The organism is Serratia sp. EWG9 (genome assembly GCF_019913725.1).
GTDB classification, from domain to species: Bacteria; Pseudomonadota; Gammaproteobacteria; order Enterobacterales; family Enterobacteriaceae; genus Serratia; species Serratia ureilytica.
Genome location: NZ_JADNRO010000002.1, coordinates 169378 through 227048 on the forward strand (window position 1 = coordinate 169378; position 57671 = coordinate 227048).

Here is a 57671-nt window from a genome sequence, read left to right on the forward strand (position 1 = left end):
TGCCGCCGCACGGCAAGCTGACCAACCCGGTCGGCGATGCGCTGTTCGAGCTGCTGAGCGGCCTGCAGCAGCCGGTCGATCTGGTGTTCTGCTGCCTGGGTACCACCCGCCAGGCGGCGGGCAGCGCCGATGCCTTCCGCTACGTCGATTACCAACTGGTGGTGGAGAGTGCGCTGACCGGCCGCCGGTTGGGGGCGCAGCACTGTCTGGTGGTGAGCGCGTTGGGCGCCAACGCGGATTCCACCTTCCTGTATAACCGCACCAAAGGCGAGATGGAGCAGGCGCTGCGCGAACAGCGCTGGCCGCGCCTGACGCTGGTGCGGCCTTCCATGCTGGTGGGGGATCGCCCTGCGCCGCGCCTGATGGAGCGCCTCTCGCTGCCGTTGTTCAGGCTGCTGCCCGGCAAATGGCGCGCCGTCGCCGCCAAAGACGTGGCGCAAACGCTGCTGCAGCAGGCGTTCACGCCGGGCGAAGGGGTCAGGGTGCTGGAGTCGGATCGGCTGCACTGCTACCGAGGCTGACGCTGAGGTGGTCGAACGCCAGCTCCAGCCCGGCGGGCAGCTCGTTGTCCAGCAGCCATCGATCGAGATGATGGCTGATGTGCGTCAGCAGCGTGCGCTTGGGCTGCAGCAACCGCTGCGTCTCCTGCGCGCGGGTCAGGTCGTTGTGGTTGCGCGGCGCCTGCGGCTGAGGCGGCAGGCTGCAGTCGAGCACCAGCAGATCCAGCGCCACGTTCTGCAAATAGTCGGCGGTGGCCGGCGGCAGGCCGACGGTGTCGGTCAGGTAGGCCAGCGCAGCGCCCGCCGCCTGGATCAGATAGCCGTGGGTCAGTTTGGAGTGTTGCAGCGGCAGCGGGGTGATGCGCATGCCGCCCAGTTCGACGGTGGCGAAGGGCGCCAGCGGCGGCTGAAACGCCAGAATGCCCGGGTGTTTGAACAGATCGTCGCAGCCCTGTTCATCCGGTGGGCCATACACCGGAATGGAATTTCCGCACCCCCAACGCAAAGGAAATAACCCCTGAACGTGATCCATGTGGTAATGTGTCAGTAAAAAACGTTGAATTTGCCCCGCCGAAAATCGCCGCTCCAAAGCCGGTAATCCCGCATCCAATAAGGTCGTTTCCCCCTGATAGTTGAGCATGGCGCTGCACGCGCGCCGCCGAAATGCCGGTTCGCGCCGCGCCCGTTGGCAGATCAGGCAGTCGCAGCCGAACACCGGCACCTGCTGCGCGCCGCCGGTGCCGAGAAAGGTCAGTTGCATCGCTCCCCCTCCGTTAAAGGTACTTCTGCGCAAAGCGGTTGATGTCGCGAAAATCCGCCAGCCGCGCCTGCAGCGTGGCGTGATCCCAGTGCCACCACTGGCTGCGTTCGATACGCTCTATCAGCGCATCGTCGAAGCGCATGCCGATCTTCTTGGCCGCCACGCCGGCGACGATGCTGTAAGGCTCCACGTCCTTGGTGACCACCGCTGCGCTGCCGATCACCGCGCCGTTGCCGACGCTGACGCCCGGCATCAGGATGGCGTTATGGCCGATCCACACGTCGTGGCCGACGGTGACGTGGTGCTCGCGCCGCCAGTCGAAGAACGCCGCGTCGTCTTCCCCCAGCCCGTATTCGGAAGCGCGATAGGTGAAGTGGTGCTGCGCAATGCGCTGGTAGGTCGGGTGGTTGCCGGGATTGATGCGCGCATAGGAGGCGATGGAGACGAACTTGCCGATTGTGGCGTAAAAGATCTGGTTGTGCCCGGCGGTGTAGGAGTAGTCCCCCATCTCCACCTCTTCCAGGATCGCATCGTCGGCCAGATGCACATACTGGCCGAGCCGGGTGCGGTTAAGGGTCACGTTGTCGCCGATTTTCGGCTGGGCAAAGTCGTTCATGGCGTTGCATCCTGAGCTTGTCGGGTGGCGGTAGGCAGCAGCGCCAACAGCGCCGCCAGGGTATCGTCGAGTGGGCCGTCGTTGTGCAGCACCCGGCAGCCGGCGGGCAGACTCTGCTGATATTCCGCCGCCCGCGCCAGCCGCTGCTCGATCTGTTCAGCGCTTTCCCGTCCGCGATCTTGCAGGCGCCGGCGCAGGATCGCGGCGTTGACCTGCAGGCATACCGGCAGCAGCTGCGTACCGTAGCGCTGCTGCGCCTGCGGCAGGTGGGCGCGCGAACCGTTGACCGCCACGTCGATCCCCTGCAGCAGCCAAAGATCCACTTCGATCCCGAACGCGTAGCGCTGCTGGTGCGCCTGCCAGTCGAGCGCGAACAGCCCCTTGGCGCGGCGGCGCAGAAATTCGGGTTCGCTCAGCGCGATGTGATTCTCGCAGCCGGCGTCCGCCGGCCGGGTGATGTAACGGTGCGCCACCAGCGGCGCGCGGTCGGCGTCGGCCCGCAGCGCGGCCAGCAGGCTGTCCTTGCCTGCGCCGGAAGGCCCCATCAGATAGATGAGCCGCGCCATCAGAACACCTGCCGGCCCTGGCGCCACACGTTCTGCACGTAAACGTGCTCGCCGTGCGGCCGCGCCAGCACCAGATCCGCCCGCAATCCTTCGGCGATGGTGCCGCGATCCTGCAGATCCAGCGCCCGCGCCGGGTTGCGGGTGATCATGCGCACCGCCTGGGGCAGATCGTAGGCGTTGCGCTCGTCCGCCGCGAGGCGAAACGCCGCGTCCAGCAGGCTGGCCGGGTAATAATCGGAAGAGAGAATGTCCAGCACGCCCAGCGCCGCCAGGTGGTGCGCCGCCACGTTGCCGGAGTGGGAGCCGCCGCGCACGATGTTCGGCGCGCCCATCAGCACCTGCAGGCCCTGCTGGTGCGAAGCGCGGGCGGCCGCCTCGGTGGTGGGGAACTCGGCAATGGCGCTGCCGAGCGCGCAGGATTCGGCCACGTGCGCGGCGGTGGCGTCGTCATGGCTGGCCAGCGAGATGCGGCGCGCGCGGCAGTGGGCGGCGATCGCCTCGCGGTTCGGCGCGGCCCAGCGGGCGGACAGGGCGACCTGCTGCGCCTCGTACTCGCTCATCTGCTGATCGTTGAGGTGGTATTTGCCCTGATAATATTCGCGGTACTTTTCGCGCGAGGCGAACTGGCGCTGGCCCGGCGAGTGGTCCATCAGCGACACCAGCGACACGCCCGGCTTGTCCATCAGCTGTTCGAACAGCGGCAGCGTGCTCTCGTGCGGCAGCTCGCAGCGCAGGTGCAGCCGGTGCTCGGCGCGGTTCACCCCGGCGCGCTGGCTGTGGATCACCGCGTCGATCATCTTCTGCAGGTTTTCCAGCCGGTGGCCGCCGTCGCGCACGTCGCCGATCGCCACCGCGTCCAGCACCGTGGTGATGCCGTTGGCCACCATCAGCGCGTCGTGGCTGCTCATCGCCGAATGGGCCGGCCAGTCGACGTTCGGGCGCGGGGTAAAGAACTTATCCAGGTTGTCGGTATGCAGCTCGATCAGCCCCGGCAGCAGCCAGCCGCCGTCGCCGTCCAGCGCCTGCGGCAGCCGGCTCGGGCCGTCGGCGAAGCTGCGGATCACGCCGTCCTGCATCTCCAGCGAGCCTTGCACCACCTGGTCATCCAGCACCAGCTTAACGTTATTGACGATCATCAGAGGGCCTCCAGCGCCTGCATGTCATAAAGTCGGTCGGCGACCTGTTGGCGGACGCCTTCATCATGGAAAATGCCGACGATCGCCGCGCCGCGCGCCTTGGCGCGTTCGATAAGCTGCACCACCGCCGCGCTGTTGCGGCTGTCGAGCGAGGCGGTCGGTTCGTCCAGCAACAGAATGGGGTAATCGACGATAAAGCCGCGCGCGATGTTCACCCGTTGCTGCTCGCCGCCGGAGAAGGTGGACGGCGCCAGCGGCCACAGACGCTGCGGCACGTTGAGCGCGGCGAGCAGCGCTTCGGCGCGGTCGCGGCATTCGGCGCGCTCGACGCCCTGTTCCAGCAGCGGCTGCATCACCACCTCCAGCGCGCTGATGCGCGGGATCACCCGCAGGAACTGGCTGACCCAGCCCAGCGTATGGCGGCGCACCGCCAGAATCTGGCGCGCGTCGGCGCTGACCATGTCCAGCCAGTCGCCCTGGTGGTTGATCCAGATATGGCCGCTGTCCGGCAGGTAGTTGGCGTACAGCGAACGCAGCAGGGTGGATTTGCCGCTGCCGGAGTGGCCGTGCAGCACCACGCATTCGCCGGCGTGGACCGTCAGGTTGGCGTCGTGCAGCACCGGCAGGCGGGTGCCGTACTGCTGATGCAGCACAAAGGTTTTACTGAGATGTTCAACTCGGATTTGCATAGTCATCTGTTATCGCCTTGGGTTACGACAGCACCGAAGAAACCAGCAGCTGGGTGTAAGGATGGTGCGGATCGTCCAGCACCCGATCGGTCAGGCCGCTCTCCACCACTTCGCCCTGTTTCATCACCAGCAGGCGGTGGGCCAGCAGCCGCGCCACGCCGAGATCGTGGGTGACGATCACCGCCGCCAGCTGCATCTCCACCACCAGGTTACGCAGCAGATCGAGCAGGCGCGCCTGCACCGATACGTCCAGCCCGCCGGTCGGCTCGTCCATAAACACCAGCTTGGGGTGGGTGACCAGATTGCGGGCGATCTGCAGCCGCTGCTGCATGCCGCCGGAGAAGGTGGTCGGCAGATCGTCGAGGCGCGACAGCGGGATTTCGACGTCTTCCAGCCACTGGCCGGCCTGACGGCGAATGTCGCCATAGTGGCGCTGGCCGATGGCCATCAGCCGCTCGCCGATGTTGCCGCCGGCGGAGACCTGCGGCCGCAGCCCGTCGAGCGGGTGCTGGTGCACCACGCCCCAGTCGGTGCGCAGCAGGCGGCGGCGATCGCTCTCCGCCATGGCATACAGATCGTGTTCCTGGTCCGCCTGCGAGCGGTAAAGGATCTGCCCGCGCTGCGGCGCCAGCCGCGCGGAGATCGACTTCAGCAGCGTGGTTTTGCCGGAGCCGGATTCGCCGACGATGCCCAGCACTTCACCGGGGTAGATATCGAACGACACGTCGCTGAAGCCCTTGCCGGGGGCGTACAGGTGGGTGAGCCGGTTCACCGACAGCAGCGGGGTGGTGCTCAAAGGGGTGGAAGTCATCAGTGCTGCGCCTCTTGCGAAGATTGCGCCAGCTGCTGCCGGCAGTAGTCGGTGTCCGAACAGACGAACATGCGGTTGCCCCGATCGTCGAGCACCACCTCGTCGAGATAGCTGTGGCGCGAACCGCACAGCGCGCAGGGTTCGTCCCACTGCTGCACGCTGAACGGGTGGTCGTCGAAGTCCAGGCTCTCCACTTTGGTGAACGGCGGCAGGGCGTAGATGCGTTTCTCGCGCCCGGCGCCGAACAGCTGCAGCGCCGGCATCATGTGCATTTTTGGGTTGTCGAATTTCGGGATCGGCGACGGATCCATCACGTAGCGATCGTTGACCTTTACCGGGTAGGCGTAGGTGGTGGCGATATGGCCGTAGCGCGCGATGTCTTCATACAGCTTCACCTGCATCACGCCGTACTCCTCCAGTGCGTGCATCTTGCGGGTCTCGGTTTCGCGCGGTTCGATAAAGCGCAGCGGCTCCGGGATCGGTACCTGATAGATCAGGATCTGGTCTTCGCGCAGCGCGGTTTCCGGAATGCGGTGACGGGTCTGGATCAGCGTGGCCTCCGGCGTGCGTTCGGTGGTTTCCACCCCGGCGACGCGCTGGAAGAAGCGGCGGATCGACACCGCATTGGTGGTGTCGTCGGCCCCCTGGTCTATCACCTTCAGCACGTCGGCGCGGCCGATGACGCTGGCGGTGAGCTGAATGCCGCCGGTGCCCCAGCCGTAGGGCATCGGCATCTCGCGGCCGCCGAACGGCACCTGGTAGCCGGGGATCGCCACCGCCTTCAGGATGGCGCGGCGGATCATGCGCTTGGTCTGTTCGTCCAGATAACCGAGGTTATAGCCGGTCAATACTTCACTCATCGCGGGCCTCCTGACGCTCGCTGTATTCCTGCCGCAGCCGCTTGAGCAGTTCCAGTTCAGCCTGGAAGTCGACGTAGTGCGGCAGCTTGAGGTGGGAGACGAAGCCGGCGGCCTCGACGTTGTCGGCGTGGGCCAGCACGAACTCTTCGTCCTGCGCCGGGCCGGCGACGCCTTCGCCGTAGTCCGGGCTCTGCAATGCGCGATCCACCAACGCCATCGCCATCGCCTTGCGTTCGGCGCGGCCGAACACCAACCCGTAACCGCGGGTGAAGTGCGGCGGGTGGTCCTTGGGATCGACGAAGCCGTTGACCATTTCGCACTCGGTCAGCAGGATTTCGCCGATATCGATGGCGAAACCGAGCTCTTCAGGCACGATCTCCACCGAAACGTGGCCGGTGCGGATCTCGCCGGCGAACGGGTGGTTGCGGCCGTAGCCGCGCTGGGTGGCGTAACCGAGCGCCAGCAGAAAACCTTCGTCGCCGCGCACCAGCTGCTGCAGGCGCGCCGAGCGCGAGCAGGGGTAGACCGGCGGGTTGCGGGTGATGTCGTCCGGCGCGCTGCCGTCGTCCTGTTCCTCCCGCGCCAGCTGCTGGCGACACAACAGATCGAACACGTGGCTGCAGTTATCCGGCAGCGGTTCGTCGGCCTGCGGCGCACGCGGCGCCTCGCCTTCCGCCAGCAGCGCGAAATCCAGCAGCCGGTGGGTGTAGTCATAGGTCGGGCCCAGCACCTGCCCGCCGGGCAAGTCCTTGTAAACCGCCGAGATGCGCCGCTCCAGCCGCATGTTTTCGCTGGCCAGCGGCTCGCTGACCGCCAGGCGCGGCAGGGTGGTGCGATAGGCGCGCAGCAGGAAGATCGCCTCCACCAGATCGCCGCTGGCCTGTTTGATGGCCAGCGCCGCCAGCTCGCGATCGTAGATGCCGCCTTCGGTCATCACCCGATCCACCGCCAGCCCCAGCTGCTGTTCGATTTGTTCCGCGCCGATCGCCGGCAGCGCCTCGTCGCCGCGCCGCAGCTGTTCCTGCAGCTGATGGGCGGCCTCAATGGCTTTTTCGCCCCCTTTTACCGCTACGTACATCAGTACACCTCCACGCGGGTGGTCCGCGGGATCGCCAGCAGGCGATCGCCGCAGGTCAGCAAGACATCCAGCCCCAGCGGGAAGCGCTGCGGGCGGTTGACCAGGTAATCCAGCAGCGCCGGCGGCAGGCGCGGCGCAATCAGGCGTTGATTCTCGATGCCGGGGCCGGTCAGGCGCAGCGCGGCGCCGTTCTCCAGCTCGGCGAGCTGCACCACCACCGTGGCGCCGCATTCCGGCGAGATTTCAGTGCCGTGCGGCAACGCCTGCAGATCGGCGGCCTGCACGTGCTCATCGAACAGGGCAAAACAGACCTCCTGCGCCGTGGCGGCCAGCGGCGCGCCGCTGTGAAAACGAATGTTTGTTAGCACTTGCTCACTTTTAAGCGCAGCGCACAGCTGCAGCGGCGTTTCCTGATCGGCCAGCGTCAGCAGCGCGGCGGTGCTGGCGGCGTTCAGCGGCGTCCAGGCCGGGCCGTTCGGCAGCGTCACCCGGTGGCCCGGTTCGCTCAAGGCTTTAAGAATCAAACGGAAAGCGTGCTGCGATTGGTCTATCGGTTGCTCAAAACCGGTTAATAAACTCATGGCTTAATCCCCTCGCACCAGCGTAAAGAAGTCCACCCGGCTGGCGGCGATCGCCCGGGCGCGCAGCTGGCGCTGTTCGTGCTGCAGCGCGGCCAGCGGCGCGATCAGCTGTTGTTGCAGGCGTTCGCCGTGTTCCGGCTGTTGCAGCAGCGCATCGGCCAGCGCGCACAGCTCGGCGTGCGCCTTGTCGCGCCCGGCGATATAGCTGTAGCCGTAGCCGCCGTTGTCCAGCTGCACCACCGCGCGGGTGACCGTCATGTCCCCCAGCACGAAGCGGCGGCCGGTAGCGCCCATGCGCCCCTGCAGCTGGGCCAGGCCGATCTCCGGCGCGCGGATGCTGCGGTAACCCGGGCTGAGGTTCAGCGCCTGCCAGTGGCTGCGCAGCTGCTCGGGCCGGCTGTGCGCCAGCACCGACATCCAGCGTTGTCTCGACTCTAAGGCGTGCATTCAGTGCTCCATCGTCAGTTCAATCATGTCGGCGCGGGCCAGGCTGACGGAGTATTCCGCCACGTCTTCGCCGCCGCTGCGGACGTTAAGGGTGCGCACGCACAGCAGCGGCGCGTGGGTGGCGATCTCCAGCAGCCGGCTCTCTTTGGCCTGCGCGCGGCGCGCGCTGATGCGCGTCTGGCGGCGGGTCAGCGGCTGCTGGAGGTGCTGTTCGATAAACTGGTGCAGCGAACCGCTGTGAAACTGCTGCAGCGCCGGCCACCACTCCAGATCGGGCAGATAGTGGTCGATCACGCTCATCGGCACACCGTTGACCCGGCGCAGGGTGCGCAGGTGGATCACCATTTCGCCTTCTTCACGCGAGAGTGCGCTGGCGACATGCCCATTGCACGGGCGCAAGACAGCGAGTAAGCGCTCACTGGTGGGGTGGCTGCCCTGCTCGAACAGGTTCTGGCTGAAGCGGGTATTGGCGTGCAGCGGGTAGTCATAAGGCCGCATCAGCACCAGAATGCCGACGCCGTGGCGGCGCTGCAGCCAGCCGCGCTCCACCAGCTGATCCACCGCGCGGCGCAGGGTGTGGCGATTGACCTGATAGCGCTCGGCCAACTGCTGCTCCGAAGGCAGGTAGTCGCCGCAGCGGTACTGCGTGCGCAGCTCCTGTTCCAGCTGTGCGGCGATCTGCTGATAGCGGGTGGGGTAAGTGGTCGGATGTCTAGATAACTCCATCATAATAAAAACCTCGTCATGCCGATGGCGGTGCGATGAAGGTGGAAGCGGTGCGTTTCATCGGGCGTCTACCCTGTGGTCTTCACGTCGGCATCATGGTGCCGGGCGCAGATGACAATCGCGTTACGCGTCGGTGGCGAACAGATGAACTATTTAGGACAGCCCGGGCGTGCACGGGCGGCGGCGGCGCGCTATGCTGGCGCCATTGTTGACTGACTCTGGCCGCTACCATGCCGCAATCTCTGAATGCCCCTGAACATGCCCCACGCGCCTGGCCGCTGTGGAAACCGATCCTGTTTCTGCTGGTGGTGGCCGTCGGCCTCTACTACGTGAAATGGCAGCCGTACTACGGCAAGGCCTTCGTGGCGGCGGACAGCCACTCGATCGGCAAATCGATCCTGGCCGACGGCGCCGCGAGCCCCTGGCTGGCGGCCTGGCAATATGCGCTGGTCTACTTCACCGCGGTATGGAAGGCGGCGCTGCTCGGGGTGCTGTTAGGTTCGCTGGTGCAGGTGCTGATCCCGCGTGACTGGCTGGCGCGCACGCTCGGCCACCGGCGTTTTTCCGGCACCGTGCTGGGGGCGCTGATCGCGCTGCCGGGCATGATGTGCACCTGCTGCGCCGCGCCGGTTGCCGCCGGCATGCGCCGCCAGTCGGTGTCCAGCGGCGCCGCGCTGGCCTTTTGGCTCGCCAACCCGGTATTGAACCCGGCGACGCTGGTATTTATGGGATTTGTGCTCGGTTGGCCGTTCGCCGCCATCCGTCTGGTGGCGGGCGTGGTGATGGTGCTGGGCATCGCCTGGCTGGTGCAGCGCGTGACCGCCAACGATCCGCAGCCCGCCGCGCCGCAGCCGCCGGTGATGACGGCGCAGAACGACGAGCAGCCGTTCCTCGCCCGCTGGGGCAAAGCGCTGTGGGCGCTGTTTTGGTCGACCATCCCGATCTACGTGCTGGCGGTGCTGGCGCTGGGCGCGGCGCGGGTCTGGCTGTTCCCGCACGCCGACGGCGCCGTCGACAACAGCCTGCTGTGGATCATCGCGCTGGCGATCGTTGGTTGCCTGTTCGTTATCCCCACCGCGGCGGAAATCCCGATCGTACAGACCATGATGCTGGCGGGCATGGGCGCAGGCCCGGCGCTCGCGCTGCTGATGACCCTGCCGGCGGTCAGCCTGCCTTCGTTGCTGATGCTCAACAAAGCCTTCTCCGCCCGCGCGCTGTGCCTGACGGCGGTGCTGGTGGCGCTGTGCGGCGCACTGACCGGCGTGGTGGGGATGGGGTTGGTGTGACTGATTCGTGACTTGACGCTATCTCAAGGGAGGAGATGGAAATGAAACAGCGGAATAAACCTGAAATGGACCTAGAGGCGATGTTCTTGGAGCAAGCGTTGCATGAGAGGGTGGATGCCGCCTTTGCACGCTTAAGAAACGGCACCGCGGTTTACCTCAGCCATTCGGAGGCAGGAAAACGAATGGCTTTATTTAAAGCGAAAATTCGGGGGCGTTATCGAGGATGATGTTGAGCTGTGCTAGCTCACAGCTGGACTTACAGTGTCTAAGGTCGCTGTTGGTCGGCTTTGAGTGAGGAGCGGACGATTTGACTGCAATTGAGATGCCTGAAAACACTAATATTAAAGTGTCATTAAGCTCCCTATGCGTAGTCATCATTACTCAAACCGCTGTTCACTTTTACGATCTTCCTGTTGTTCGAGATTCCTTTGACGCTCAATCATAAGCATCAATTTCTCGTGTATTTTTTTTGCAACGCTTGAAATGTCGTCCCGCTCGTGTTCAATGAGTTCACTGAAAGCGTCAGCCCGTGTCTTCCATGTGTTTGCAAGGCTGCCACTCCAGCTTGTGGGACTCGTTAATTCTGCAAAAGACTCAAGTACCAAGGAAGGTTCAGGTGCTGCCCCCAGGAATTTGACAGCATTTTCATGTAAGACCATCCTGCTTGTGTCAGGAATTCTTACCCAGAGTTCTAACCCCTGCGGCACAAATGTCCATATACTCGGATCGTCATTGCTGGAGCACCAGTCAATCAAGGTTTCGATGTCAACGCCTGAAAGCAACGGAGTAGTATCCCCAATCCTTCCACGCATAAAGAACAACCGCATACTCCTTTGGTCCTCAGAATCTGCAAACAGACGGGAGAGAAACGCTTCAGGTATAAGTGCCACCGTTGTCTCTATGGTTTTACGATACTCGTTCATATAGCCGTAATGTTTATCAATTGCTGAAAAGACAGTATCCAGCCACTGATTTTTGAGCAATTCATTGTCGTCTAACTGCAATGCCGCCGCCACGACCGACTCCATAAAGACATCTGCAAGACTGCCCCGAGCGTCAGACTCTCTCTGTAAAACCTGAATGGCTGCCCTGAAACCGATTTGAAGAAGTTCCGGCCCAGGCATATACTCTGCCGCTTTTTTGCCGTGTAACCTCATCCCTAGTCCATTCAGAATCACTTCAGCACCGTTTTCTTTGGCTAACAACTGTTCGGCCAGTTCGAGCACTTGGGGTACTGGCAATTGAAGGTATTTTTTTTGCCAAAAAATGGCGTCAAACATAACTATACGAGTATCTTGTTTATTCAGAAGCGACATGCATCGGTTGAGGTCCGTTTCTGTAAAATCTCGCTGGGGATGCAAATTAACCAGAACTCGACAGAGTGAAGGATGCACAGCGCAGTGCTCCAGCAATTCATGGGCTAGCGCTTCATTAATACGATCAACACCTTCGATAAAGCCTATAATTACCGGAAAATCTTTGTTTTCTGTAGAATCCTGTTCTAGTTCTTTTATAAGCAATTGCCAGATTTCACGAGGGCTTGCAGTTCCCTCAGCAAGCCCCTGCCCGAATGCGTTCCGGTAAGGCATCCACTCAGAAGAGAATAGATTTGGTCTCAGATCAGAAAGACAAAGTGTTGAAGCGGCAAATTCACGCCCTAGTTGCTCTGCTCTGGCCATCAGTCGCTCCTCTGCTTCAGCGTATTGGTCCTTGTCATTTCGATGAAAGTCGTCATCAAGCACCCAGTTGTAGCGGCCTTTACTCAGGACATAAAGCCGGATACAGGAAAGCAAATCATTTGGTCTGAGCTCCCTTTCCAGAGCATCAAGCGTTTCCAGCAGCACGGGCGAGACCTGAGGATCCTTCCGCATAAAGTACAGTTTTGTCCGAATCGCCTTCCACCCCTCTCCCCAGGGAAGACGGGAATGCAGTGTACGTGTGGCATCAACCAGGACTGAGCCCATCCTCTTGTCACACCACAGGCCACTTAGTGAATTTGCTAGAATAGTTCGTGCACCGCTGGCAAGACGTATATCACCAGCATTCCCGATGCGAACAGCAATCGCGATGAACGCGCGCCGCCACGTCATTAACGCCTCATAGTCTGGCTCTGCACCATAATCCCTCGGTCGGGCACCAAACTCACAGATACCCGAACCTGTCCACGTCGGACCGCTAAGTCCGGCAGAAAGCATTTTCAGCCCCAGTGCGCGACGCTGTGATAAACCTGAAGTAAGACACTGCTCCAGAAGCGCTATTCGCTGCTCCAGTGAAGCATGTGTGCCTGACAGATAGGGCTGACAGAACAAGGTGAGTTTGTCCCGTGCATTATTCTGACCAGGCTTATCCGTTTCGTGATCCGCGATTTGCAGCAGAAGGCTGGCGCACCGGTCAAAGTATGAAGACTCCCAGGCCAGTGCCTGCAAAAGGTCGAGGATAGTGCCCCAGCTCGGATCGTAATGTCTTTTCTGGCCTTTAAAGTCTGTAGCCCGAAGATCCTTGTCAATCCGGTTAAGCAGAACGTCAGGCACCACCGGCGCAATGTACACCAGCATACGAGCGGGTAAGTCTTCTAACGCTAGCAAGTTACTCAGCAACGCTCCCGGCTGAAGCCATGCAGCCGCAATATCCTTTGCCACAGGATGATCGTGTAAAAGGCCCAGCCGATGAGCAAACGACATAAGCAGACGCTCCCGTCCCGGCACTTCAAAGATTGAACGAAGAAACGCCACCGGAAAGCTGTCCAGAGCGGAGGCGGCCAGCCTGTTCGCGATAGCATGGGGTAAGATGGCTCGCCAGTGCGACCTGGCCTGAAGAATATGGCGATCGGCCAGTTTTTTGAGCGTCCGGTACAGCTGGTTGTGTGAATAGCCCGCGAGCGTACCTAGGTTCTCCAGTTCATTGTCGCCTGTTTCAGAGAAGTTAATCGAAAACGAGTAGACCAGCGAAAGTAGCTCGGCCTGCTCCCGTAATCCCTCGTCCGGTTCATGACGTTGTTCAAAAAGTCTGTTGAAGAGCTGTGCATCAGACAGAACGGCCAGCGATTCCCCTTCCTCCACTCTCTCGGCGATAGCCAGCGAGACTCTGGCATTCCCGTCAGCGAACTGAGCGATTCGACGGGCGTTCAATTGTCCAATACCGGGGAAACGCCGTAGCAGAAGCTTTTCTGCCACTTCCGGTCCTATCGCCTCGATGTGGATCACCTCCGTGGTCTGAGGTTTATCCTCCCGAATATCATACTCAACGGTAATTAGCTTGATCCTGCCCCCCACAGAGGTAACTCTCGCCGCGAGGGAGGCATGTAGTTCAGACGGGCAGTTATCAAGAACCATAATTGCGTTACGCTGGTCAGCGATGAGGCGTTCCAGCATAGCTGCAGCCGAAGGGCTCGGATCGTCACCGGTATCGGCATATACCGCCAGGGTTCGGTCCAGGGCATCGGCTCCTACGGATTCATCAAACAAGGCCTGAACAATCCTCGTTTTACCCACGCCCGATAAACCAGTAATACGCACGGCTTTCCGAGTTGTCCGGATAAGCTGGCGTATCGGCCCGATGGCATCCTTAATATTTAGGGGGTGCCCTTTTTCTGACGGAAGTGAGATCGTGATACCGGACGCGAAAATCAGGGTATCTTCCGCCCCCTCTGGGGGGCAACTCCATGCTCCATATGGCTGCCAGCCGGAATATCCCCGCCCCAGTATTCTGTTTACCCACAGCATTACTGACGGATACTGCCGTATCCACTGAGCCAACTTTGCGCGATCATAGAAAGCCAGATGAAGAGTTGGGTGAGGGGGATCATACCTGACGGCCTCATGCATCGCCTTGACGCGTTCGGCAAGCATAGAGGGGGAACAGTCTTCATCCAGACTGACAATGATATAGCTTCCCCCCTTTGTAGCCTGGCCGGATATCATGGGTGAAAGGACGCCAGAAGGAGCCATCTCTCGCAGAATATCGGCCCTCCGCATCTTGTGTTTTTTGGCCTGGAAGACGGTATCCGGTCGTTCAATATACCCGGTGTTGAGCTGTTCAACCGGTACCTGCACGTGGACATCAATTCCACCATCAGGTGCGTTGATCGATCCCGACCAGCGCACCCGTGCCGGGCTATGACCGCAGGCTGCCACTTCGGCTTCTGCAAGACGAGCAATTAACTCTTCCAAAAGAGTATCTGAGAGTCCGAGTAATTCATCTTTATCGAGATCGAAGATCGCCACGGCATAGTCCTGACAGGAAATTGAAATTTTTCACAACCAATGTCCAGCATATTAAGCAATTAGAAGCAGATTGTCCTGTGATTAGCTCCCAATATTCTATATACAGGAAGATTAGCAATGTCCGCTCTTGGCACGGAGCTAACGGAGCTGAAGCTCTGCTTTAGCGAAAGCGGAAGTTGGCGGGACATGAGTATCTACCTCAAGGTATTCATCCAAAGGCATTATGCTCAGGTTATACACGTATGATTCTTCGACTATCTATTCCCTCAACGAGGTGTCAACTATTGCTGAGTAAAATCAGTTTACCTGGACATTTTTCAGCAGTATTATTTTCGCGTAATGTTGCTTATTTCTGAGTTTATGCATTAAAAACCTAGCATTACAGGAAATGATATTATAATTACTTTTGCAAGGCGCTAATTCTATCAAGCTCGCATGTTATTAAAAAATGCAAATGGATTACCTACTATGAAAAGAGAAAAATCTATATTCACTAACTCTAGACTTTATCCTCAGGCATATGAAGCACATGAGTCTTTCTTAAAATACCTTTTACTTACCGTAGAAAATCCTTACAGGTTTCTTTTTAAGAAAAATGAAGAGAAGATAATCATTGAAAACATTCAAAACTTGAATGAAATGATTGAAGGAATTGACAGAAAATGTACTAGAATTAGTCTTGAACTTGAGTCATATAGTACTATCCCAAAACTTATCGAGATTATATCAAAATATTATTATTCTACAACTTACAGCCACTTGGATTTGCCATACTTAGGAATGGGAGCCAAATCTGCGTTATGTCGTTCATATGGCAATATAAGTACTGGGACAGGTTCCGCTAATATTAAGGTGTTTCAGTTTATTGAATATTGCATGCTTAAAGAAAGTCTAATCGGCTTAAAAAATCTTATCATCATCTCCCCTGGAGAAACAATAGAATTAACTTGTAATGGCATGCTATTATCTGATAGGTTAAGAGCGATTGCTATTGACCTATCAAGTGTTAACGAGTCAGATCATAAAGGTTTACGACTTGGAAAGTATGGTGCTGATTTGTTCCTGAATAGAAACTCAGATTTTTTACGAAGTGTAATTGATGTTATTAATAAAAGAAATAATTTAATTCCTGATATTTTTAAGCATACACCTTTTGAATACATTCCATTTAATGTTGAAACCAGAGATTTTTGGATAAAGAGTTATTTATACTTAAAACTATTAGTTTTTATAACTTCAGTAAGGCAATCAGTTGCAGACTCAGATTATACAGGGGTGGTTATTTTAAATGACTGCGTCATGCTATTAAATGAACTAACTATGCCACTCATTGAAAAGGACTTGCAAAGATTAAATATGACATTCTTTTGGCAAAGGCTGTGGTTCAAAAAAAGAATTGGCAACTGGAATAGTAATATGATCAATGAAAGACCTATAGTTAGGATTGATAATAACTCTAAAGGGTTGTATGCTACATCTGTAACTTTAATTTATGATTCATTTAATTGGTTTTTGGAGTCATCCATTTTAAACTACTCAGAAAAATCGGCAGGTATAAATTTACCTCAGGAGGTTTTCCAAAATGCAGTATCAAATAAATTTGAAGAAGATGTGATTTCATTTTTAAAAGAATATGGCTTTAGGGCTGGCAAAGTTAGTGAAAATGCCACATGGTTTGTTGAAACACCAACTAAGCTCATAAACATCAATAATGAAAAAATCCCTGGCGAGATTGATTGTTTAGCAGTCAAAGATAAAAGTGTATTATTAATTGAATGCAAGGTGCTTACAGATGGGGTCGATGAAAATAAAATCCGTAATTTATCGAATAAGCTTAATAATGATGATCAAGAATTATTTTTCTATAAGCAAGAATGTAAATTCAATTGGTTAATGAACACGATTGAATTTAGAAATGACTATGAGATTAAAAAAATAGTCCTTCTTGATAAAAAACATTTAGCGAAATTAAGTGACATTCATATAGTATTAACGTTTGACGAGCTCAAAGAAATAGTTAGCAAGCAAGATTCCGTGATGTAATTGAGTGCCTGTATCCTCAAGTATATTCAATTCAACTACTCCACTGCAGGAACACTTTACTTCCTGCTTTTCTGCTCTTTTGTAATGTTAAGATGTCTTGCCTGACGGATGTCAATTCATCACTGCATTATTATATGGGTATAAACTAAGATAGTCACTCCATTATCTGCGGAAAATGACTTTTATTGTGAATGGGTATAAGATTAATTTTTTAACGGTAAATATCCAATATATAAAATGCCAGCGTTCCCTGTTCAGAGATTTTTTCCAACTGCACCAGAGCCACGAATCTGACTTTGCCACCAATTGAAAAACGTCCGCTTCTGGCACAAAGCCGCCTATCAGGTTTAGCTCTGTGCCGTAGCCGTATCATGCCGACTTTGTATTAACGCACATCGAGACACGAGCTATCAACTCATCGCAACCTATGCACCACCTGGTTGCTGCTGCCGCGCCAAATCAGCGCCGGGTCTTTCAAATCCTGCACGAACTTGCCATCGATCAGTACATTGATCCTGTCCACCACCTGCATTTGCTGTGCGTCCAGCTCCGCCAGCCGGTAGCCGGTCCACAGCCAGATATCCTTACCGGGGCATTCGGCGCGTACCCGTTTCACCAGTTGCAAGATGCTCGGCACGTTGGCCGGGTGCAGCGGATCGCCGCCGGAGAGCGACAGCCCCTGGCGCGGCACGCGGGTATCGTTCAGATCGGCGATGATGCGCTCTTCCAACTCCGGGGTAAACGGCTGGCCGGAGTTGAGCCGCCAGGTGCTTTTGTTGTAGCAGCCGGGGCACTGGTGCACGCAACCGGCGACAAACAGCGTGCAGCGGGTGCCGGGGCCGTTGACCACGTCGATTGGGTAATACTGGTGATAATTCATGTGAGGCCTGCCCATCAGGCTATTTTACTGGCCATTTTGCCTCCGGGCAGTGCTCCCAATCCTCACGTACTGCGTGTACGCTGCGGTTGGTGCGCGCTGGCCGAAGGCAAACCGGCTGCGACAATCACGCCTGATGAACAGGCTTCTGCCTAGGCTGCACGGCGCTTTTCAGCCGAGCTGCCCGTTGCCGAGGTGTTTCACCCGGCGTTTCACCTCTTCCTGCTTGCCGGCGTTGAACGGCCGGGCATCGGGGCTGCCGAGATAGCCGCACACCCGGCGGGTGACCGAGACCTTGGCCGAGTCGTGGTTGCCGCATTTCGGGCAGGTGAAGCCTTTGCTGGTGCAGGAGAATTCACCGGTGAAGCCGCATTCGTAGCACTCGTCGATCGGCGTGTTGGTGCCGTAGTAAGGCACCCGGGTGTAGCTGTAGTCCCACACGTCTTCCAGCGCCTTCAGGTTGTGCTGCAGGTTCGGGTATTCGCCGTAGCAGATGAAGCCGCCGCTGGCCAACGGCGGGTAGGGCGCTTCGAAGTCCAGCTTGTCGTACGGATTGACCTTCTTCTCCACGTCGAGGTGGAAGCTGTTGGTGTAATAGCCCTTGTCGGTGACGCCCAGCACCACGCCGAAATCGGCGGTGTCCAGCCGGCAGAAGCGATCACACAGGTTCTCGCTCGGCGTGCTGTAGAGGCTGAAGCCGTAGCCGGTCTCGTCTTTCCAGGCGTCGACGGCGGCGCGCAGCCGCGCGACGATCGCCACCGCTTTGGCGCGCAGCGCCTCGTCGTCATACACGTGGTTTTTGCCGCCAAACAGCGCGTTGATGGTCTCGTGCAGGCCGATGTAGCCCAGCGAAATCGAGGCGCGGCCATTCTTGAAGATATCCGCAATGTTATCGTCGGCCTTGAGCCGCACGCCACAGGCGCCTTCCATGTACAAGATTGGCGCCACCCGCGCCTTGATGCCTTCCAGCCGGGCGATGCGCGTCATCAGGGCCTTTTTCGCCAGCTGCAGGCGCTGTTCCAGCAGCGCCCAGAAGCGCGACTCGTCGCCCATCGCCTCCAGCGCGATGCGCGGCAGGTTGAGGCTGATGACGCCGATGTTGTTGCGGCCGTCGTGCACCAGCTCGCCGTCCTGCTCGTAGGTGCCGAGGAAGCTGCGGCAGCCCATCGGTGTTTTGAACGAGCCGGTGACTTTAACCACCTGATCGTAATTGAGGATGTCCGGGTACATGCGCTTGCTGGCGCACTCCAGCGCCAGCTGCTTGATGTCGTAGTTCGGGTCGCCGTACTGGTGGTTGAGGCCGTCGCGGATGGCGAACACCAGTTTGGGGAACACGGCGGTCTTACGGTTTTTGCCCAGCCCGGCGATGCGGTTTTTCAATATCGAGCGCTGGATCAGGCGCGATTCCCAGCTGGTGCCAAGGCCGAAGCCGAAGGTGACGAACGGCGTCTGGCCGTTGGCGGTGTGCAGGGTGTTGACCTCGTACTCCAGCGACTGGAAGGCGTCGTAACACTCTTTCTCGGTGCGCGCCATGGCATAGCCTTTGGCGTCCGGGATCTGCCACTCTTCCGCCACCTGCAGGTGTTTGCGGAAGCTCTCGTCGACGAACGGCGCCAGAATTTCATCGATGCGGTTGATGGTGGTGCCGCCATAGATATGGCTGGCGACCTGAGCGATGATCTGCGCGGTCACGGCGGTGGCGGTGGAGATCGACTTCGGCGGCTCAATCTCGGCGTTGCCCATCTTGAAGCCGTTGGTCAGCATGCCTTTCAGATCGATCAGCATGCAGTTGAACATCGGGAAGAACGGCGAGTAGTCGAGATCGTGGTAGTGAATTTCGCCGCGTTCATGGGCCAGCACCACGTCGCGCGGCAGGATGTGCTGCTTGGCGTAGTGTTTGGCGACGATGCCCGCCAGCAGGTCGCGCTGGGTGGGGATCACCTTGCTGTCCTTGTTGGCGTTTTCGTTCAGCAGCGCGCGGTTGCTTTGCTCGACCAGGCCGCGAATTTCCTGATTCAGGCGGCCGCGCAGCTCGCGCGCCACGTCGCGATCGTGGCGGTATTCGATATAGGCGCGCGCCAGCTGTTTGTATTCGCCGGCCATCAGTTGGTTTTCCACCGCCTGCTGGATCTCGTGGATATCGACGCGCGGCTGCTGCTCCATGCGCTGAGCGACCACGCGGGCGACGGTGGCGCAGTAGTCGGCATCGACCACGCCCACCGCCAGCGCGGCGCGCTCGATGGCCTGCGCAATGCGCGCTTCGTCAAAAGGTACCTGGCAACCGTCCCGCTTAATCACTACTGGTTTCACGTTGTACTCCTTGTTCCCCGAGGGAGCGTTCATACCCGCCTGGCGTGGCGAGCAACCGTCAAATTTCGCTTATCCACAGGGCAAAGCCGCAGCGCGCAAGGGCTGTGGCGGCGTGTGGATGATTTTGTGGATAACTACTATATATAGGTGTTCGCAATTCTTAATGCACTATATATAGATATCGGCGCGATTCTTTTGATGTAGAACAAGGAAAACGGAAGAGCGTGCGCAAGCTGAACAGTCGTCAATCGCCCGCCGGCCGATCGCGAAAATGTTCCAGCAGAAAATCGACCCAGACGCGCACCCGCGGCGGCAGATCCGCCGAAGCGTAATAGAGCCACAGCTGCACCGGGCGCGGCCAGCATTCCGCCAGCACCGGCCGCAGCGTGCCCTGCTCGAAGTGTTTCTCGACGTACCAGCGCGCCAGGTTGACGATGCCCAGCCCGGCCAGCGCCGCATCCAGCAGCATTTCCGGGCGGCTGGCCACCAGCCGGCCGTTCAGATCCAGCGCCAGCGTTTCGCCCTGATGGCGCAGCTGCCATTTGACGTGGCGGCCGTTGGCCGGGTTGCGGTGCAGCAGGCAGTCGTGCCGCAGCAGATCGTGCGGCGTTTGCGGTTCACCGCGCCGCGCCAGATAGTCGGGCGACGCCGCCAGCACCATGTGCATCGGGTAGAGCGGGCGGGCCACCAGCCGGCTGTCGGGATCGACCCGGCTGCCGATGCCGACGTCGAAACCTTCGCCCACCAGATTCACCACCCGGGCATCCAGCGACAGATCGAGATCGATCTGCGGATAGCGCGCCAGAAATTGCGGGATCAACGGCATCAGCATCCGGCGGCCGAAGCCGGGGATCATCGTGACGCGCACCACGCCGGCAGGCGCCTGCCGTTCGCCGCCGGCGCTTTCCAGCGTCGCCGCCAATGCCTGCCACAGCGGCGCTACCTGCGCCAGCAGCGCTTTGCCCTCGTCGGTCAGCAGCACGTTGTGGGTGTTGCGCTGAAACAGCCGCAGCGCCAGCTTCTCTTCCAGCGCGCGGATGTTTTTGCTGACCGCCGCCGGCGTCACGCCCAGCTGGCGAGCGGCGGCGGAGAAATTTTGCGCCTGCGCGGCGGCGAGGAAGGCCGGCAACAGGCGATGCACGTCAAAGGGCAGCGACATAGTGGTTGATACTTTCAGTTGAAATTGAAGTGACCTCTAACAGCCTACACCCGCCGCGGCGGAAATGGAAAAATGCCTCATCTTCTTATGACCGAGGAATCATGTATGTCGCGCATTTTAGTGTTAACCGCCCACCGCACCCCCGACGAGTCGCGCATTAATAAGGCGCTGATCGAGGCCGTACGCCCGCTGCCCAACGTGACCGTTCACGAACTGATCCGCGCGTATCCGGATTACCGCATCGACGTGGCGCGCGAACAGGCGCTGCTGCAGAGCCATGATGCGGTAGTGATGCTGTTCCCGTTTTACTGGTACAGCTCGCCGGCGATCCTCAGCGAATGGCAGGATGCGGTATTAACCTACGGTTTCGCCTACGGCAGCGAAGGCACTCAACTGCACGGCAAGCCGCTGCAGCTGGTGGTGAGCACCGGCGGCGACGCGCAGGCTTATACGGCGCAAGGGTACAACCGTTACCCGGTGCAGGATCTGCTGCTGCCGTTCCACGCCATGGCCAACCTGACCGGCATGGATTATCTGCCGCCGCATCTGGTGCAGGGCGTGAGCGACATGAGTGATGAGCAGTTGGCGCAAGAGGCCGCCGGCGTGGCGGCGCTGCTGGGGAAAAGGTAGGGCGCAGCGTTCGCCGCGCCCTGCGGGGTCAGTCTTCGAGCAGCCACCACACCGCTTCGAACGGCCGCAGCGTCAGCGCCTGCGGCTGGTCCGCCGAATCGGCGTAGTTGCTCATCAGCGGGCGCCATTGTGCGGAAGCTTCCACGCCTTCCGCCGCCCAGGCCAGCGGTTCGCGGCTCAGGTTGGCCGCCACCAGCAGGCGCTGGCCGTTCCAGCTGCGCTGATAGCACCACAGCGCCGGGTGTTCCGGCGCCAGATCCTGATAGTCGCCGTGGGTCAGCAGCGGATACTGCTTGCGCAGGGTGATCAGCTGGCGATAGGAGTAAAACACCGAGTCGAGATCGGCCAGCGCCGCGTCGGCGTTGATCTGCAGGTAGTTCTCGGCGCAGCCGATCCACGGCGTGCCGGTGGTGAAACCGGCGTGCGGTGCGGCGCTCCACTGCATCGGCGTGCGGCCGTTGTCGCGCGATTTGTCGGCCAGGATCGCCAGCAGCTCGGCGTCGCTGCGGCCCTGGGCGCGCAGTTCGGCGTACATGTTCAGGCTTTCCACGTCGCGATACTGCTCGATGGCGCGGAAGCCGGGGTTGGTCATGCCGAGTTCTTCGCCCTGATAGATATAAGGCGTGCCCTGCATGCCGTGCAGCACCATCGCCAGCATTTTGGCGGCCGGCACCCGCAGTGCGCCTTCATCGCCGAAGCGCGACACGATGCGCGGCTGATCGTGGTTGCACCAGAACAGCGCGTTCCAGGCGCGGTTATGCATCCCTTGCTGCCAGTGGCGGAAGATCTGCTTCAGTTCCACGTAATCCGGCGCCGCCCGCGTCCATTTTTCACCGCCGGCGTAGTCCACCTTCAGGTGATGGAAGTTGAAGGTCATCGACAGCTCTTCGCCGCTCTGCGCCGCGTAGCGCTGGCAATGCTCAAGTGTGGTGGAGGACATCTCGCCCACCGTCATCAGGCCGCGCGGCTGAAACACGTCGCGGCTCATCTCCTGCAGGAACTCGTGGATGCGCGGGCCGTCGGTGTAGAAGCGGCGGCCGTCGCCCTGGCTGTCGGACGGGAAGTCCTGCTGTTTGGACACCAGGTTGATCACGTCGAGACGCAGCCCGTCGACGCCTTTGTCCGCCCAGAACTGACACACTTTCTTCAGCTCTTCGCGCACCGGCGGGTGTTCCCAGTTGAGATCCGCCTGCTCGGCGGCGAACAGGTGCAGGTAGTACTGGCCGCTGTCGGCGTGCCACTGCCAGGCGTTGCCGCCGAACTTGGAGCGCCAGTTGTTCGGCGGCGTTTCACCCTCGCCGTCGCGCCAGACGTAGAACTGACGATACGGGCTGTGGCGATCCTGCGCGGCCTTGAACCACGGGTGCTCGGTCGAGGTGTGGTTGAACACCATGTCCATCACGATGCGGATGCCGCGCTGGTGGGCGGCGGCGACCAACTGCTCGAAGTCGGCCATCGTGCCGTAAGCCGGATCGATGGCGCAGTAGTCCGCCACGTCATAGCCGTTATCCACCTGCGGCGACACGTAGACCGGCGTCAGCCAGATCGCGTCCACGCCCAGTTCCTGCAGATAGTCCAGCCGCCGGGTCACCCCGGCCAAATCGCCGTAGCCGTTGCCGGTGCTGTCCTGAAAACTCTTCGGATAAATTTGGTAGATGACGCCGTTCTGCCACCAGGGGGTTGGGTTGCTCATAACTGGATACCTTTGAATCGTGACAACAGGCCCGTACCCTTCATCTTTCAAACTGCAGCGTTGTTGGCTGCTGGCGCTGCACCCCAGTCACTTACTTGAGTAAGCTCCTGGGGATTTGCACCCTTGCCGCCTAGCTACAGCTCGAAAGCTATAGGGTATTTCCGGCCCCTACATTCATGTTGCGTATTTTGCGTCAATCAAACCGGCAGCTCGCCGCGGGCGGCCTTGCGTTTGTAGACCATGATGGTCAGCACCAGCGGGATGACGATCGCCACCAGAATCGCCAGCGAGTAAATCAGCCAGAACTGCGGCTTGATAGACAGAATGCCCGGCAGGCCACCGACGCCGATGCCGTTGGCCATCACGCCGTCCAGCCCGCAGATAAGGCCGGCGATCGCGGAGCCGATCATCGCGCACAGCATTGGGAAGCGGTATTTGAGGTTGATGCCGTACATCGCCGGTTCGGTCACGCCGAGGTAGGCGGAGATCGCCGCCGGCACCGAGATTTCACGCTCGTTGGCCTTGCGGCTGATGATGATGATGCCGAGCACCGCCGAGGCCTGCGCGATGTTGGACAGCGCAATCAGCGGCCACACCGGGGTGCCGCCCATGCTCTGGATCATCTGCATGTCGATAGCCAGCGTGGTCTGGTGCACGCCGGTGATCACCAGCGGCGCATACAGGAAGCCGAACAGCGCGGCGCCCACCGGCGCGAAGCTGCCGGTCATCACCGATTTCACCGCCCAGGCAACGCCGTCGCCGATCATGCGGCCGAACGGCCCGATCAGCGCGTGCGCCAGGAACACCGCCAGCAGCAGCGAGACCACCGGCACCACCACCAGATAGAGATAGTCGGGAACGATCTTTTTCAGCCGGGTTTCGATCCAGCCCAGCGCCATGCCCGCCAGGATCGACGGGATCACCTGCGCCTGATAGCCCACTTTCTGGATCACGAACCAGCCGAAGTTCCACACTTCCGGCGTTTGCTGGCCGAGCAGGTAGGAGTTCATCAGCTGCGGCGACACCAGGGTGACGCCCAGCACGATGCCGAGCACCGGGGTGCCGCCCATCTTTTTCACCGTCGACCAGCAGATGGCCACCGGCAGGAACATGAAGATCGCTTCACCGAGCAGCCACAGGAAGTCGTAAACGGTTTTCCACGCCGGGTGCATCTGCGCCAGCGTTTGGCCGCCGGACATCGGGATGTCGCCGATCACGTTGCGGAAGCCGAGGATCAGACCGCCGCTGATCAGCGCCGGCAGCAGCGGGAAGAAGATCTCGGCGAAGTGGGAGATGGTGCGCTCGGTCCAGGTCATGTTCTGGCGCGCGGCCACCTTGGCCTGCTCCTTGTCGGCCTCGTTGACGCCGGTGCTGGCGATCAGCGCCTGATAGTAGTCGCCGACGTCGGTGCCGATCACCACCTGGAACTGCCCGGCGTTGGTGAAGCAACCCTTGACCATCGGCAGCTCTTCGATCTCTTTCGGTTTCGCCTTATTGGGATCGTTGAGGACGAAACGCAGCCGGGTAATGCAATGGCTGACGGTGGCGATGTTCTCGCGGCCGCCGACCAAAACAATCAGGCGATCAATATCCTGCTGTTTTACTTTGCTCATTATGGGATACCTGCAGAGGTGTTGACTGAGTAATGATCAAAGCTTAGCCACTCGGCATTTTGAATGAAATGGGAACGTTCCCGGTTTGGGGCGAGGATCACAAAATGACGAAAAATGGTCAACTTCCGATCAGGAAAGTTTGCTGGGCACCAACAGGCGGCGGATCCCCTGTTCGCCGCTGAGCTGCGCCAGCAGCTGCTGCGCCGCCAGCAGGCCGGCGCTACCGTAGCCGAACTCCACCGACAGGGTGTCGGGGAACAAGAAGCTGAGCAGCGGGGTGTTGCCGATGGCGCATACCTGGATGGCGCGCGTCGGCTGTTGTTGCAGGTATTTGATCGCCCCCAGGGCGATGCTGTCGGAGGCGCAAATCAGCGCGCTGGTGTGCGCGTCAATCACTTCGGCGGCGTGCTGGAAACCGCTCTGGTAGCTCAGTTCGCCCAGCGTGGCGCGCGGCGTGAGCCTGAGGCGTTCACAGGCGTCGAGATAGGCCTGATAGCGGCGCTGGCCGGTGGTGGCGTCGCTGAGCTGCACCCCCAGATAGCCGATATGCCGATGCCCTTGCTGATACAGGCGATCCATCAACAGGTTCACCGCGCCGGCGTCGTCGTAGCAGACGGACGAGAAGCCGTCGTATTCGCGCACCATCACCACCATTTTTTCCTGCCACGGCTTGAGCATCGCCGCGGTCAGGCCGGTGAAGCCGAACAGGATCACGCCGTCGACGTTGCGCTGATGCAGTACGTGCAGATGCTCCTGCACCAGGCGGGTTTCGAACTGGCTCTCCATCACGATCGGATCGAAGCCTTGCTGATACAGCAGCGGCAGCATGGTGCGTACCGCCTGGTTTTCCGACGGCGAGTCGAGACGGGAAACGATGATGCCCACCACTTTGTCGCTTTGGCCGCGCATGGCGCGCGCCGACTTGGAGGGCGTAAACCCTTGCTGACGGATCACCGCTTCCACCCGTTCACGGGTTTGCGGGCTCACGCTGCCTTCATTGTTCAGCACGCGTGAGACGGTGGATTTGCCTACGCCGCTCAGGCGCGCGATGTCCTTGATGGTCAGCCGGTTTTGCATGGTTTACTTTTCGTTGAGGTGGACAGGCGTAACATAAAGGCCTGTAAAACAATGCCCGTCAGCATAGCTCATTTTCCGACGCGGATCTTGATGCAAAACGGGATTGTGACATTGCGATGAACGGCCGCTCCTGCCGCTCTGTTTTTCCCTTTACCGGAGGTTATTCCCCATATGGACCCCGACCCGACTGCTTTAGACACTCACTCGGTTCTCCGGTAAAACCTCTCCGCCTGGCGCTGCTGTTTTACCGGTGAAGTACATCACGGTAACCGGTAGCGCGCGCTTCTTCGTTCGCTCCTGCTGCTGAAAAAAAGAATAAGGATCTGCGTTGGCAGAGGCTTTTTGGCGCACCCGCCATTCGCCCGGCCGATGACGATCCCCGTTTACCCGCTGCCGTGAGGCACCGGGCGACGAGGTGCGACCCATGAAATTGAAAAAACTCCCCCGTCAGCTGCTGGGCCTGTTCGTCCGCGGCCTCCCGCGCCGTTTGGTGCGCCGCGACAGCCTGCTGGACAGCGTCGGCGGCGCTGCGCGCGACATGCCGGCCGGCCTGGCGCAGCAGCGGCTGGAATGCGCCGCCGCAGAAACGATGCAGCTCTTTGAGCGTTTTCACAGCCACCCGGAAGGCATCACCGCCCATGAGGCGGAACAGGTGCGCCAGCGCTGCGGCGAGAACGTCATCGACGATCAGCAGAAAGAGGCCTGGTGGCAACACCTCTGGCACTGCTACCGCAACCCGTTCAACCTGCTGCTGACCGCGCTCGGCATGATCTCTTACGCCACCGAGGATCTCACCGGCGCCTTGGTGATCGCGCTGATGGTGCTGATCTCTACGCTGCTGAACTTCATCCAGGAGGCGCGATCCAACCGGGCGGCCGACGCGCTGAAGGCCATGGTGAGCAACACCGCCACGGTGATCCGCAGCGATGCGCTCACCGGCAGGAGCGAGCACGTGGAGCTGCCGATCGCGCAGCTGGTGCCGGGCGATATCATCAAACTGGCGGCCGGCGACATGATCCCGGCGGATCTGCGCGTGCTGTCGGCCAAGGATCTGTTCATCAGCCAGGCGGCGCTGACCGGCGAATCGCTGCCGGTGGAAAAATCCGCCGCGCCGCAATTGTCGGCGGCCGATCCGCTCGACTGCCAGAACCTGTGCTTCATGGGCACCAACGTGGTCAGCGGCACCGCGCTGGCGATGGTGATCGGCACCGGCGGCGGCACCTATTTCGGCCAGCTGGCGCAGCGCGTCACCAGCCAGGATGAGCAGCCGAACGCCTTCCAGAGCGGCATCAGCAAGGTCAGCTGGCTGCTGATCCGCTTTATGCTGGTGATGACGCCGATCGTGCTGCTGATCAACGGCTACACCAAGGGCGACTGGTGGGAGGCGGCGCTGTTCGCGCTGTCGGTGGCGGTCGGGCTGACGCCGGAGATGCTGCCGATGATCGTCACCTCGACGCTGGCCAAAGGGGCGGTGAAGCTGTCGCGCCAGAAGGTGATCGTCAAACGTCTGGACGCCATCCAGAACTTCGGCGCGATGGACATTCTGTGCACCGACAAGACCGGCACCCTGACCCAGGACAAGATCGTGCTGGAGCGCCATACCGACGTGTTCGGCGCCAGCAGCGAGCGGGTGCTGCGCTACGCCTGGCTGAACAGCTTCTACCAGACCGGGCTGAAAAACCTGCTCGACGTGGCGGTGCTGAGCTGCGCGGAGCAAAATCAGCAGCCGGAAGCGCTGCAAAACTACCGCAAGGTGGATGAGATCCCGTTCGACTTCGTGCGCCGCCGCATGTCGGTGGTGGTGGCCAAAGACAACGAGTATCACGAGCTGGTGTGCAAGGGCGCGCTGGAAGAGATGCTGGCGATTTGCAGCCACGTGCGCCACGAAGACGAGGTGATCCCGCTGAGCGAAGCGCTGCTGGCGAGGATCCGCCGCATAACCGACGATCTCAACCAGCAGGGGCTGCGGGTGGTGGCGGTGGCCAACAAGATCCTGCCGGCGCAAACCCATGAATACGGCGTGGCGGACGAGTCGGATCTGATCCTCGAAGGCTACGTCGCCTTCCTCGATCCGCCGAAGGAAAGCACCGCGCCGGCGCTGGCGGCGCTGAAACAGAACGGCGTCACGGTGAAGATCCTCACCGGCGACAACGAGCTGGTGGCCGCCAAAGTGTGCCGGGACGTCGGGCTGGAGGCCGATCATCTGCTGCGCGGCAGCGAGATCGAGCAGATGGACGACGAGCAGCTGGCGCAGGCGGCGGCGCGCACCACGGTGTTCGCCAAGCTGACGCCGCTGCACAAGGAGCGCATCGTCAAACTGCTGCGCCGCCAGGGGCACGTGGTGGGCTTTATGGGCGACGGCATCAATGACGCGCCGGCGCTGCGCGCGGCCGATATCGGCATCTCCGTCGATTCGGCGGTGGACATCGCCAAGGAAGCGGCGGACATCATCCTGCTGGAAAAAAGCCTTATGGTGCTGGAGCAGGGGGTGATCGAAGGGCGCCGCACCTTCGCCAACATGCTGAAATACATCAAGATGACCGCCAGCTCCAACTTCGGCAACGTGTTCAGCGTGCTGATCGCCAGCGCCTTCCTGCCGTTTCTGCCGATGCTGCCGCTGCACCTGTTGATTCAGAACCTGATGTACGACATCTCGCAGATCGCCATCCCGTTCGATAACGTCGACGACGATCAGATCACCCAGCCGCAGCGCTGGAACTCCGCCGATCTGGGGCGGTTTATGGTGTTCTTTGGGCCGATCAGTTCGATCTTCGACGTGCTGACCTTCAGCCTGATGTGGTGGGTATTCAAGGCCAACACGCCGGAAATGCAGACGCTGTTCCAGTCCGGCTGGTTCGTGGAAGGGCTGCTGTCGCAAACGCTGATCGTGCACATGATCCGCACGCGCAAAATTCCGTTTATCCAGAGCCGCCCGTCCTGGCCGCTGTGCATCATGACGCTGGCGGTGATCGCCACCGGCATCGGCCTGGTGTTCTCGCCGCTGGCCGGCTTCCTGCAGCTGCAGGCGCTGCCGCTCGGTTACTTCCCGTGGCTGGTGCTGATCCTCGCCGGTTACATGGTGCTGACCCAGTGCGTGAAAGGCTGGTTCGTGCGCCGCTACGGCTGGCAATAACCCGTTCGCCCCCTCCGGCCGGGAGGGGGCAACTGTGATCCCGTCCGCTTTTTCACCGCAACGGTTGGACATCTGTTCTGTGCTGAGTCTTTATCTACAGCGTTGGCTGTTTTCCCCTGCGCCTTTCAAGCCACCGCGTTGTTGGCTGTACGCCCGCCCCCCAGTTACTTAGCAGACCTAAGCGCCTGGGGATGCGGGCGCTTGCCGCCTAGCGGTGGTTTGAAATTCATTGGGGATATTTTGTTTTTTTCCTCTGAGGAATTTCCGATGCACAGACCTTTCCGTTATACGCTACTGGCTTCATCGTTATGGTTTTCTTGCGGCGCGCTGGCGCAGCCGGCGGGCGATCTGCCGCTGATGCCCTGGCCGCAGCAGGTGGAAGTGACGCAACCGGCGGGCAAACTGATTTTGGATCACCGGCTGTCGTTAAGCCTCCAGGGCGATGATTTGGGCGACACGCTGCCGCGTTGGCGCCAGCGCATCGAACTGCAGACCGGTTGGACGCTGGCGCCGAGGGAAGAAGCAAACGGCGTGGCGATCAAGGTGGTGATCAAGGATCGGGTGGCGGCGCAGCCGCTGCCGGGCAGCGATGAGAGTTACCGGCTGGCGGTCACGCCGCAGGGCGCCACGCTGACCGCCAACACCCGCTTCGGCGCGCTGCGCGGCATGGAGACCCTGCTGCAACTGCTGCAGACCGATGGGCAAAACACTTTCCTGCCATTGGTGGATATTCGCGATGTGCCGCGTTTTCCGTGGCGCGGCGTGCTGCTGGATTCGGCGCGCCATTTCCTGCCGCTGCCGGACATTTTGCGCCAGCTTGACGGCATGGCGGCGGCCAAGCTCAACGTGTTCCACTGGCACCTGAGCGACGATCAGGGCTGGCGCTTCGCCTCCGAGCATTACCCCAAATTGCAGCAGCAGGCCAGCGACGGCCAGTTCTACACCCGCGAGCAAATGCGGCAGGTGGTGGCTTACGCCACGGCGCGCGGCATTCGCGTGGTGCCGGAGATCGACATGCCGGGGCACGCCTCCAGCATCGCGGTGGCCTATCCCGACCTGATGAGCGCGCCGGGGCCGTATCGCATGGAGCGCGAGTGGGGCGTGCATAAGCCGACGCTCGATCCAACCCGCGACGAGGTTTATCAGTTTGTCGATACGATCGTCGGCGAGCTGGCGGCGATCTTCCCCGATCCTTATCTGCACATCGGCGGCGACGAAGTGGACGCCAGCCAGTGGCGGGCGTCGCCGTCGATTCAGGCGTTTATGCAGCAGAACGGGCTGGCGGATACCCATGCGCTGCAGGCCTACTTCAACCAGAAGCTGGAAAAAGTCCTCGAGAAGCACCAGCGGCAGATGGTCGGCTGGGACGAGATCTATCATCCGTCGCTGCCGCGTTCGATCGTCATTCAGTCCTGGCAGGGGCAAGACTCGCTGGGCGCCAGCGCGCAGGATGGCTATCAGGGCATTCTCTCCACCGGTTTCTATCTCGATCAGCCGCAAAGCACCGCCTATCACTACCGCAATGAAATTCTGCCGCAGCCGCTGGGGGTCGAAACGGCGGTGCAACCCGGCGAGCAGGCGCAAAGCTGGCGTTTCAGCATGCCGCGCCTGAAGGGCAGCGCGGTGGAGGGCAGCTTCACGCTGATCGAGGGCAAGCAGGGCTGGCGCGGCTTTATCGATTTCAACGGCAAGTCGCGCCGCGCGGTGCACGATATCGTCTGGCGCACGCCGCAGCAGGTGACGTTCCGCGTCGATACCTGGATGGGCGACACGCGGCCGGTATTTACGCTGCAACAGGACAAGCTCAGCGGCTATACGCTGGTCGGCAACGTGCGTTACCCCACCCAGGGCGAGAAACTGGCGGCGGCGCCGGCGGGCAAGATGCCGGTGGTGCCGGATGAGAAGGGGCAGGCCAAGATCCTCGGCGGGGAAGCGGCGCTGTGGGCGGAAAACGTGCGTGCGCCGCTGATCGATCTCAAGCTGTGGCCGCGCGCCTTTGCGGTGGCGGAGCGGCTGTGGTCGGCGCAGGACGCCACCGACGAAAGCGACATGTACCAGCGGCTGGCGGCGATCGACGCCTGGTCGGTGGTGTCGGTCGGCCTGCAGCAGCACGCGGAAACGGCGCGCGAATTCACCCGGCTGAGCAACAGCGTGCAGATCGTGCCGCTGCAGATCCTGGCCGAGGCGGTGGAACCGGCGCAGTATTACACCCGCCAGCACCTGAAGTTCCAGGCCGGCAACTATCACCAGTTCGAACCGCTGAACCGCTTTGCCGATGCGCTGCCGCAGGAGAGCGAGGCGGTGCGCGCCATGCATGCGCAGGTCGCGGCTCTGCTGAAGGATAAGCGCGATAAGGCGGCGGCGCAGGCGCTGCGCGAACGGCTGCAGCGCTGGCAGGCGAACGGCGCGGCGCTGCAGACGGCGATCGCGGGCAACCGCACGCTGCGGGAGCTGGCGCCGGTGGCGCAGGACGTCGATGCCCTGGCCGCATTGGGGTTAACGCTGCTGGAGCGGTATCAGCAGGATAAACCGCTGAGCCGAACCGAGGCAGAACAAGCGCAGCGCCGGCTGGATGCGGCGGCGCAGACGCGCGACGAAGTGGTGATTGCGGCGGTGTACCCGCTGGAGGCGTTGCTGCGGGGGTTGCAGGTGCAATGAGGCGGACGGGCTCGTGTGAGCCCGGATCCCTACAGCTGCAGCGGCGGCAACTGGGTGAAAATGCTGACCAGGCCTTCGCCCCAGCCCTTGCGGATGGCGCTGAAGTACGGATGGTCTTCGGTAATGCGGTATTGCCGGGCATGGCTGAAGCTGTCGCGCGGGTAGATCATCACGTCGAGCGGCAGCCCGACGGACAGGTTGCTGCGCAGGGTCGAATCCAGTGAAATCAGCGCGCATTGCATCGCTTGTTCCAGCGGCGTGTCGTAGTGCAGCACCCGGTCGATGATCGGTTTGCCGTATTTGCTTTCGCCTATCTGAAAATAGGGCGTGTCGCGGGTGGCTTCGATAAAGTTGCCTTGCGGGTAGATATGGAACAGCCGCATCTCTTCCCCGCTAATTTGGCCGCCGAGCAGCAGGTTGCAGCTGAAATCGGTGGTGCTGCCGCTTTGCTGCGCCTCGCTGTCGCGCTGGATCACCTCGCGCACCGTTTCCCCTACCAGCGTGGCGGCGTCGTAGAGGCTGGGAGCGTTGAGCAGGTTGGGGCGTTCGGCGTCCTTGCTGCGGTGCAACAGCAAACTGATGATGCTCTGGGTGGTCGCCAGGTTGCCGGCGCTTTGCAGCACCAGCGTGCGATCGCCGTCCTGTTGGAACACGTGCAGTTTGCGGAAGGTGGAAATATGGTCCACCCCGGCGTTGGTGCGCGAATCGGACGCAAAGACCAGCCCGGACGACAAACGCATGGCCACACAGTAGGTCATACTACAATCCCTCAAAACAAGACCGGCACGCCGCCAACGCGCCGCGTGCCCGAAACATTTTCCATCGGCAAGCGGCTACTGGCCGGTTGGCATCATTTGTACGGCGGCGATGGCGCTCATGTCTTCACAGCCGCCGCCCAATCGCATGCCGCGCACCGGGCAGGCGTCCAGATAATCGATGCCGACCGCCAGCTTAAGGTGCTGATTCGGCATGCGCGTATTGTTGGTCACGTCGAAGCTGTGCCAGCGTTCCTCCACCCACACTTCCGCCCAGGCATGGGTGGCGACATGGGTCGAGTCTTCGCTGTACAGGTAGCCGCTGACGTAGCGCGCCGGGATGTTCAGGCTGCGGCAGCAGCTCAGGAAGACATGCGTATGATCCTGACACACGCCGCTGCCGGCGGCGAAAGCCTCGGCGGCGCTGTCGGTCACGCGCGTGGAGCCAGGGCTGTAAGGCATTTTCAGCAGCAGTTCGCCCATCAGATGTTCCAGGCCGCTCAGCACCGCCTGCGGTTGATGATAACGCAGGGCGAAGGCCTGAATGGCGTCATCGGGCTGGGTCAGCGGGCTATGGCGCAGAAATACCAGCGGCGACAGATGCCCGAGCGCCCGATCTTCGACGCCGTCTTCAATCTCCACTTCCCCGAGCACCCGAATGGTGATGGCCTGATGCGGTTCATCAAGCGTCAGCACGTGCAGTACATTGCCGAAGGCGTCGGTGGTGCGCACCGCGTCATCCGGCAACGACAGTTGCCAGGAGAGGATGCGCTGATGGGGCGAATCCTGCGGCGTCAGCCGCAGATATTGGGTGCTGCGCTGCACCGGCTGGGCGTAGCGATAATGGGTGTTGTGCTCAATATTCAGTTTCATTGCGCCTCCAGATAAGTGTGATGGATGCTTTCGGCGATGCCGTTCACCTGGCCGAGAAAGGCGCTCAACCACTCGCCCAGGCCGATCTTGTTCAGGTCCTTCATGCTGCTGAAGCGCAGCTCGGCATGCAGGGTGTGCGCCAGACGTCGCGGTTGGTTGGCGCCGCCGCCGATCAGTTCCAATTGCTGCACCATGTCGCCGACGCAGGCCAGCAGTGAACGCGGGATTTCATTGCGCAGAATCATCAGTTCGGCGATGGTCTCGCGGCTCAACGGCTGCTTGTAGATGCTGTGGTAGGCTTCGCGCGCGCTCACCGCCCGCAGCAGCGTGTCCATGCGGTAATATTCGCGCACCGGGTCGCCGTCGATGTCCATCAGCGTGTTCTTCACCTCCAGCAGACGGGCGGTGCCGTCGGCCCGCTCCAGCAGGGTGCCGAGACGGATAAAGCGCATGGCGTCGCTGCGCAGCAGCGTGCCGAACATGGCGCCGCGAAACAGATGGGCGCGCTCCTTCACCCAGTCGAAGAAGGCATCGGCGCCCACCGAGCCGATGCCCTGGCGGCGGATCAGTTTCATCTCTATCCAGGTGGCGTTGATGCACTCCCAGACTTCGGATGACAGGCTGCCGCGCACCGCGTGGGCGTTGTTCCAGCCCATTTGCAGGCAGCTGAAGATGCTGCTGTGGTTACGGTTGTCGAGCGCGAAGAAGCTGACCAGATTGGGCATCGTCAATTCCGGGTAGGCGGCGGCATACAGCTGGCCGGTGCCGGTCAGGTTGAGCGGCACCTGCAGATCCTGATCGCCGCCGTCGCGGATCGGCATCATCGACAGCTTGTTGGTGACGTCCAGCACCCGGGCGATGCTTTCCGCCCGCTCCAGATAGCGGGCCATCCAATAGAGTTCACTGGCGGTGCGGCTCAGCATAGGTCGTCCTCCAATACCCAGGTGTCCTTGGTGCCGCCGCCCTGCGACGAGTTCACCACCAGCGAACCTTCCGCCAACGCCACCCGGGTCAGGCCGCCGGGCACCAGGCGGATCTCCGCGCCGCTGAGGGCGAACGGCCGCAGATCGATATGCCGCGGCGCCAGACCATCGTTGACGAAGGTCGGGCAGGTGGACAGCGCCAGCGTGTTTTGCGCAATGTAATTCTGCGGGCGAGACAGCAGCAGAGCGCGGAAGCGGGCGAGCTCGTCCTTGCTCGCCGTGGGGCCGATCAACATGCCGTAGCCGCCGGCGCCGTGCACCTCTTTCACGACCATCTGTTCGAGGTTGGCCAGCACATACGACAGTTCGTTTTTATGTCGGCACTGCCAGGTCGGCACGTTGTTGAGGATCGGTTCCTCTTGCAGGTAGAAGCGCACCATATCCGGCACGTAGGGGTAGATCGATTTGTCGTCGGCCACGCCGGTGCCGATGGCGTTGGCCAGCACCACATTGCCGGCGCGATACACCGACAGCAGCCCCGGTACGCCGAGCATCGAGTCCGGCCGAAACGCCAGCGGATCGAGGAAGGCGTCGTCCACCCGACGATAGATCACGTCCACTTTGCACGGCCCGGCGGTGGTGCGCATGAAGACCGCGCCGTCCTTGACGAACAGATCGGCGCTTTCGACCAGCTCCACCCCCATCTGCTGCGCCAGGAAACTGTGCTCAAAATAGGCGCTGTTGAAGCGGCCCGGCGTCAACACCACCACGGTGGGATCGTTGATGGGCGAGCTTTCGCGCAGCGTTTGCAGCAGGTGCGACGGGTAGCGCTCCACCGGCGCGATGCGTTGCCGGGCGAACAGTTCCGGATAGAGACGCATCATCATTTTGCGGTTTTCCAGCATGTAAGAGACGCCGGACGGGGTGCGCAAGTTATCTTCCAGCACGTAGTATTGGCCGTCGCTGTTGCGGACCATGTCCACGCCGACGATATGCGCATAGATATCGCGATGCAGATCAACGCCTTGCATACAGGGTTGATACTGATCGTTGGCCAGCACCTGCTCCGCCGGAATGAGGCCGGCCTTCAGAATATGCTGCTGGTGGTAAATGTCATGCAGGAAGGCATTGAGCGCCTGTACGCGCTGGCGAATGCCGCGATCGAGCATCGCCCATTCGGCGGCCGGAATAATGCGCGGCACGCTGTCGAACGGGATCAACCGCTCGGCGCCGTCATCGTCGCCGTAGACGTTGAAGGTGATGCCCACCCGGTGAAACAGCAGCGCAGCCTCTTCCCGCTTGCGTTGCACGGCCTGGTGATCGGCCTGCTGCAGCCATTGCCAGTAGGCGTCGTAGTGGCCACGGTGTTTTCCCTCAGCCAGAAGCATCTCATCAAAAAACGGTGAAGCGGAAAGATTGATATTCAGCATCGTCACCTCGTCGACATTGCAGGCTGTCAATCAATCGAGCATAAAACGTGCCAAGGCGATAACGGGCGAAAATGGCGCAGAGCGAGGCTGCCGCGGCGAAAAACGCCCGTTTGCGGTGCAGGTCTGGCGTGACGACGCCTTAATATAGGGCGAAAAGGCGGCGGCGGTGGGCGCTAAAGGCGCAGGGAGGCAGGCTGTCGGGGCAGAGCAGAAATAAAAACGGCCAGTCTGCACTGGCGTGATGCGCGTGACCGTCGATTAACGACGCACGGCGATGGCTTCGATTTCGATCTTCACGTCTTTCGGCAGACGCGCCACTTCCACGCAGGAACGGGCCGGGAACGGCGCGCTGTGCTCGGTGAAGAAGGCTTCGTACGCGGCGTTGACGGTGGCGAAGTCGTTCAGGTCTTTCACGAACACGGTGGTTTTCACGATGTCGGCAACGGTCAGGCCGGCGGCTTCGACGATCGCTTTGACGTTTTCCAGCGACTGGCGCGCTTGAGCGGCGACGTCGTCGGCGACGGCGCCGGTTTTCGGATCGACCGGGATCTGGCCGGAAGTGATGATCATGCTGCCCAGATCAACGCCCTGCACGTAAGGACCAATGGCTGCCGGGGCGAGTTCAGTGCTGATGTTACGTGACATGTTTTCTCCTGATAAACCCGTTGTCTTTCACGCCGCCGCACGGTCGGCCGCAGCGTAAAATTCGGTGGGTAGCAACGTGGGTAGAGTGATTTTCAGAGGACCCATTATAGGGCGTCACCGGGAGAATAACAGCGCCATCTCCCGGCGCCCATGCCGGGATTAGTCCGCCTGCAGCACCACCTGATGCTCGAACTCTTTTTCGCAGTAGCGGCACTTCAGGTGTACTTCACCGTCGCGCGATTTGACGCTGAAGCTCGACGCCACCGGCTCGCTGCGGCTGATGCAGTTGCCGTTCGGGCAGGTCAGCACGCCGTCGATGTGGTCCGGCAGGCTGAGGGTCAGCTTGCGCACCACTTCATAGTTGTCGATGCGGTTTACCGTGGCCTTCGGCGCGTACATCGCCAACTGGTTGGCCTGCTGCTCGGTCAGGAAGGTGTTCTCGATCTTGATCAGATCCTTGCGGCACAGCTCGTTGGAGGGCAGGTTCAGGCCGATGGTGATGCGCTGGTCGGTGGCGGTCAGCTTGAACAGCGTCAGCAGTTTGAAACCAATCTGCGCCGGAATGTGGTCGATCACCGTGCCGCATTTGATCGCTTCGACCTGCAGTTTGTTGTCGTGAGTCATGGCGGTTCCCCCTTAAAGAGCCAAATCTGCGTTGAGCACCAGCGCCAGCAGCGCCTGACGGGCGAAGATGCCGTTGCCCGCCTGCTGGAAGTAGTAAGCGTGCGGCGTTTTATCCACGTCGGTGGCGATCTCGTCGATGCGCGGCAGCGGGTGCAGCACCTTGAGGTTGGCGCGCGCGCCGGCCAGATCTGCGGCGCGCAGCACGAACTGCGCCTTCACGTTGGCGTACTCGGACGGATCGAGGCGCTCTTTCTGCACCCGGGTCATGTAGAGAATATCCAGCTCCGGCACCACTTCTTCAAAGCTGCCGTGCAGGCTGTACTCGATGCCTTTCTCTTCCAGCATTTTCAGGATGTAGGCCGGCATTGCCAGCGCGTCCGGGGCGATGAAGTAGAAGCGGTTGCCTTCGAATTTGGCCAGCGCCTGGGTGAGCGAGTGCACGGTGCGGCCGTATTTCAGGTCGCCGACCATGGCGATGCTGAGGTTGTTCAGGCGGCCCTGGGTTTCCTGGATGGTGAACAGATCCAGCAGGGTCTGGGTCGGGTGCTGGTTGGCGCCGTCGCCGGCGTTGAGCACCGGCACGTTGCCGGAGAACTCCGAGGCCATGCGCGCTGCGCCTTCCTGCGGGTGGCGCATCACGATGGCGTCCACGTAGGTGCTGATCACCGAGATGGTGTCGGCCAGGGTTTCGCCTTTTTTGCCGAGCGAGGTGTTGCTGCCGTCGGCGAAACCGACCACCGAGGCGCCGAGGCGGTGCATCGAGGTTTCGAACGACAGGCGGGTACGGGTCGAGGCTTCAAAGAAGCAGCTGGCGATCACCTTGTGTTTCAACAGTTCCGGCTGCGGGTTGGCTTTCAGACCGGCGGCGGTGCGCAGCACCAGCTCCAGATCCTCGCGGCTGAGATCGTTAATAGAGATGATGTGTTTGTGATACAGCGGGTTGGCCATTTTTCACTCCTCCTCGACGCGTGCCCGTGGCGCGGGACTTTTTAAGGCAAAAAAAAGCCCCTCAATGAGGGGCTTGAAACGATCGGTTTAGCAACAGGAGAAACAACGGCAGCTGGCCGCCGATAGGCAGTCGGTTTTGTCGATTGCGGCTAACAAAACAAACGTCGTTTTTCATGCTTTCTCCTGGCAAATTGTGGCGCATTATACTCGCGCTTTTCGCCACTGCAAGCGTTAAAACGCCGTTTTTTGCCGCCCCGCAATCGATTGGCCGGCGATGGCCGCCTGCGGGTTATTTGCTGACGCGATCGTAGTAGACCATGTCGGCGTTCAGCCCCTGCTGGTAGCCTTTGACGTTGTCGCGCAGCACCACTTCGGTTTTGGCCTGATCGATAAATACGTACGGCGAACTGCGCTGCAGCTCCTGCTGCATGGCGGTGTACCGCGCGCGGCGCTTGGCCGGATCGGCTTCGGCCAGCGCCGCCAGCGTCTGCTTATTCAACTGCGGGATCTGCCAGCCGTTCAGCCCGGCCACCGTGCTGCTCTTGCCGTCGTTGTAGGCAAAGGCGCTGGCGTTGGAGTGGGCGTCGAAGTAATCCGGGATCCACAGGCGGATCGCCGCCTGATGCTGCCTGGCGCGCACGCGGGAGTAAACCTGGCTGCCCGCGGCCGGCAGCAGCTCGACCTTCACGCCGGCAGCGGCGAAGCTACCCTGCAGCGCCTGCGCGATGGTGATGAACGGCGGTTTGTTCTCTACGTCCAGCGTAAAGGCGGCGTGGGTGATGCCCGCCTTGGCCAGAATGGCTTTCGCCTTGGCCGGATCGTAGCGGAACGGGTTGGTCTCCAGCGCGCCCGGCAGCCCGACCGGCAGGAAGCTCTGATGCACGAAGTATTGGCCCTTCAGCAGATCCTGGGTGATGCCCTGATAATCCACCAGATAGCGCGCCGCCTCCCAGAAGGCCGGGTTGTTCAGCAGCGGATTGGCGCCGTTGCCGGTGTTGAACACCAGGTAGTTTTGTTCGGCGGACGGGATCTCCAGCACCTTAACCCCCGGCTGGTTCTTCAGCGTGTCGGTCTGGTCGGCGCCCAGTTCGCGGGCGATATCGGCGTCGCCCTGCTGGACCAGCAGGCGGCGGGTGGCCGGATCCGGCACGTTCTTGATGATGATGTTTTTCAGCTGCGGCTTGCCGCCCGGCGTCGTGGGGTTGGCGTCCAGCACGATCGCCTGATGCGGCTGATAGACGCGCATCTTGAACGGGCCGCCGCCGGCGGAGTGCATTTTCAGCCAGGCGTTGCCGAAGTCGCCGTCTTTGACGTTGACCAGCGCCGCTTTGCTGTCGACGATCGAGGCGATCGGCGTCGAGAGGATATTCAGCGCCACCGCCGGGCTGACGTCCGCCGTCCAGCGCAACTGCACGGTATGGTCGTCGATCTTCTTCAACTGCGCGTCGATGTTGTCCGGCTGCCAGCCGAGCACGTTGAGGATGAACGCCGGCGACTTGTTCATTTTCACCGCGCGGCGGTAGGAGAAGATCACGTCGTCGGCGGTCAGCGGGTTGCCGGAGGCGAACGCCGCCTGCGGCCGCAGTTTTACCGTCAGCGTTTTGGCCGCCGCATCGCTCTGCCAGCTTTCTGCCAGCACCGGTGCCACCTTGGCCGGATCGTCGCGATCCGCCTGTACCAAGCGCTGGTACAGGCTGGGCACCGTCTGGATGCTGGAGAGTTCGTTGGCTTCCGCCGGATCGAGGCTGACGATGTCATCCAGCGATTGTACTACCACCAGCGTATTCGGCGGCGTGGCGGATAACGCGGCGGCGGGCAGGGCGGCGAGCAGGAACAGCGGCAAGAGTTTGGTTTTCATCGATGTGTATCCCCTGAAGGCGCCGCAAGGCGGCGCTGAGAACGGTTTGTTATCGTTGGTTTTTACGGCGCGGGCGCCGTCGGCCTGTCACGGTAGAACCTTTGCCGGCGGCGGGCAAAGGCCAATGCGCTATTTGATATTCCAGGAATATATTAGCCGCCCTGGCCGGGGGGGCCAGGGCGGAGGGAGAGGCGTGTCAGAGCGTTGCGCTCAGCGTGGCGACCAGCACCGCCTTGATGGTATGCAGCCGGTTTTCCGCCTGATCGAACACCACGCTGTGCGCCGACTCGAACACCTCGTCGGTCACTTCCATGCCGCCGTGCAGATCGTACTGCTGTGCCATCTGCTTGCCGAGCGTGGTTTGATCGTCGTGGAACGCCGGCAGGCAGTGCAGGAACTTCACGTTCGGGTTGCCGGTCAGTTTCAGCATCGCCATGTTGACCTGATACGGCCGCAGCAGCGCGATACGCTCCCGCCAGGTCTCTTTCGGTTCGCCCATCGACACCCACACGTCGGTGTAGAGGAAATCGGCGTCTTGTACCCCTTCGGCGATGTCTTCGGTCAGGGTGAGTTTCGCGCCGGTTTGCTGCGCCAGCGCCTGGCATTCGGCCACCAGTTCCGGCTGCGGCCAACAGGCCTTCGGCGCCACCAGCCGCAGATCCATGCCCGCCAGCGCGGCGGCTTCCAGCAGCGTGTTGCCCATGTTGTTGCGCGCGTCGCCGACGTACGCCAGCTTCACTTCGTTCAGCGCCTTGCCCGGCAGGTGTTCCTGCACGGTGAGCAGATCCGCCAGCAATTGGGTAGGGTGGAACTCGTCGGTCAGGCCGTTCCACACCGGCACGCTGGCGTGCTGCGCCAGGGTTTCCACCAGCGCCTGGCCGTAGCCGCGGTACTGAATACCGTCGTACAGGCGGCCCAGCACCCGGGCGGTGTCTTTCATCGACTCTTTATGGCCGATCTGGCTGCCGCTCGGGCCGAGGTACGTGACCTGCGCGCCCTGATCGAATGCGGCAACTTCGAAAGAGCATCGCGTGCGGGTCGAGTCTTTTTCGAAGATGAGCGCAATGTTTTTGCCCTGCAGCCGGCGCTGTTCCCGCCCCTGCTTCTTGGCCTGCTTCAGATCGGCCGAAAGCCGCAGCAGCGCCTGCAGCTCGGCGGGGGTGAAATCCATTAACCTCAGAAAGTGACGTTGGTAGAACGCATTGCCGGTGCTCATAGTCCGATTCCCTGATTGCTTAATTGAATTAAAATTCACTTTATATGTATGAATATTCAATTTCAACCCCGGTGAGGAAATCTTTCACGTTTATCGTGGAAGCAATGTCGGCGGTGTGTGAAAATAGAAGGAATGAAGGCCATTTGACTTGAGGATATAGGCATGGCAAACCGCGAATTGCTGGAAGAACAACGTGAAGAGACCCGCCTGATCATCGAAGAGCTGCTGGAAGACGGCAGCGATCCGGACGCGCTCTACACCATCGAGCACCATCTGTCCGCCGAGAAATTTGAGGTTCTGGAGCAGGCCGCCGTTGAAGCCTTCAAGCTGGGCTACGAAGTGACCGACGCCGAAGAGCTGGAAGTGGAAGACGGTTCGATGGTGATGTGCTGCGACGTGATCAGCGAAGTCGGCCTGAACGCCGAGCTGATCGACGCTCAGGTCGAGCAACTGGTGGCGCTGGCGGAGCGCTGCGGCGTCAACTACGACGGCTGGGGCACCTACTTCGAAGATCCGAACGGTGAAGACGGTGAGGATGACGAAGACGGCGACTATATCGACGAAGACGACGACGGCAAACGCCACTAATTAACCCCGCTTATTCACATGGGCCGGTTCTCGCCGGCCCCTGATATCCCCGTCGTCTTTCAAGCTGCAGCGTTGTTGGCTGCACTCTCTCACCCCAGTCACTTACCTGAGTAAGCTCCTGGGGATGAGTGAGCTGGCCGCCTGGCTGCAACTTGAAATACATAGGGCAATGAAGCCGATGACATACCAATCCCTGTTAGCCCCGATTTTAAGCTTCCTGCACTGTGAAACCCCCGATGCCTGGATCGACGCCGCGCGCCGTCCGGAAAACCTGCAGCTGTTGCTGACCGACCACCTGGTGTGCGAGCTGAAAGCCGCGCAGACCGGCATGTGGCTGATCCGCCGCTACGTGGCGGACAAAGAGAGCGGCGACGCGCTGTTGGCGCTGCTGCGACCCTACGAGGCGTTTCTGCACGAAGCGCAGGGCGCGCCCGACACATTGTTCCGTCAGGGCCAGTTCACCCGTAAGATCCTGCCGAAAAACGGCTCGGCCTACGGCCAGGATCTGGCGGATCGCATGGTGCTGCTGATCAAGGAAGAACTGCATCATTTCTCGCAGGTGCTGGAGATCATGCAGGCGCGCGGGATCCCGTATCGCAAGATCACCGCCAGCCGCTATGCCAAGGGGATGATCCGCGAGATCCGCACCCACGATCCGGCGACGCTGATCGACAAACTGATCTGCGGCGCCTACATCGAAGCGCGATCCTGCGAACGCTTCGCCAAACTGGCGCCGCACCTGGACGACGAGCTGAACCGCTTTTACGTCTCGCTGCTGCGATCCGAAGCGCGCCACTATCAGGACTACCTGACATTGGCCGAGCAGATCGCCGGCGACGACATCAGCGAACGGGTGGCGCATTTCGGCCGCCTCGAAGCTGAACTGATCCTGTCGCCGGACAGCGAGCTGCGTTTCCACAGCGGCGTGCCCGTCGCCGCCTGACGTTGAGGCGCGTCCTTACTGCGGCGCGCCCAGCAACAAATCCACCGCCTTTTCCGCCAGCATAATGGTCGGCGCATTGGTATTGCCGCTGGTGAGCTGCGGCATCACCGAGCAGTCGATCACCCGCAGCCGTTCAAAACCGTGCACCCGCAGCTGCGGATCGGTCACCGCGTCCTGCGGCGACGGCCCCATGCGGCAGCTGCCCACCGGGTGATATACCGTCTTGCAGAAGTTGCGCACGAAGGCTTCCAGCTGCGCGTCGTCGCGCGTCCACTCCGGCTGCGGCATCAGCAGATCCTTGATCAGCGGCTTCAGCGCCGCGGTTTGCAGGAAATCCAGGCCGAACTTCACCGCGCGCACGCTGCCGGCCAGATCGTCCGGATGACCGAGGTAGTTGGCGTGCAGCTTGACCGGATCGCGCGGGTTGCTGCTGCGCAGCAGCACTTCGCCGCGCGCCTTCGGTTGCAGGTAGCCGACCTTGAGCGTGAAGCCGTGAATGTTCGGCAGCGGCTCGCCGGGCACGTCGTCCCAGCTGTCGAGCATCGGCAGAAAGTGGATCTGCACGTCCGTGCGGCCATCGCCCTGGCTGTCGGTGAAGGCGGCGCCTTCCAGCACGTTGGATGAGAGCACGCCGCTGCGAAACGCCAGCCATTGGGCACCGTGGCTCAGCGCCTGCAGGCCGCGATCGGCACCGAACAGGCTGATCGGCTCGCGGGTGCTGACGTTGATCGACATGTGCAGGTGGTCGTGGAAGTTTTTGCCCACCGGCAGATCCGCCCGCACCTCGATGCCCAGCTGCTGCAGGTGCTCGCGCGGGCCGATGCCGGACAGCATCAGCAGCTTCGGCGAACCGACCGCGCCGGCGCTGACGATCACTTCTTTGGTGGCGCGCGCGGTCACTTCCGCGCCGCCGTTCTGGCTGTAGACCACGCCGGTGGCGACGTTGCCCTCGAAGGTCAGCCGGTGCGCCAGGGCGTTCAGTTTCACCACCAGCCGCCGTTCGTCGCACACCGCCTTCAGGTAGGTGCGGGCGGTACTGGCGCGCTCGCCGTTGCGGGTGGTGGTTTGGTAGAAACCGACGCCGTGCTGGCTATCGCCGTTGAAGTCGTTGCGATAGGGCAGGTTCAACTCCTGGCCGGCGCGGATAAACGCCATGCTCAGCGGATGGCGATAGCGGTTCTCGCTGACCGGCAGCAGCCCGTCGGCGCCGTGGTAGTCGTCGGACAGGCTTTCGTTGGCCTCGGCGCGTTTGAAGTAGGGCAGCACCTCCCGGTAGCTCCAGCCGGCGCAGCCATAGCGCTCGGCCCAGTCGTCGTAATCTTGCGGCTGGCCGCGCAGGTAGATCATGCCGTTGACCGAACTGCTGCCGCCCAGCACTTTGCCCTGCGCGATCTGCATGCGGCGGTTATTGGCGTGCGGTTCCGGTTCCGTTTCGTAGGGCCAGCTCTTTTTGGCGATGATCTTGGCCACGCCGGCCGGCATCTTGATAAACAGGTTATTGTCGTCGCCGCCGGCTTCCAGCAGCAGCACCCGCGCCTGGGTGCGGCGGATCAGCTGCGCCGCCAGCACGCAGCCGGCGGAACCGGCGCCGACGATGATGTAATCAAAGGTATTTTCCGACATGACAGCTCTCCGTGCGCGATTGGGATACTGGCAGAGTAGCGCGGGGGAGCAAGCGGTCAATTTACGATCGTTAATTTATTAACGAACTTCACATTAAATTTACATCGCGGTTTTTAACGTCAGTTTATCTGCTTGAAAAACGGCGTTATAGCGAGTTTTACTGATTGATTGCGATATTAATAAAAAAGGCGCAGCAAGCTGCGCCCTGATGGAGAGGCGGGACGGTTACAGCGTTTTCAGCATGGTGACTTCGCAATCGACGTGGCCGGTGGCGCCCATCGCGTGGTCGATGTGTTCGAAGCCCAGGTGTTCGTACAGCGCGACGGCCTGCGTCAGGCTGGCGGTGGTCTCGAGGTAACAACAGCGGAAGCCGTGCCGGCGGGCGAAATCCAGCGCCTGCAGCGCCAGGCGTTTCGCCAATCCCTTGCCGCGCAACACCGGCAGGAAATACATCTTCTGCAATTCGCAAATATCGTCTGCGCCGCCCTGCAGCGGCGCGATGCCGCCGCCGCCGGCGACCTGGCCGTTCACCTCGATCACCCAGTAAGCGCTGCGCGGCAGGCTGTAGAGCTGATACAGGGCGTCCAGATTGGGATCGGAGACGGTATAGCCTTTATCCGCCGTCAGGCCGTGCTCGGCGGAGACTTCGCGAATGACGTGAGCAATGGCGGGATTGTCTTCCGCCGTGATGGGGCGCACCAGCAGGCGCGCCGGGGTTGCTGTTGTCATGTTTACACTCGCCATTGAAAGAGACCACGTTCGTTTTCGTTTTTATCGCAGCACGAAACGCGCCGGGGGTTATTTCCCGGCGGCGTCCCTGCAGCAGTAATATCTTGTAATAACATCTAACCCGGCCCGGATGCAACGGCGATAAAAAAACAGCGGGGAAGACCCCGCTGTTTTTCAGGCGTTGGCGTGAGCCGGCGGATTACAGCGCGGCGATGGTCGCCTGCTGTTCCTGCAGCTTCACTTTGCCTTCTTTGCAGGCCGCCAGACGATCGCGTTCTTTGGCGACCACCGCTTCCGGCGCGCGCGCCACGAAGCCTTCGTTCGCCAGCTTGCCTTCGATCGCGGCGATTTCCGCATCCAGTTTGCCCATCTCTTTGGCCAGACGCGCGATCTCGGCGTCCTTGTCGATGAAACCGGCCATCGGGATCAGCAGCTCAGCGCCGTCCACCAGCTTGGTGACGGAGACCGGGCCTTTCTCACCGGCCGGCAGCAGCGCGATGGATTCCAGGCGCGCCAGACGGGCGATAAAGCTTTGGTTCTCCTGCACGCGGCGCTGGGCGTCGGCGCTGCAGTTGCGCAGCAGCACGTCGAGCGCTTTGCTTGGCGCGATGTTCATCTCGGCGCGGATGTTGCGCACGGCGATGATGGTTTGTTTGATCCACTCCAGATCGTTCAGCGCCTGCTCGTCTTCCAGCGCGGCGTCGTAGGCCGGGAACGGCTGCAGCATGATGGTGTCTGCGGTCGTGCCGGTCAGCGGCTTCACGCGCTGCCAGATGGTTTCGGTGATGAATGGAATGATCGGGTGCGCCAGGCGCAGCAGCGCTTCCAGCACGGTAATCAGCGTGTGGCGGGTGCCGCGCTGTTCCGCTTCGCTGCCGTTGCTCACCACCGGCTTGGTCAGCTCCAGATACCAGTCGCAGAACTGGTTCCAGGTGAATTCGTACAGGATGTTGGCCGCCAGATCGAAGCGGTAGGTGTCCAGCGCTTCGCGGTAGGCTTTCACCGTGCGGTTGAATTCGGCCAGGATCCAGCGATCCGCCAGCGACAGCACTTTCTCGCCGCCGTTAAAGCCGCAGTCGTGCGCTTCGGTGTTCATCAGCACGAAGCGGCTGGCGTTCCACAGCTTGTTACAGAAGTTGCGGTAGCCTTCCAGGCGCTTCATGTCCCAGTTGATGTCGCGGCCGGTCGAGGCCAGCGCCGCCAGGGTGAAGCGCAGGGCGTCGGTGCCGTGCGGCTCGATGCCGTTCGGGAACTGTTTCTCGGTGCGCTTGCGGATTTTCTCCGCCAGCTGCGGCTGCATCATGTTGCCGGTGCGTTTTTCCAGCAGATCTTCCAGCGAGATGCCGTCGACCATGTCCAGCGGATCGATCACGTTGCCTTTCGACTTGGACATCTTCTGGCCTTCGTCGTCGCGGATAAGGCCGGTCATGTAGACGGTCTTGAACGGCACCTGCGGCTTGCCGTTTTCATCCTTGATGAAGTGCATGGTCAGCATGATCATGCGCGCGATCCAGAAGAAGATGATGTCGAAGCCGCTGACCATCACGCTGGTCGGGTGGAAGGTTTTCAGCGCCTCGGTCTGCTCCGGCCAGCCCAGGGTGGAGAAGGTCCACAGGCCGGACGAGAACCAGGTGTCCAGCACGTCTTCGTCCTGGGTCAGCACCACGTCGGCGCCCAGGTTGTTCTCGCTGCGCACTTCTTCTTCGCTGCGGCCCACGTAGACTTTGCCGTTCACGTCGTACCAGGCCGGGATGCGGTGGCCCCACCACAGCTGACGCGAGATGCACCAGTCCTGAATGTCGCGCATCCAACTGAAGTACATGTTTTCGTACTGCTTCGGCACGAACTGGATATCGCCCTGTTCGACCGCTTCCACCGCCACTTTGGCCAGCGGCGCGGTGCGCACGTACCATTGGTCGGTCAGCATCGGCTCGATCACCACGCCGCCGCGGTCGCCGTAAGGCACCGTCAGGTCGTGCGGTTTGACCTCGTCCAGCAGGCCCAGATTATCGAAGGCGGCAACCACCGCTTTCCGCGCCGCGAAACGCTCCAGGCCGCGGAACTCGGCCGGGATTTCGCTGCAGTAGTCGGTGCAGACTTCGCCCAGGGTGTTGAACACTTCCGCTTCCTGACGGATGTCGCCGTCGAAAGTCAGAATGTTGATCATCGGCAGGCCGTGGCGTTTGCCGACTTCGTAGTCGTTGAAATCGTGCGCCGGGGTGATCTTCACGCAGCCGGTGCCTTTTTCCATATCGGCGTGTTCGTCGCCGACGATACGGATGCGGCGGCCGACCAGCGGCAGAATGATCTCTTTGCCGATCAGGTCTTTATAGCGCGGATCTTCCGGGTTGACCGCCACGCCGGTATCGCCCAGCACGGTTTCCGGACGGGTGGTGGCGACCACCAGGTAGTCTTTGCCCTCGGCGGTTTTCGCGCCGTCGGCCAGCGGGTAGCGCAGGTGCCACATGGAGCCTTTGGATTCGCGGTTTTCCACTTCCAGATCGGAGATGGCGGTGCGCAGCTTCGGATCCCAGTTCACCAGGCGCTTGCCGCGGTAGATCAGGTCTTCTTTGTGCAGACGGACAAACACTTCGCGCACCGCGTTCGACAGGCCTTCGTCCATGGTGAAGCGCTCGCGCTCCCAGTCCACGGAGTTGCCCAGACGGCGCATCTGGCGGGTGATGGTGCCGCCGGATTCCGCCTTCCACTGCCAGATTTTGTCGATGAACGCGTCACGGCCGTAGTCGTGGCGGGTTTTGCCTTCTTCCGCGGCGATCTTGCGCTCCACCACCATCTGGGTGGCGATGCCGGCGTGGTCGGTGCCCGCCTGCCACAGGGTGTTTTTACCCTGCATGCGCTGATAGCGAATCATGGTGTCCATGATGGTCTGCTGGAACGCGTGGCCCATGTGCAGGCTGCCGGTGACGTTCGGCGGCGGGATCATGATGCAGAAGCTTTCCTGGCTGGTGTCGCCGTTCGGCTTGAAGTAACCCTGATTCTCCCAGTGATCGTACAGCTTCTGTTCGATCTGTTTTGGGTCGTATGCGGTGTCGAGCTGACTGTTTGTCTTTTCCATTCTTTATCGTATTCAGTGAGTTGGCGGCGTAGCCGTGGTCAAATGGAAGCCGACGCTGCGATAGGCCTTGTAACGGTCGCGCGCCAACTGTTTCAGAGTGTCTTCGTAAGGAACGAAGTCTACCACTTCATGGAAAGCGGTAGCAAAATCGGCAAACTGCGGCAGCAGGGCGATCAGCAGATCGCGCGGGGCATTGCCGCGCTTGCCGGGCCAGCACAGTTCCACCGGCGCGCCATAGTGCGGCCCTTCGCCGGCCAGGTTGTGCGGCACGAATTCATGCGGCTCGCGCTGCCACAGCGCTTCGTCCAGCCGCTGGGCCTGCTCCTGACTCTCGCAGGCGATCAGCACCCGCTTGCCGGCGCGGAAGCCGTTGGCGGCAACGGCGCAGGCCACGGCCTCATGGGCGCTGAGCGCGCCTGACGGTTCCGCGTTGTCGAGCAAATAAAACGTCGCCTGTTTCATTAAGGATCCACCGCTGCCGATAAAAAAATGTAGGGGCACAGCATGCTGTGCCCCTTGGGATTATACCTGAATTACCGCTCAGATTTAATCGTCGCCGTTCAGGCCTGCACGGTTCAGCAAGAACTGAGACAGCAGCGCCACCGGGCGGCCGGTCGCGCCCTTGGCTTTACCGGAGCGCCAGGCGGTGCCGGCGATGTCCAGGTGCGCCCAGGTGTACTTGCGGGTGAAGCGCGACAGGAAGCAGGCGGCGGTGATGGCGCCGCCAGGGCGGCCACCGATGTTCGCCATGTCGGCGAAGTTGGAGTCCAGCTGCTCGTAGTACTCGTCGGCCATCGGCAGGCGCCAGGCGCGGTCGCCTGCCTGCTCGGAAGCGCCCAGCAGCTCGTGCGCCAGCGGGTTGTGGTTCGACATCAGGCCGGTGATGTGGTGGCCCAAGGCGATCACGCAGGCGCCGGTCAGGGTGGCGATGTCGATCACCAGCTCCGGTTCGAAGCGCTCGACGTAGGTCAGGGTGTCGCACAGCACCAGGCGGCCTTCGGCGTCGGTGTTCAGCACCTCGACGGTCTGGCCGGACATGGTGGTCAGCACGTCGCCCGGACGATACGCCCGGCCGCCCGGCATGTTTTCACAGCCGGCCAGCACGCCGATCACGTTCAGCGGCAGGTTCAGCTCCGCCACCACGCGCATCACGCCGTACACGGTCGCCGCGCCGCACATGTCGTATTTCATCTCGTCCATGCCGTCGGCCGGTTTGATCGAGATGCCGCCGGAGTCGAAGGTCAGCCCTTTGCCTACCAGCACGATCGGCTTAGCGTCCGGATTTGGGTTGCCCTTATATTCCATCACCGACATCAATGATTCGTTCTGCGAACCGGCGCCGACCGCCAGATAGGCGTTCATGCCCAGCTCTTTCATCTGCTGTTCGCCGATGACGCGGGTGGTGATGTTAGTGCTGAAGGCGTCCGCCAGTTGGCGGGCCTGCGAGGCCAGGTAGCCGGCGTTACAGATGTTCGGCGGCATGTTGCCGAGATCTTTGGCCGCCTTGATGCCGGAAGCCACCGCCAGGCCGTGCTGGATGGCGCGCTCGCCGCTGGTGAGCTCACGGCGGGTCGGCACGTTGAACACCATTTTGCGCAGCGGACGACGCGGCTCCACCTTGTTGCTTTTCAGCTGATCGAAGGTGTAGAGCGTCTCTTTGGCGGTTTCCACCGCCTGACGCACTTTCCAGTAGGTGTTGCGGCCTTTCACGTGCAGTTCGGTCAGGAAGCAGACCGCTTCCATCGAGCCGGTGTCGTTGAGGGTATTGATGGTTTTCTGGATCACCTGCTTGTATTGGCGCTCATCGAGCTCGCGCTCTTTGCCGCAGCCGATCAGCAGGATGCGCTCGGAGAGAATGTTGGGCACATGGTGCAGTAGCAGCGTCTGCCCGACCTTGCCTTCCAGTTCGCCACGGCGCAGCAATGCGCTGATATAACCATCACTGATTTTGTCGAGTTGTTCTGCGATAGGGGACAGGCGGCGCGGTTCGAAAACGCCGACTACAATACAGGCACTGCGCTGTTTTTCCGGGCTACCGCTTTTTACACTGAACTCCATGCACTCTCCTGAATCTTAAAGACAAAGGCGGACGCTACGGCTAGAATAACCGACTCCGTAACGATCTCCTGCCATTTGAGTTAACGGATTATGTTAACCTGAACGGCATAAATTGCTCTGTTTTGGCGACTATAAGCAAGTTCCTATAGGACACCCAAACGGCTTGATGTTGTAATACTATTTTAGCTGTGAAGGTTGCCATATGATGAGAATAAATGGCGGATTAACGATGAAATTATCGATTTTCCTGCAAAAAGACAAGTTTTCACAGGCGTAATAAGCGTGATCATCATAAGATATCTGGTACGGGAAACGCTCAAGAGCCAAATCGCCATCCTGTTCATCCTGCTTCTGATCTTCTTTTGTCAGAATTTGGTCAGGGTGTTGGGCGACGCGGTGGACGGCAATATCCCGACAAACTTAGTACTCTCTCTGCTCGCGTTGGGCGTGCCGAAAATGGCGCAGCTCATCCTGCCTTTGAGCCTGTTTCTCGGCTTGCTGATGACGCTTGGGCGGTTGTATACCGAGAGCGAAATCACCGTCATGCACGCCTGCGGGCTGGGCAAACGCACCCTGATTATCGCCGCCATGATCCTGGCGCTGCTCACCTCTGCGATCGCGGCGGTGAACGTATTTTGGGCCGGCCCTGGGCCTCGCGCTATCAGGACGTGGTGGTGAACGAAGCCAAGGCCAACCCGAGCATCGCCGGGCTGGCGGAAGGGCAGTTCAAACCCTCGCAGGACGGCAACGCGGTGCTGTTTATCGGCAACGTGAAGGGCAGCACCTTCAACGACGTGTTCCTGGCGCAGCTGCGGCCGAACGGCAACCAACGCCCGTCGGTGGTGGTGGCCGAGCACGGCAACATCGTGCAGCAGAAAGACGGCTCGCAGGTGGTGACGCTCGACAAGGGCACCCGCTTTGAAGGCACCGCGCTGCTGCGCGACTTCCGCATTACCGACTTCACCGACTACAAGGCGGTGATTGGCCACCGCACCGTGGCGGCGGACAACACCGAATCCGAACAGATGTCGATGCAGACGCTGTGGGAATCCGACGATCCGGACGCGCGCGCCGAATTCCACTGGCGCCTGACGTTGGTGGTGTCGGTGGCGCTGATGGCGCTGCTGGTGGTGCCGCTCAGCGTGGTGAACCCGCGCCAGGGCCGCGTGCTGAGCATGCTGCCGGCCATCCTGCTGTACCTGATCTTCTTCCTGCTGCAGACCTCGCTGCGCTCCAACGCCGGCAAGGGCAAGCTGGATCCGATGCTGTGGCTGTGGCTGGTTAACGGCGTTTACTTCGCGCTGGCGCTGGCGCTGAACCTGTGGGATACCGTGCCGATGCGCAAGCTGCGCGCACGCCTGAGAGGAGCGGCCTGATGTTTGGCGTATTAGACCGTTATATCGGTAAAACGATTTTCAACACCATCATCATGACGCTGTTCATGCTGGTGTCGCTGTCAGGCATTATCAAGTTCGTCGATCAGCTGCGCAAGGTCGGCCAGGGCGAATACACCGCGCTGAGCGCCGGCATGTACACCCTGCTGAGCGTGCCGAAAGACATCGAGACTTTCTTCCCGATGGCGGCGCTGCTCGGCGCGCTGCTCGGCCTGGGCCAGCTGGCGACGCGCAGCGAACTGGTGGTGATGCAGGCTTCCGGCTTCACCCGCCTGCAGATCGCCGGCTCGGTGATGAAAACCGCCATTCCGCTGGTGCTGCTGACCATGGCGATCGGCGAGTGGGTGGCGCCGCAGGGCGAGCAGATGGCGCGCAACTACCGCGCCCAGCAGATGTACGGCGGCTCGCTGCTCTCCACCAAGAGCGGGCTGTGGGCGAAGGACGGCAACGACTTCATCTACATCGAGCGCGTCTCCGGCGATAAAGAACTCTCCGGCGTCAACATCTACCACTTCAACGATCAGCGTCGCCTGGAGACGGTGCGCTATGCCGCCACCGCCAGCTTCGAGAACGGCCTGTGGCAGCTTTCGCAGGTGGACACCTCGGATCTGACCAACCCGAAACAGGTGACCGGCACCCAGACGCTGACCGGCGAATGGAAAACCAACCTGACCCCGGACAAGCTGGGCGTGGTGGCGCTGGATTCGGATTCGCTCTCCATCAGCGGGCTGCACAACTACGTGAAGTACCTGAAGCAGAGCGGCCAGGAATCCAACAAATACCAGCTCAACATGTGGCGAAAAATCTTCTCGCCGCTGTCGGTGGCGGTGATGATGCTGATGGCGCTGTCGTTTATCTTCGGCCCGCTGCGCAGCGTGCCGATGGGCATCCGCGTGGTGACCGGCATCAGCTTCGGCTTCCTGTTCTACGTGCTGGATCAGATCTTCGGCCCGCTGAGCATGGTTTACAGCATGCCGCCGGTGCTGGGGGCACTGCTGCCGAGCATGCTGTTCCTGCTGATCAGCGTGTACATGCTGCTCAAACGCAAGTAGCGGGGCGAGCGGTATGGGAAAAGGCGTGGCCGCGGGGCCGCGCCTTTTTTGTGGGTGCGGCATGCCCCCGGTGAACCACTCCCCCGACCTGTCGCTTTTCGTCGTGCTATAGTCAACCCTGCGGCATGCGGATAGAGGGAGCGGGCAGTCAATGGAAGACGAATACAATCTCAGCAATATCATCGGCAAGCGCCTGGAAGCGGCGTTGGGGGAGTTGGGCGAGCTCCTGTGGGCGTATGTGGTGTTATCCAAAAAAGACATTTCCTGTATTTTTGGCGTCACCAACTACCCGACTGAATGGGTCAACAAGTATCAAGAGCAGGGTTTGCAGTACATTGATCCGGTGGTGATTACCGCCCGCAACCGCCTGACCCCCTTCGCCTGGGACGAGCAAATCATGGCCGACTCAGGGCTGCATTTTCCCGAACTGTTCGAGCAGGCCCGCGAGTTTGGCGTGACGCACGGCTATACCTTCGTATTGCACGATTACAACAACAATCTCGTCACGCTTTCCTTTGCCTTCAGCGCAGAACAGAAAGCGGAAATCATCCCGGCGCTCATCGAACGTAAAGGTGAAATCTCGGTATTGCTGGCCTCAATCCATGAGTCGTATCTGGCGCTGGCCCCGCCGTCAGATAAAAACGCCGCGGCGCTGGAAGGCAATGCCCGCTTTACCGACAGGGAAAACGAAATCCTCTATTGGGCCAGCGTGGGTAAAACCTACCAGGAAACGGCGATGATCCTGGGCATAAAGACCGGCACCATCAAGTACCATATGTCCAACGTCGTCAAAAAGTTGGGGGTAACGAATGCCCGACATGCCGTGCGCCTGGGGATGGAGCTGCGGCTGATTAAACCGGTGGATGAATAGGCTGCTCGCTCACGGCAGCTTTCGAACCGGGAAATGATGGGCGTTAATCGGTATTGAGTGGGCAGCGTGGCGGCTCACGAGAGGGAAGCAATACAGCACCGGCCCTGATTTCTACGATGTGAAATAATAACCTGCATGAACTGATAAAGGTCTAGTAAGGGACTGTACTTTAGTCTAACTAGTTTCTCACCCCTTAAGGCGATACACTTTCCCGGTAATGTTTTGATAAAAAATATAAAAAAAACCTGACCGCGTAGGTCAGGCTGCCAATATTGGCCAACACCAGGGAAAATTTTCTTACATCATCTTAAAGCTATTAACTCTGCAGAGGCAAGTGTTCTCTGCTGGTTTTTACGCCTTGAGTTGCTATTTTGTTACGTATGTACGCTATTTTCTGGTGATTTTAGATAAACCCCGATCTAAACGAAATAGCGTCTCTCCCCTGAAGGCAGCATTCCGCTTCTATATTTCCCATCTGACATTCATTAATGAAAAAATAGTGTTCTCGGAATGTTGCGCAACCTCATTCTTTATTCGCTGACACATTGGCGTGCAATTATTTGCAGCATTGCCATTACGGCTGGGGATTATTTTGTTTTTGCCAGGCGCAGGGTGAGACAGTGGCGATGGGGGAGGCAGGTGCTACCTTCCGCGTGGCGGGCTCCTGAACCTGTTTCGCTAGTTGGGCGAGCGGCTCTGGCTAGTGAGAGTGAGTGGCGTACGGCACAGGAGCGATCATTGTGCTGTGCAACGATGCTGAAACCTGGGATCGGATGGTATTGCGTGAGTGTGGCGCCTTATCCTGGATGCTCGTTGCAACAGCCTGCTCACCATTAACAGGGTTGTGAAGGGCGTGGAGCGAGAAGACGGGGCGGGCAAACGCGCCCTGCGGCGGTTTTTTCGACACTTAACTCATTGAACAACGGATAAGTGTTGCGTGCTGGTCGCGGGAAGGTATAATTCACCCGTTTTCCGCATACTACTTCAGTGCCGAAGTGGCGAAATCGGTAGACGCAGTTGATTCAAAATCAACCGTAGAGATACGTGCCGGTTCGAGTCCGGCCTTCGGCACCATTAAGTACCGCGCGAACAAGAAGCCACCGAAAGGTGGTTTTTTTGTGCCTGGAATCTGCCCGCCACCACTACCTGCTTATTTTCACTCTGTATTGACGCATTTCTCATCCCCGTAAAAACCAGATCTTCCTTATGCCTTCCTAAGGCCTATCTGATTGACCTTAAAAACTAAAATGACGTTCCATTGAACTCTTTCGGATCAAGGAGTTCCAGGATGGAGCCACAACAGGAAGGGATCACGCGGGCGTTAACACCGGGCGAAGTCAATCTGGCGCGTTCGGTGTTTGGCAGCACCATTTTCTATCAGAGCGTGTTGGTTCACTGCGACAGCTACCTGCCGTTTGGGTTGCAGAATCAGTACACGGCGATGAGCCCGAATGGGGAGTTGTATTTTCGCAGGTCACTCTATGAAAGAGATTATGCGAACCAAGATCCTGAAGCTCAGCATCTTTTTATTCATGAGATGGCACACGTTTGGCAGCACCAGAAGGGCATGTGGGTAGGTGTTCGTGTAAGGAGCTAGCAAACTAACCAAATGCCTGGTAATCTTCAACTATATGCTTTCTTAAAAGAAGTTTAATTATGGTAACTTTTGTTGATCTTTTCTGTGGTGGTGGATTTGGTGCTCGTGGGGCTGTAAGGGGGGGCGGGCAGCCTCTACTAGGTCTTGATGCTTGGGAGCTCGCGACTCAAACCTATAAAGCCAATTTTCCTGGTGCCGACGTTATTACAAGTTTCATAGAAGATGTTGATGTTGAAAATCTTGGCGGAAAGTACAAACCTGACGTCTTGCTCACTTCACCAGAGTGCACTGCTCATTCTATAGCCAAGGGGGCTAAAGAAGGCTCAGAAAGTAGTCGAGAAACAGCTTTAGGTATAGTGCCGTGGATAAAAGCTATGGATGCCCGTTGGGTCATTGTTGAAAACGTTAATAGGATGAAAAAGTGGGATCGGCACGATGAGTTGGTCAAAACTATCGAAGGACTAGGATATAAGGTCAGTGATTTATTGCTTAACTCATTTGATTTTGGATCGCCACAGGCGCGTAAAAGAATGTTTCTTATTTGTGATAAAAAAGGCTCAACTGTAACTCAGAATGAATTATTAAAAATACTTTCACCTAATAAAAAAATAGCCAGGGATGTAATTAACTGGAAGGCAGATTATAAGAAAAATAAATTATACAGTCCTAAACGAGCTAAGGCGACAATAGAACGAGCTGAACGAGCAATTTCTGAACTTGGTAAGAATGTTCCTTTTATAATAGTTTACTATGGTTCAGATTATGCTGGCGGATGGCAATCATTAGATGTGCCATTAAGGACCATCACAACAATAGATCGTTTTGGTTTGGTTACCTGGGAAAATGACGAGCCATTCATTAGAATGCTTCAGCCGGATGAATTACTGCTAGCTATGGGAGGGGGAGAAGAACATATACTTCCTTTTGGGAATAGACGTAATAAAGTCAAGTTATGTGGTAATGGAGTTTGTTCTGATGTTATGACTTCAATATTTAAATGGATAAATTTAAAACAAAATGAAAGTGGAAACATTGAATGATTTTCTCTGACTTACATTTAGCTGATTTATATATAGATGAGATATATGGGGGATCGAGAAATGGTAATGCATCAGATGATCCTTTACCACAATTATTATCTGTCGATAATGGTGCGGGTTTCAGACATTTGGGGAAAAGGCCCAGTGTAGAGACTTTGAAACTGTTAGTTTTAAAAACAAATTTTTCAGACCCTAGCTGGCCTGATATGATAGATAAAGAGAATGGAACTTTTATATACTATGGAGATAATAGGAAGCCAGGAGATATTCATAAAACTAATAGACAAGGTAATTTAATTCTTAAGAATCTGTTTGATGAAGCTCATTCTAGTAAAAAAAGCCTCCATTTTCCTCCTATTTTTATTTTTTCAAATAGTGGTGTTTATAGAGATGTTGTATTCTTAGGGCTTGCAGTTCCCGGAGCAATTGGTTTAAGTTCTGATGATGATTTGATTGCAATATGGAGAAAAAGTGAGGAAGGAAATAGATTTCAAAATTATAGGGCAATTTTTACAATTCTAGATGTTCCAAAAGTAAATAGGCAATGGATAAAAGACATACAACTTGGCAATGCGGTTAATTCTATATATGCTCCTAGGCCCTGGCTTGATTGGGTTAAGAGTCGAAAACTAGCACCACTCAGAGCTCAATTATCCAAGAAAGCAAGAACTAAAGCTCAACAAATACCGGAATCAAATGATTTAATAGCATATATAAATTGCATTCACTCATATTATAAAAATAATCCATATGGTTTTGAAAAATGTGCAATTGAGATCGCGAGATTTTTTATGCCCAATATACATCGCTGGGAAATAACTAGGCAATGGAGAGATGGTGGAAGAGATGCAATTGGAACGTATAGATTAGGACTAGATGCAGGGTCTATTGATGTTGAATTTGCATTGGAAGCTAAATGTTATAAATTGAATTCAGGTGTTGGGGTACAAGCTGTATCTCGCTTAATATCAAGATTAAGACATCGACAATTCGGGATAATTGTTACCACGTCATATGTTGATAAACAAGCTTATGAGGAGTTGATAAATGATAACCATCCTGTAGTGGTAATATCAGCAATTGATATAGCTAATAAAGTCAAGGAAAAAATAGGCGGAATAAAAGAATTAACTATCTGGTTAGAAAGGATTTAATTAAGCTTCTTTTATTAAAGAAGCTTAATGATTTTAGTAAACGGGTAACTGTAATATTCCTGGTCTTGACATATAATTACTTGATGTCGATAAAAGGTTCATTAACAGCTGTTCTCTTACCCTATATATTGCACTCCAACCATCACATTCATCTTTTGTTGTTGTTATCGGGAATCGTATGTGTACATATATGTTTGAAATAACATCAGAACCATTGGGTTTATAAACTGGAGATTTCCAAATCGAATCGGATACTTTAATTTCATTTCCGTTCCTATCTAAGCATCTTTCCGCACTAGTTGGAACTTCAACAGCAATTAAATATGTAATCCTTCCCGAATTATTTTGGGCGTGATCACAAACAGCGCCAACTCTTATTAACAAAAATTTACAATCAGTAATTGCTGAACTGCGCATTTTTAGTTCATTACATATGAAACCCTTCAAAGGCATACCTAGAATTTTTTCTATGTCATCAGGTTGGTTTCCAAATGGCCAGTTTACAACTGCCCCCCAATCAGTTGGCCTGATATTTTCATATTCAGGATCAGCAAAATGGAGCATTTTATTTATTAACCCGGCTTCTTCCTGTGTAGCGCATGATAAACGTTCATTATATTTTGTTATGGCTTGAGACCATAAATCATCTGTTCCTTCAGTTTTCTTTTGATTCATTATTCGATCAAATAATATCGGAGAAAGAGCATTATTTACAGCAGCTCTGTGATCATTTGATATGTTATTTTTACCTACAGCTTCTTGTGCAAGACGACTTAACAATATGTCTATTTTATCTGAGTAG

48 protein-coding genes, 1 tRNA gene and 1 pseudogene (3 of these 50 cut by a window edge) are annotated in these 57671 nt (G+C 59.1%); 16 read left to right on the forward strand and 34 right to left on the reverse strand.

Features of this window, described 5'->3' with window-relative positions; all coding sequences use genetic code 11:
- On the forward strand, positions 1-521 hold the 3' portion of the coding sequence (locus tag ITX55_RS06265; protein ID WP_149542701.1) for an NAD(P)H-binding protein. It extends 112 nt beyond the left edge of the window; the window shows 521 of its 633 coding nt (coding positions 113-633); the start codon falls outside the window, past its left edge; the stop codon is at positions 519-521.
- Here ITX55_RS06265 and phnP read toward each other — a convergent pair.
- From phnP to phnF, 11 genes are read right to left on the reverse strand one after another with little or no spacing between them, the layout of a single operon-like run.
- Entirely contained in the window at positions 478-1260 is a 783-nt protein-coding gene (gene phnP / locus ITX55_RS06270; RefSeq protein ID WP_060438165.1) for a phosphonate metabolism protein PhnP, read from the reverse strand. The genes ITX55_RS06265 and phnP overlap by 44 nt on opposite strands.
- A 13-nt stretch (positions 1261-1273) precedes the next feature.
- Positions 1274-1876: a DapH/DapD/GlmU-related protein gene (locus tag ITX55_RS06275; protein WP_015376431.1), complete on the reverse strand. Its 603-nt coding sequence runs from the start codon at positions 1874-1876 to the stop codon at positions 1274-1276.
- Complete coding sequence (gene phnN / locus ITX55_RS06280; RefSeq protein ID WP_108680095.1) at positions 1873-2442, reverse strand: ribose 1,5-bisphosphokinase; 570 nt, start codon at positions 2440-2442, stop codon at positions 1873-1875. The genes ITX55_RS06275 and phnN overlap by 4 nt, the downstream gene beginning before the upstream one ends.
- The gene (gene phnM, locus ITX55_RS06285) at positions 2442-3578 is read right to left on the reverse strand and encodes an alpha-D-ribose 1-methylphosphonate 5-triphosphate diphosphatase (RefSeq protein ID WP_108680096.1); all 1137 of its coding nucleotides are present in this window, start codon (positions 3576-3578) and stop codon (positions 2442-2444) included. Before phnM ends, phnN begins: the two co-directional genes overlap by 1 nt.
- Positions 3578-4273, reverse strand: coding sequence for a phosphonate C-P lyase system protein PhnL (gene phnL, locus ITX55_RS06290; RefSeq protein WP_223084904.1), 696 nt, complete (start codon positions 4271-4273; stop codon positions 3578-3580). The genes phnM and phnL overlap by 1 nt, the downstream gene beginning before the upstream one ends.
- Before the next feature lie 16 nt (positions 4274-4289).
- Positions 4290-5078 carry a phosphonate C-P lyase system protein PhnK gene (phnK, locus tag ITX55_RS06295; RefSeq protein ID WP_223084907.1) on the reverse strand — a complete coding sequence of 263 codons (789 nt, stop codon included), beginning with the start codon at positions 5076-5078 and terminating at the stop codon, positions 4290-4292.
- On the reverse strand, positions 5078-5938 hold the full coding sequence (locus ITX55_RS06300) for an alpha-D-ribose 1-methylphosphonate 5-phosphate C-P-lyase PhnJ (protein ID WP_004933420.1): 861 nt from the start codon (positions 5936-5938) through the stop codon (positions 5078-5080). The genes phnK and ITX55_RS06300 overlap by 1 nt, the downstream gene beginning before the upstream one ends.
- Positions 5931-7016, reverse strand: coding sequence for a carbon-phosphorus lyase complex subunit PhnI (locus tag ITX55_RS06305; RefSeq protein ID WP_021504231.1), 1086 nt, complete (start codon positions 7014-7016; stop codon positions 5931-5933). Before ITX55_RS06305 ends, ITX55_RS06300 begins: the two co-directional genes overlap by 8 nt.
- On the reverse strand, positions 7016-7597 hold the full coding sequence (gene phnH / locus ITX55_RS06310) for a phosphonate C-P lyase system protein PhnH (RefSeq protein ID WP_223084909.1): 582 nt from the start codon (positions 7595-7597) through the stop codon (positions 7016-7018). Before phnH ends, ITX55_RS06305 begins: the two co-directional genes overlap by 1 nt.
- 3 nt (positions 7598-7600) lie before the next feature.
- On the reverse strand, positions 7601-8044 hold the full coding sequence (phnG, locus tag ITX55_RS06315; protein ID WP_016929298.1) for a phosphonate C-P lyase system protein PhnG: 444 nt from the start codon (positions 8042-8044) through the stop codon (positions 7601-7603).
- Positions 8045-8773: a phosphonate metabolism transcriptional regulator PhnF gene (gene phnF / locus ITX55_RS06320; protein WP_047025109.1), complete on the reverse strand. Its 729-nt coding sequence runs from the start codon at positions 8771-8773 to the stop codon at positions 8045-8047.
- A gap of 227 nt (positions 8774-9000) precedes the next feature.
- On the opposite strand from phnF, the gene ITX55_RS06325 reads away from it, so the two are divergent.
- Positions 9001-10056 carry a permease gene (locus ITX55_RS06325; protein ID WP_223084911.1) on the forward strand — a complete coding sequence of 352 codons (1056 nt, stop codon included), beginning with the start codon at positions 9001-9003 and terminating at the stop codon, positions 10054-10056.
- Between the two features lie 35 nt (positions 10057-10091).
- On the forward strand, positions 10092-10283 hold the full coding sequence (locus tag ITX55_RS06330; protein WP_255612268.1) for a hypothetical protein: 192 nt from the start codon (positions 10092-10094) through the stop codon (positions 10281-10283).
- 150 nt (positions 10284-10433) lie between these two features.
- Here ITX55_RS06330 and ITX55_RS06335 read toward each other — a convergent pair whose 3' ends face one another.
- Positions 10434-14279: a hypothetical protein gene (locus ITX55_RS06335; protein ID WP_223084913.1), complete on the reverse strand. Its 3846-nt coding sequence runs from the start codon at positions 14277-14279 to the stop codon at positions 10434-10436.
- A gap of 468 nt (positions 14280-14747) precedes the next feature.
- On the opposite strand from ITX55_RS06335, the gene ITX55_RS06340 reads away from it, so the two are divergent.
- A complete protein-coding gene (locus ITX55_RS06340) occupies positions 14748-16322 on the forward strand; it encodes a hypothetical protein (RefSeq protein ID WP_223084915.1) in 1575 nt (524 codons plus the stop codon).
- A gap of 415 nt (positions 16323-16737) precedes the next feature.
- Here ITX55_RS06340 and nrdG read toward each other — a convergent pair whose 3' ends face one another.
- From nrdG to ITX55_RS06355, 3 genes are all read right to left on the reverse strand, one after another.
- Positions 16738-17202 carry an anaerobic ribonucleoside-triphosphate reductase-activating protein gene (gene nrdG, locus ITX55_RS06345; RefSeq protein ID WP_223084917.1) on the reverse strand — a complete coding sequence of 155 codons (465 nt, stop codon included), beginning with the start codon at positions 17200-17202 and terminating at the stop codon, positions 16738-16740.
- Positions 17203-17370: 168 nt separating this feature from the next.
- Positions 17371-19509, reverse strand: a complete 2139-nt coding sequence (gene nrdD / locus ITX55_RS06350) for an anaerobic ribonucleoside-triphosphate reductase (RefSeq protein ID WP_223084919.1) — start codon at positions 19507-19509, stop codon at positions 17371-17373.
- Between the two features lie 244 nt (positions 19510-19753).
- Positions 19754-20668 carry a LysR family transcriptional regulator gene (locus ITX55_RS06355; protein WP_033651455.1) on the reverse strand — a complete coding sequence of 305 codons (915 nt, stop codon included), beginning with the start codon at positions 20666-20668 and terminating at the stop codon, positions 19754-19756.
- Between the two features lie 105 nt (positions 20669-20773).
- On the opposite strand from ITX55_RS06355, the gene ITX55_RS06360 reads away from it, so the two are divergent.
- Positions 20774-21298 carry an NAD(P)H-dependent oxidoreductase gene (locus ITX55_RS06360; protein ID WP_164057555.1) on the forward strand — a complete coding sequence of 175 codons (525 nt, stop codon included), beginning with the start codon at positions 20774-20776 and terminating at the stop codon, positions 21296-21298.
- A 28-nt stretch (positions 21299-21326) separates the two neighbouring features.
- Here ITX55_RS06360 and treC read toward each other — a convergent pair whose 3' ends face one another.
- The 3 genes from treC to treR all read right to left on the reverse strand — a co-directional run bounded on the left by treC (position 21327) and on the right by treR (position 25681).
- The gene (gene treC / locus ITX55_RS06365) at positions 21327-22991 is read right to left on the reverse strand and encodes an alpha,alpha-phosphotrehalase (protein ID WP_223084922.1); all 1665 of its coding nucleotides are present in this window, start codon (positions 22989-22991) and stop codon (positions 21327-21329) included.
- Positions 22992-23188: 197 nt separating this feature from the next.
- Positions 23189-24604, reverse strand: coding sequence for a PTS trehalose transporter subunit IIBC (gene treB / locus ITX55_RS06370; protein WP_033651452.1), 1416 nt, complete (start codon positions 24602-24604; stop codon positions 23189-23191).
- Positions 24605-24733: 129 nt separating this feature from the next.
- Complete coding sequence (treR, locus tag ITX55_RS06375) at positions 24734-25681, reverse strand: trehalose operon repressor TreR (RefSeq protein WP_223084926.1); 948 nt, start codon at positions 25679-25681, stop codon at positions 24734-24736.
- A gap of 424 nt (positions 25682-26105) precedes the next feature.
- Here treR and mgtA point away from each other — a divergent pair, with 424 nt between their 5' ends.
- Together mgtA and ITX55_RS06385 are read left to right on the forward strand one after the other, a co-directional pair.
- A complete protein-coding gene (gene mgtA, locus ITX55_RS06380) occupies positions 26106-28814 on the forward strand; it encodes a magnesium-translocating P-type ATPase (protein ID WP_223084927.1) in 2709 nt (902 codons plus the stop codon).
- Between the two features lie 267 nt (positions 28815-29081).
- On the forward strand, positions 29082-31472 hold the full coding sequence (locus ITX55_RS06385) for a beta-N-acetylhexosaminidase (protein WP_223084928.1): 2391 nt from the start codon (positions 29082-29084) through the stop codon (positions 31470-31472).
- Positions 31473-31501: 29 nt separating this feature from the next.
- On the opposite strand, the gene ITX55_RS06390 is transcribed toward ITX55_RS06385, so the two are convergent.
- The 9 genes from ITX55_RS06390 to argF form a co-directional block, all read right to left on the reverse strand.
- Complete coding sequence (locus ITX55_RS06390) at positions 31502-32230, reverse strand: proteasome-type protease (RefSeq protein WP_015376453.1); 729 nt, start codon at positions 32228-32230, stop codon at positions 31502-31504.
- 75 nt (positions 32231-32305) lie between these two features.
- On the reverse strand, positions 32306-33100 hold the full coding sequence (locus ITX55_RS06395; protein ID WP_004933384.1) for a transglutaminase family protein: 795 nt from the start codon (positions 33098-33100) through the stop codon (positions 32306-32308).
- Positions 33097-34023: an alpha-E domain-containing protein gene (locus tag ITX55_RS06400; protein ID WP_004933382.1), complete on the reverse strand. Its 927-nt coding sequence runs from the start codon at positions 34021-34023 to the stop codon at positions 33097-33099. The genes ITX55_RS06395 and ITX55_RS06400 overlap by 4 nt, the downstream gene beginning before the upstream one ends.
- Complete coding sequence (locus ITX55_RS06405; protein ID WP_004933380.1) at positions 34017-35453, reverse strand: circularly permuted type 2 ATP-grasp protein; 1437 nt, start codon at positions 35451-35453, stop codon at positions 34017-34019. Before ITX55_RS06405 ends, ITX55_RS06400 begins: the two co-directional genes overlap by 7 nt.
- 258 nt (positions 35454-35711) lie before the next feature.
- Complete coding sequence (ridA, locus tag ITX55_RS06410; protein WP_033651447.1) at positions 35712-36098, reverse strand: 2-iminobutanoate/2-iminopropanoate deaminase; 387 nt, start codon at positions 36096-36098, stop codon at positions 35712-35714.
- A gap of 159 nt (positions 36099-36257) precedes the next feature.
- On the reverse strand, positions 36258-36722 hold the full coding sequence (gene pyrI, locus ITX55_RS06415; RefSeq protein WP_223084929.1) for an aspartate carbamoyltransferase regulatory subunit: 465 nt from the start codon (positions 36720-36722) through the stop codon (positions 36258-36260).
- Positions 36723-36734: 12 nt separating this feature from the next.
- Entirely contained in the window at positions 36735-37670 is a 936-nt protein-coding gene (pyrB, locus tag ITX55_RS06420) for an aspartate carbamoyltransferase (RefSeq protein ID WP_223084930.1), read from the reverse strand.
- A gap of 289 nt (positions 37671-37959) precedes the next feature.
- Entirely contained in the window at positions 37960-39528 is a 1569-nt protein-coding gene (locus ITX55_RS06425) for an ABC transporter substrate-binding protein (protein WP_223084931.1), read from the reverse strand.
- A gap of 196 nt (positions 39529-39724) precedes the next feature.
- A complete protein-coding gene (argF, locus tag ITX55_RS06430) occupies positions 39725-40744 on the reverse strand; it encodes an ornithine carbamoyltransferase (RefSeq protein WP_197849745.1) in 1020 nt (339 codons plus the stop codon).
- 162 nt (positions 40745-40906) lie between these two features.
- Here argF and rraB point away from each other — a divergent pair, with 162 nt between their 5' ends.
- Complete coding sequence (gene rraB, locus ITX55_RS06435; protein WP_025305115.1) at positions 40907-41332, forward strand: ribonuclease E inhibitor RraB; 426 nt, start codon at positions 40907-40909, stop codon at positions 41330-41332.
- Between the two features lie 178 nt (positions 41333-41510).
- The gene (gene miaE / locus ITX55_RS06440) at positions 41511-42275 is read left to right on the forward strand and encodes a tRNA isopentenyl-2-thiomethyl-A-37 hydroxylase MiaE (protein WP_108680113.1); all 765 of its coding nucleotides are present in this window, start codon (positions 41511-41513) and stop codon (positions 42273-42275) included.
- Positions 42276-42290: 15 nt separating this feature from the next.
- Here the strand turns inward: miaE and ITX55_RS06445 are convergent, their stop codons facing one another.
- From ITX55_RS06445 to pepA, 5 genes are all read right to left on the reverse strand, one after another.
- Positions 42291-43898, reverse strand: a complete 1608-nt coding sequence (locus tag ITX55_RS06445) for a GMC family oxidoreductase (protein WP_108680114.1) — start codon at positions 43896-43898, stop codon at positions 42291-42293.
- A 225-nt stretch (positions 43899-44123) separates the two neighbouring features.
- Complete coding sequence (locus ITX55_RS06450) at positions 44124-44627, reverse strand: GNAT family N-acetyltransferase (protein WP_108680115.1); 504 nt, start codon at positions 44625-44627, stop codon at positions 44124-44126.
- 199 nt (positions 44628-44826) lie between these two features.
- Positions 44827-47703: a valine--tRNA ligase gene (locus ITX55_RS06455; RefSeq protein WP_197849744.1), complete on the reverse strand. Its 2877-nt coding sequence runs from the start codon at positions 47701-47703 to the stop codon at positions 44827-44829.
- Positions 47704-47715: 12 nt separating this feature from the next.
- Positions 47716-48165, reverse strand: a complete 450-nt coding sequence (locus tag ITX55_RS06460) for a DNA polymerase III subunit chi (protein ID WP_004933353.1) — start codon at positions 48163-48165, stop codon at positions 47716-47718.
- An 84-nt stretch (positions 48166-48249) separates the two neighbouring features.
- Positions 48250-49761 (reverse strand): leucyl aminopeptidase, encoded by a 1512-nt coding sequence (gene pepA, locus ITX55_RS06465; RefSeq protein WP_004933352.1) that lies wholly within the window; start codon positions 49759-49761, stop codon positions 48250-48252.
- 282 nt (positions 49762-50043) lie between these two features.
- Between pepA and lptF the strand changes: the two are divergent.
- From lptF to ITX55_RS06500, 7 genes and pseudogenes are all read left to right on the forward strand, one after another.
- Positions 50044-51137, forward strand: a pseudogene (lptF, locus tag ITX55_RS06470) (LPS export ABC transporter permease LptF).
- Complete coding sequence (lptG, locus tag ITX55_RS06475; protein WP_047025123.1) at positions 51137-52207, forward strand: LPS export ABC transporter permease LptG; 1071 nt, start codon at positions 51137-51139, stop codon at positions 52205-52207. The pseudogene lptF and the gene lptG overlap by 1 nt, the downstream one beginning before the upstream one ends.
- Before the next feature lie 151 nt (positions 52208-52358).
- A complete protein-coding gene (locus tag ITX55_RS06480) occupies positions 52359-53078 on the forward strand; it encodes a LuxR family transcriptional regulator (RefSeq protein WP_206196471.1) in 720 nt (239 codons plus the stop codon).
- A 989-nt stretch (positions 53079-54067) separates the two neighbouring features.
- Positions 54068-54152 (forward strand) — tRNA-Leu (locus ITX55_RS06485).
- A 214-nt stretch (positions 54153-54366) separates the two neighbouring features.
- Complete coding sequence (locus ITX55_RS06490) at positions 54367-54675, forward strand: hypothetical protein (RefSeq protein WP_223084934.1); 309 nt, start codon at positions 54367-54369, stop codon at positions 54673-54675.
- A 59-nt stretch (positions 54676-54734) separates the two neighbouring features.
- On the forward strand, positions 54735-55715 hold the full coding sequence (locus tag ITX55_RS06495; protein WP_197776719.1) for a DNA cytosine methyltransferase: 981 nt from the start codon (positions 54735-54737) through the stop codon (positions 55713-55715).
- Positions 55712-56869: a restriction endonuclease gene (locus ITX55_RS06500; RefSeq protein ID WP_197776718.1), complete on the forward strand. Its 1158-nt coding sequence runs from the start codon at positions 55712-55714 to the stop codon at positions 56867-56869. Before ITX55_RS06495 ends, ITX55_RS06500 begins: the two co-directional genes overlap by 4 nt.
- 33 nt (positions 56870-56902) lie before the next feature.
- Here the strand turns inward: ITX55_RS06500 and ITX55_RS06505 are convergent, their stop codons facing one another.
- Positions 56903-57671 carry the 3' portion of a hypothetical protein gene (locus ITX55_RS06505; RefSeq protein ID WP_223084936.1) on the reverse strand. Its footprint extends 47 nt past the window's final position, so the window shows 769 of its 816 coding nt (coding positions 48-816); its start codon lies off the right edge, out of view — the gene reads right to left on this strand; the stop codon is at positions 56903-56905.
- On the reverse strand, positions 57655-57671 hold the 3' portion of the coding sequence (locus tag ITX55_RS06510; protein ID WP_223084938.1) for a hypothetical protein. The gene runs 574 nt beyond the window's last position; 17 of the gene's 591 nt are visible here — the last part of the coding sequence; its start codon lies off the right edge, out of view; it ends in the stop codon at positions 57655-57657. Before ITX55_RS06510 ends, ITX55_RS06505 begins: the two co-directional genes overlap by 64 nt.

Excerpts from the sequence above, each read along its gene's own strand:
- pepA (WP_004933352.1), bottom strand. The coding sequence starts at position 49,761 with ATGGAGTTCAGTGTAAAAAGCGGTAGCCCGGAAAAACAGCGCAGTGCC.
- ITX55_RS06275 (WP_015376431.1), bottom strand. The coding sequence starts at position 1,876 with ATGAACGACTTTGCCCAGCCGAAAATCGGCGACAACGTGACCCTTAAC.
- ITX55_RS06385 (WP_223084928.1), top strand. The coding sequence starts at position 29,082 with ATGCACAGACCTTTCCGTTATACGCTACTGGCTTCATCGTTATGGTTT.
- mgtA (WP_223084927.1), top strand. The coding sequence starts at position 26,106 with ATGAAATTGAAAAAACTCCCCCGTCAGCTGCTGGGCCTGTTCGTCCGC.
- phnF (WP_047025109.1), bottom strand. The coding sequence starts at position 8,773 with ATGATGGAGTTATCTAGACATCCGACCACTTACCCCACCCGCTATCAG.
- ITX55_RS06305 (WP_021504231.1), bottom strand. The coding sequence starts at position 7,016 with ATGTACGTAGCGGTAAAAGGGGGCGAAAAAGCCATTGAGGCCGCCCAT.
- ITX55_RS06460 (WP_004933353.1), bottom strand. The coding sequence starts at position 48,165 with ATGAAACAGGCGACGTTTTATTTGCTCGACAACGCGGAACCGTCAGGC.
- nrdG (WP_223084917.1), bottom strand. The coding sequence starts at position 17,202 with ATGAATTATCACCAGTATTACCCAATCGACGTGGTCAACGGCCCCGGC.
- ITX55_RS06300 (WP_004933420.1), bottom strand. The coding sequence starts at position 5,938 with ATGAGTGAAGTATTGACCGGCTATAACCTCGGTTATCTGGACGAACAG.
- ITX55_RS06330 (WP_255612268.1), top strand. The coding sequence starts at position 10,092 with ATGGAAATGAAACAGCGGAATAAACCTGAAATGGACCTAGAGGCGATG.
- ITX55_RS06490 (WP_223084934.1), top strand. The coding sequence starts at position 54,367 with ATGGAGCCACAACAGGAAGGGATCACGCGGGCGTTAACACCGGGCGAA.
- phnG (WP_016929298.1), bottom strand. The coding sequence starts at position 8,044 with ATGCACGCCTTAGAGTCGAGACAACGCTGGATGTCGGTGCTGGCGCAC.
- pyrB (WP_223084930.1), bottom strand. The coding sequence starts at position 37,670 with ATGGCCAACCCGCTGTATCACAAACACATCATCTCTATTAACGATCTC.
- pyrI (WP_223084929.1), bottom strand. The coding sequence starts at position 36,722 with ATGACTCACGACAACAAACTGCAGGTCGAAGCGATCAAATGCGGCACG.
- argF (WP_197849745.1), bottom strand. The coding sequence starts at position 40,744 with ATGAGCACCGGCAATGCGTTCTACCAACGTCACTTTCTGAGGTTAATG.
- ITX55_RS06425 (WP_223084931.1), bottom strand. The coding sequence starts at position 39,528 with ATGAAAACCAAACTCTTGCCGCTGTTCCTGCTCGCCGCCCTGCCCGCC.
- ITX55_RS06455 (WP_197849744.1), bottom strand. The coding sequence starts at position 47,703 with ATGGAAAAGACAAACAGTCAGCTCGACACCGCATACGACCCAAAACAG.
- ITX55_RS06480 (WP_206196471.1), top strand. The coding sequence starts at position 52,359 with ATGGAAGACGAATACAATCTCAGCAATATCATCGGCAAGCGCCTGGAA.
- ITX55_RS06450 (WP_108680115.1), bottom strand. The coding sequence starts at position 44,627 with ATGACAACAGCAACCCCGGCGCGCCTGCTGGTGCGCCCCATCACGGCG.
- ITX55_RS06360 (WP_164057555.1), top strand. The coding sequence starts at position 20,774 with ATGTCGCGCATTTTAGTGTTAACCGCCCACCGCACCCCCGACGAGTCG.
- phnL (WP_223084904.1), bottom strand. The coding sequence starts at position 4,273 with ATGACTATGCAAATCCGAGTTGAACATCTCAGTAAAACCTTTGTGCTG.
- ITX55_RS06390 (WP_015376453.1), bottom strand. The coding sequence starts at position 32,230 with ATGACCTACTGTGTGGCCATGCGTTTGTCGTCCGGGCTGGTCTTTGCG.
- phnP (WP_060438165.1), bottom strand. The coding sequence starts at position 1,260 with ATGCAACTGACCTTTCTCGGCACCGGCGGCGCGCAGCAGGTGCCGGTG.
- phnK (WP_223084907.1), bottom strand. The coding sequence starts at position 5,078 with ATGACTTCCACCCCTTTGAGCACCACCCCGCTGCTGTCGGTGAACCGG.
- ITX55_RS06445 (WP_108680114.1), bottom strand. The coding sequence starts at position 43,898 with ATGTCGGAAAATACCTTTGATTACATCATCGTCGGCGCCGGTTCCGCC.
- ITX55_RS06495 (WP_197776719.1), top strand. The coding sequence starts at position 54,735 with ATGGTAACTTTTGTTGATCTTTTCTGTGGTGGTGGATTTGGTGCTCGT.
- ITX55_RS06340 (WP_223084915.1), top strand. The coding sequence starts at position 14,748 with ATGAAAAGAGAAAAATCTATATTCACTAACTCTAGACTTTATCCTCAG.
- treR (WP_223084926.1), bottom strand. The coding sequence starts at position 25,681 with ATGCAAAACCGGCTGACCATCAAGGACATCGCGCGCCTGAGCGGCGTA.
- treC (WP_223084922.1), bottom strand. The coding sequence starts at position 22,991 with ATGAGCAACCCAACCCCCTGGTGGCAGAACGGCGTCATCTACCAAATT.
- miaE (WP_108680113.1), top strand. The coding sequence starts at position 41,511 with ATGACATACCAATCCCTGTTAGCCCCGATTTTAAGCTTCCTGCACTGT.
- ITX55_RS06395 (WP_004933384.1), bottom strand. The coding sequence starts at position 33,100 with ATGAAACTGAATATTGAGCACAACACCCATTATCGCTACGCCCAGCCG.
- ITX55_RS06355 (WP_033651455.1), bottom strand. The coding sequence starts at position 20,668 with ATGTCGCTGCCCTTTGACGTGCATCGCCTGTTGCCGGCCTTCCTCGCC.
- ridA (WP_033651447.1), bottom strand. The coding sequence starts at position 36,098 with ATGTCACGTAACATCAGCACTGAACTCGCCCCGGCAGCCATTGGTCCT.
- ITX55_RS06325 (WP_223084911.1), top strand. The coding sequence starts at position 9,001 with ATGCCGCAATCTCTGAATGCCCCTGAACATGCCCCACGCGCCTGGCCG.
- phnM (WP_108680096.1), bottom strand. The coding sequence starts at position 3,578 with ATGATCGTCAATAACGTTAAGCTGGTGCTGGATGACCAGGTGGTGCAA.
- rraB (WP_025305115.1), top strand. The coding sequence starts at position 40,907 with ATGGCAAACCGCGAATTGCTGGAAGAACAACGTGAAGAGACCCGCCTG.
- lptG (WP_047025123.1), top strand. The coding sequence starts at position 51,137 with ATGTTTGGCGTATTAGACCGTTATATCGGTAAAACGATTTTCAACACC.
- ITX55_RS06500 (WP_197776718.1), top strand. The coding sequence starts at position 55,712 with ATGATTTTCTCTGACTTACATTTAGCTGATTTATATATAGATGAGATA.
- phnH (WP_223084909.1), bottom strand. The coding sequence starts at position 7,597 with ATGAGTTTATTAACCGGTTTTGAGCAACCGATAGACCAATCGCAGCAC.
- ITX55_RS06400 (WP_004933382.1), bottom strand. The coding sequence starts at position 34,023 with ATGCTGAGCCGCACCGCCAGTGAACTCTATTGGATGGCCCGCTATCTG.
- ITX55_RS06405 (WP_004933380.1), bottom strand. The coding sequence starts at position 35,453 with ATGCTGAATATCAATCTTTCCGCTTCACCGTTTTTTGATGAGATGCTT.
- phnN (WP_108680095.1), bottom strand. The coding sequence starts at position 2,442 with ATGGCGCGGCTCATCTATCTGATGGGGCCTTCCGGCGCAGGCAAGGAC.
- treB (WP_033651452.1), bottom strand. The coding sequence starts at position 24,604 with ATGAGCAAAGTAAAACAGCAGGATATTGATCGCCTGATTGTTTTGGTC.